The sequence below is a fragment of the Frateuria sp. GZRR35 genome, assembly GCF_051900415.1.
Taxonomy (GTDB): domain Bacteria; phylum Pseudomonadota; class Gammaproteobacteria; order Xanthomonadales; family Rhodanobacteraceae; genus Frateuria_A.
This window is the reverse complement of sequence record NZ_JBHZGL010000017.1, coordinates 1-55,159: the sequence shown is the minus strand read 5'-3', so window position 1 is coordinate 55,159 and position 55,159 is coordinate 1. Positions and strand designations below refer to the sequence as shown.

The 55,159-nt window shown below is 68.9% G+C and carries 49 protein-coding genes and 2 pseudogenes (1 of these 51 cut by a window edge); 32 read left to right on the top strand and 19 right to left on the bottom strand.

What is annotated here, in order from left to right; genetic code table 11:
- The 5 genes from ACFWZ3_RS16335 to ACFWZ3_RS16315 all read left to right on the top strand — a co-directional run.
- Positions 1 to 396, top strand: the 3' portion of a protein-coding gene (locus ACFWZ3_RS16335) for a hypothetical protein (protein ID WP_439708736.1). 237 nt of this gene lie to the left of the window's left edge; 396 of the gene's 633 nt are visible here — the last part of the coding sequence; its start codon lies beyond the left edge, outside the window; its stop codon occupies positions 394 to 396.
- 28 nt (positions 397 to 424) lie between these two features.
- Positions 425 to 1,420 (top strand): hypothetical protein, encoded by a 996-nt coding sequence (locus ACFWZ3_RS16330; protein WP_439708735.1) that lies wholly within the window; start codon positions 425 to 427, stop codon positions 1,418 to 1,420.
- A 119-nt stretch (positions 1,421 to 1,539) separates the two neighbouring features.
- On the top strand, positions 1,540 to 2,241 hold the full coding sequence (locus tag ACFWZ3_RS16325; protein WP_439708734.1) for a C39 family peptidase: 702 nt from the start codon (positions 1,540 to 1,542) through the stop codon (positions 2,239 to 2,241).
- Between the two features lie 13 nt (positions 2,242 to 2,254).
- Positions 2,255 to 3,025 (top strand): hypothetical protein, encoded by a 771-nt coding sequence (locus ACFWZ3_RS16320; RefSeq protein ID WP_439708733.1) that lies wholly within the window; start codon positions 2,255 to 2,257, stop codon positions 3,023 to 3,025.
- 47 nt (positions 3,026 to 3,072) lie between these two features.
- Positions 3,073 to 4,392: a hypothetical protein gene (locus ACFWZ3_RS16315; protein WP_439708732.1), complete on the top strand. Its 1,320-nt coding sequence runs from the start codon at positions 3,073 to 3,075 to the stop codon at positions 4,390 to 4,392.
- 40 nt (positions 4,393 to 4,432) lie between these two features.
- Here ACFWZ3_RS16315 and ACFWZ3_RS16310 read toward each other — a convergent pair whose 3' ends face one another.
- Entirely contained in the window at positions 4,433 to 5,779 is a 1,347-nt protein-coding gene (locus ACFWZ3_RS16310) for a sigma 54-interacting transcriptional regulator (protein WP_439708731.1), read from the bottom strand.
- A 143-nt stretch (positions 5,780 to 5,922) separates the two neighbouring features.
- Complete coding sequence (locus ACFWZ3_RS16305) at positions 5,923 to 6,744, bottom strand: SDR family oxidoreductase (protein ID WP_439708730.1); 822 nt, start codon at positions 6,742 to 6,744, stop codon at positions 5,923 to 5,925.
- A 127-nt stretch (positions 6,745 to 6,871) separates the two neighbouring features.
- On the opposite strand from ACFWZ3_RS16305, the gene ACFWZ3_RS16300 reads away from it, so the two are divergent.
- Together ACFWZ3_RS16300 and ACFWZ3_RS16295 are read left to right on the top strand one after the other, a co-directional pair.
- Positions 6,872 to 7,795, top strand: a complete 924-nt coding sequence (locus ACFWZ3_RS16300; protein WP_439708729.1) for an ABC transporter ATP-binding protein — start codon at positions 6,872 to 6,874, stop codon at positions 7,793 to 7,795.
- Positions 7,792 to 9,195 carry a hypothetical protein gene (locus ACFWZ3_RS16295; RefSeq protein ID WP_439708728.1) on the top strand — a complete coding sequence of 468 codons (1,404 nt, stop codon included), beginning with the start codon at positions 7,792 to 7,794 and terminating at the stop codon, positions 9,193 to 9,195. The genes ACFWZ3_RS16300 and ACFWZ3_RS16295 overlap by 4 nt, the downstream gene beginning before the upstream one ends.
- A gap of 85 nt (positions 9,196 to 9,280) precedes the next feature.
- Here the strand turns inward: ACFWZ3_RS16295 and mpl are convergent, their stop codons facing one another.
- Both mpl and ACFWZ3_RS16285 read right to left on the bottom strand, forming a co-directional pair.
- Positions 9,281 to 10,642, bottom strand: a complete 1,362-nt coding sequence (mpl, locus tag ACFWZ3_RS16290) for a UDP-N-acetylmuramate:L-alanyl-gamma-D-glutamyl-meso-diaminopimelate ligase (protein WP_439708727.1) — start codon at positions 10,640 to 10,642, stop codon at positions 9,281 to 9,283.
- A gap of 240 nt (positions 10,643 to 10,882) precedes the next feature.
- Positions 10,883 to 11,467: an adenylate kinase gene (locus ACFWZ3_RS16285; protein ID WP_439708726.1), complete on the bottom strand. Its 585-nt coding sequence runs from the start codon at positions 11,465 to 11,467 to the stop codon at positions 10,883 to 10,885.
- A gap of 171 nt (positions 11,468 to 11,638) precedes the next feature.
- On the opposite strand from ACFWZ3_RS16285, the gene ACFWZ3_RS16280 reads away from it, so the two are divergent.
- The 6 genes from ACFWZ3_RS16280 (at position 11,639) to ppa (ending at position 19,883) form a co-directional block, all read left to right on the top strand.
- Positions 11,639 to 12,901, top strand: a complete 1,263-nt coding sequence (locus ACFWZ3_RS16280; RefSeq protein WP_439708725.1) for a 6-phosphofructokinase — start codon at positions 11,639 to 11,641, stop codon at positions 12,899 to 12,901.
- Positions 12,902 to 13,031: 130 nt separating this feature from the next.
- Positions 13,032 to 13,343, top strand: coding sequence for an RcnB family protein (locus ACFWZ3_RS16275; protein ID WP_439708724.1), 312 nt, complete (start codon positions 13,032 to 13,034; stop codon positions 13,341 to 13,343).
- Positions 13,344 to 13,706: 363 nt separating this feature from the next.
- Positions 13,707 to 15,731 (top strand): sodium-translocating pyrophosphatase, encoded by a 2,025-nt coding sequence (locus ACFWZ3_RS16270; RefSeq protein ID WP_439708743.1) that lies wholly within the window; start codon positions 13,707 to 13,709, stop codon positions 15,729 to 15,731.
- A 251-nt stretch (positions 15,732 to 15,982) separates the two neighbouring features.
- On the top strand, positions 15,983 to 18,112 hold the full coding sequence (locus tag ACFWZ3_RS16265; protein WP_439708723.1) for a prolyl oligopeptidase family serine peptidase: 2,130 nt from the start codon (positions 15,983 to 15,985) through the stop codon (positions 18,110 to 18,112).
- A 46-nt stretch (positions 18,113 to 18,158) separates the two neighbouring features.
- Positions 18,159 to 18,989 carry a 2OG-Fe(II) oxygenase gene (locus tag ACFWZ3_RS16260; protein ID WP_439708722.1) on the top strand — a complete coding sequence of 277 codons (831 nt, stop codon included), beginning with the start codon at positions 18,159 to 18,161 and terminating at the stop codon, positions 18,987 to 18,989.
- 360 nt (positions 18,990 to 19,349) lie between these two features.
- Entirely contained in the window at positions 19,350 to 19,883 is a 534-nt protein-coding gene (ppa, locus tag ACFWZ3_RS16255; RefSeq protein ID WP_439708721.1) for an inorganic diphosphatase, read from the top strand.
- A 46-nt stretch (positions 19,884 to 19,929) separates the two neighbouring features.
- Here the strand turns inward: ppa and ACFWZ3_RS16250 are convergent.
- A pseudogene (locus ACFWZ3_RS16250) lies at positions 19,930 to 20,263 on the bottom strand (LysR substrate-binding domain-containing protein); the annotation flags it as partial.
- Here ACFWZ3_RS16250 and ACFWZ3_RS16245 point away from each other — a divergent pair.
- A pseudogene (locus tag ACFWZ3_RS16245) lies at positions 20,263 to 20,568 on the top strand (zinc-binding dehydrogenase); the annotation flags it as partial. The pseudogenes ACFWZ3_RS16250 and ACFWZ3_RS16245 sit on opposite strands and share 1 nt — an antisense overlap.
- Here ACFWZ3_RS16245 and ACFWZ3_RS16240 read toward each other — a convergent pair.
- Positions 20,569 to 21,186 (bottom strand): ferritin-like domain-containing protein, encoded by a 618-nt coding sequence (locus ACFWZ3_RS16240; RefSeq protein ID WP_439700462.1) that lies wholly within the window; start codon positions 21,184 to 21,186, stop codon positions 20,569 to 20,571.
- Positions 21,187 to 21,344: 158 nt separating this feature from the next.
- Entirely contained in the window at positions 21,345 to 21,995 is a 651-nt protein-coding gene (locus tag ACFWZ3_RS16235; protein WP_439708720.1) for a TetR/AcrR family transcriptional regulator, read from the bottom strand.
- Between the two features lie 339 nt (positions 21,996 to 22,334).
- Here ACFWZ3_RS16235 and ACFWZ3_RS16230 point away from each other — a divergent pair, with 339 nt between their 5' ends.
- Both ACFWZ3_RS16230 and ACFWZ3_RS16225 read left to right on the top strand, forming a co-directional pair.
- A complete protein-coding gene (locus ACFWZ3_RS16230; RefSeq protein ID WP_439708719.1) occupies positions 22,335 to 22,994 on the top strand; it encodes a protein-L-isoaspartate O-methyltransferase family protein in 660 nt (219 codons plus the stop codon).
- Positions 22,995 to 23,023: 29 nt separating this feature from the next.
- The gene (locus tag ACFWZ3_RS16225; protein WP_439708718.1) at positions 23,024 to 24,364 is read left to right on the top strand and encodes a TolC family outer membrane protein; all 1,341 of its coding nucleotides are present in this window, start codon (positions 23,024 to 23,026) and stop codon (positions 24,362 to 24,364) included.
- A 51-nt stretch (positions 24,365 to 24,415) separates the two neighbouring features.
- On the opposite strand, the gene waaA is transcribed toward ACFWZ3_RS16225, so the two are convergent.
- The gene (gene waaA / locus ACFWZ3_RS16220; protein ID WP_439708717.1) at positions 24,416 to 25,678 is read right to left on the bottom strand and encodes a lipid IV(A) 3-deoxy-D-manno-octulosonic acid transferase; all 1,263 of its coding nucleotides are present in this window, start codon (positions 25,676 to 25,678) and stop codon (positions 24,416 to 24,418) included.
- 206 nt (positions 25,679 to 25,884) lie between these two features.
- On the opposite strand from waaA, the gene lpxL reads away from it, so the two are divergent.
- Positions 25,885 to 26,796 carry an LpxL/LpxP family Kdo(2)-lipid IV(A) lauroyl/palmitoleoyl acyltransferase gene (gene lpxL / locus ACFWZ3_RS16215; RefSeq protein WP_439708716.1) on the top strand — a complete coding sequence of 304 codons (912 nt, stop codon included), beginning with the start codon at positions 25,885 to 25,887 and terminating at the stop codon, positions 26,794 to 26,796.
- Here lpxL and ACFWZ3_RS16210 read toward each other — a convergent pair.
- The 4 genes from ACFWZ3_RS16210 to ACFWZ3_RS16195 all read right to left on the bottom strand — a co-directional run bounded on the left by ACFWZ3_RS16210 (position 26,787) and on the right by ACFWZ3_RS16195 (position 30,352).
- Positions 26,787 to 27,575: a glycosyltransferase family 2 protein gene (locus ACFWZ3_RS16210; protein WP_439708715.1), complete on the bottom strand. Its 789-nt coding sequence runs from the start codon at positions 27,573 to 27,575 to the stop codon at positions 26,787 to 26,789. The genes lpxL and ACFWZ3_RS16210 overlap by 10 nt on opposite strands.
- A complete protein-coding gene (locus ACFWZ3_RS16205) occupies positions 27,559 to 28,845 on the bottom strand; it encodes an O-antigen ligase family protein (RefSeq protein ID WP_439708714.1) in 1,287 nt (428 codons plus the stop codon). The genes ACFWZ3_RS16210 and ACFWZ3_RS16205 overlap by 17 nt, the downstream gene beginning before the upstream one ends.
- A gap of 88 nt (positions 28,846 to 28,933) precedes the next feature.
- Positions 28,934 to 30,058, bottom strand: a complete 1,125-nt coding sequence (locus ACFWZ3_RS16200) for a glycosyltransferase (RefSeq protein WP_439708713.1) — start codon at positions 30,056 to 30,058, stop codon at positions 28,934 to 28,936.
- Positions 30,059 to 30,145: 87 nt separating this feature from the next.
- Complete coding sequence (locus ACFWZ3_RS16195; RefSeq protein WP_439708712.1) at positions 30,146 to 30,352, bottom strand: zinc-finger domain-containing protein; 207 nt, start codon at positions 30,350 to 30,352, stop codon at positions 30,146 to 30,148.
- Between the two features lie 256 nt (positions 30,353 to 30,608).
- Between ACFWZ3_RS16195 and ACFWZ3_RS16190 the strand changes: the two genes are divergently transcribed.
- Positions 30,609 to 31,871 carry a Yip1 family protein gene (locus ACFWZ3_RS16190; protein WP_439708711.1) on the top strand — a complete coding sequence of 421 codons (1,263 nt, stop codon included), beginning with the start codon at positions 30,609 to 30,611 and terminating at the stop codon, positions 31,869 to 31,871.
- 90 nt (positions 31,872 to 31,961) lie between these two features.
- On the opposite strand, the gene ACFWZ3_RS16185 is transcribed toward ACFWZ3_RS16190, so the two are convergent.
- Together ACFWZ3_RS16185 and ACFWZ3_RS16180 are read right to left on the bottom strand one after the other, a co-directional pair.
- Positions 31,962 to 32,540 carry a YceI family protein gene (locus tag ACFWZ3_RS16185; RefSeq protein WP_439708710.1) on the bottom strand — a complete coding sequence of 193 codons (579 nt, stop codon included), beginning with the start codon at positions 32,538 to 32,540 and terminating at the stop codon, positions 31,962 to 31,964.
- 23 nt (positions 32,541 to 32,563) lie between these two features.
- A complete protein-coding gene (locus ACFWZ3_RS16180) occupies positions 32,564 to 33,157 on the bottom strand; it encodes a malonic semialdehyde reductase (RefSeq protein WP_439708709.1) in 594 nt (197 codons plus the stop codon).
- Between the two features lie 137 nt (positions 33,158 to 33,294).
- Between ACFWZ3_RS16180 and ACFWZ3_RS16175 the strand changes: the two genes are divergently transcribed.
- Entirely contained in the window at positions 33,295 to 34,260 is a 966-nt protein-coding gene (locus tag ACFWZ3_RS16175) for a mitochondrial fission ELM1 family protein (RefSeq protein WP_439708708.1), read from the top strand.
- Positions 34,261 to 34,329: 69 nt separating this feature from the next.
- Here ACFWZ3_RS16175 and glnE read toward each other — a convergent pair whose 3' ends face one another.
- Positions 34,330 to 37,173, bottom strand: coding sequence for a bifunctional [glutamate--ammonia ligase]-adenylyl-L-tyrosine phosphorylase/[glutamate--ammonia-ligase] adenylyltransferase (gene glnE, locus ACFWZ3_RS16170; RefSeq protein WP_439708707.1), 2,844 nt, complete (start codon positions 37,171 to 37,173; stop codon positions 34,330 to 34,332).
- Positions 37,174 to 37,302: 129 nt separating this feature from the next.
- On the opposite strand from glnE, the gene ACFWZ3_RS16165 reads away from it, so the two are divergent.
- The 3 genes from ACFWZ3_RS16165 to ACFWZ3_RS16155 all read left to right on the top strand — a co-directional run bounded on the left by ACFWZ3_RS16165 (position 37,303) and on the right by ACFWZ3_RS16155 (position 40,425).
- Positions 37,303 to 39,192, top strand: coding sequence for an LTA synthase family protein (locus ACFWZ3_RS16165; protein ID WP_439708706.1), 1,890 nt, complete (start codon positions 37,303 to 37,305; stop codon positions 39,190 to 39,192).
- 162 nt (positions 39,193 to 39,354) lie between these two features.
- The gene (locus ACFWZ3_RS16160; protein ID WP_439708705.1) at positions 39,355 to 39,909 is read left to right on the top strand and encodes a hypothetical protein; all 555 of its coding nucleotides are present in this window, start codon (positions 39,355 to 39,357) and stop codon (positions 39,907 to 39,909) included.
- 177 nt (positions 39,910 to 40,086) lie between these two features.
- Entirely contained in the window at positions 40,087 to 40,425 is a 339-nt protein-coding gene (locus ACFWZ3_RS16155; protein WP_439708704.1) for a hypothetical protein, read from the top strand.
- A 38-nt stretch (positions 40,426 to 40,463) separates the two neighbouring features.
- Here the strand turns inward: ACFWZ3_RS16155 and ACFWZ3_RS16150 are convergent, their stop codons facing one another.
- Both ACFWZ3_RS16150 and ACFWZ3_RS16145 read right to left on the bottom strand, forming a co-directional pair.
- Positions 40,464 to 42,308 carry an ABC transporter ATP-binding protein gene (locus ACFWZ3_RS16150; RefSeq protein ID WP_439708703.1) on the bottom strand — a complete coding sequence of 615 codons (1,845 nt, stop codon included), beginning with the start codon at positions 42,306 to 42,308 and terminating at the stop codon, positions 40,464 to 40,466.
- Positions 42,309 to 42,469: 161 nt separating this feature from the next.
- Positions 42,470 to 42,811, bottom strand: a complete 342-nt coding sequence (locus tag ACFWZ3_RS16145; protein WP_439708702.1) for a YciI family protein — start codon at positions 42,809 to 42,811, stop codon at positions 42,470 to 42,472.
- Between the two features lie 179 nt (positions 42,812 to 42,990).
- Here ACFWZ3_RS16145 and ACFWZ3_RS16140 point away from each other — a divergent pair, with 179 nt between their 5' ends.
- Together ACFWZ3_RS16140 and ACFWZ3_RS16135 are read left to right on the top strand one after the other, a co-directional pair.
- Positions 42,991 to 43,620: a LysE family translocator gene (locus ACFWZ3_RS16140; protein WP_439708701.1), complete on the top strand. Its 630-nt coding sequence runs from the start codon at positions 42,991 to 42,993 to the stop codon at positions 43,618 to 43,620.
- Positions 43,621 to 43,637: 17 nt separating this feature from the next.
- A complete protein-coding gene (locus tag ACFWZ3_RS16135; RefSeq protein ID WP_439708700.1) occupies positions 43,638 to 44,975 on the top strand; it encodes a PLP-dependent aminotransferase family protein in 1,338 nt (445 codons plus the stop codon).
- A 168-nt stretch (positions 44,976 to 45,143) separates the two neighbouring features.
- On the opposite strand, the gene groL is transcribed toward ACFWZ3_RS16135, so the two are convergent.
- Both groL and groES read right to left on the bottom strand, forming a co-directional pair.
- Entirely contained in the window at positions 45,144 to 46,787 is a 1,644-nt protein-coding gene (gene groL, locus ACFWZ3_RS16130) for a chaperonin GroEL (protein ID WP_439708699.1), read from the bottom strand.
- A 124-nt stretch (positions 46,788 to 46,911) separates the two neighbouring features.
- Positions 46,912 to 47,205 carry a co-chaperone GroES gene (gene groES, locus ACFWZ3_RS16125; protein ID WP_231321790.1) on the bottom strand — a complete coding sequence of 98 codons (294 nt, stop codon included), beginning with the start codon at positions 47,203 to 47,205 and terminating at the stop codon, positions 46,912 to 46,914.
- A gap of 209 nt (positions 47,206 to 47,414) precedes the next feature.
- Between groES and cutA the strand changes: the two genes are divergently transcribed.
- From cutA to prmA, 8 genes are all read left to right on the top strand, one after another.
- Positions 47,415 to 47,753, top strand: coding sequence for a divalent-cation tolerance protein CutA (gene cutA, locus ACFWZ3_RS16120; protein ID WP_439708698.1), 339 nt, complete (start codon positions 47,415 to 47,417; stop codon positions 47,751 to 47,753).
- A gap of 60 nt (positions 47,754 to 47,813) precedes the next feature.
- Positions 47,814 to 48,710, top strand: a complete 897-nt coding sequence (locus tag ACFWZ3_RS16115; RefSeq protein WP_439708697.1) for a DMT family transporter — start codon at positions 47,814 to 47,816, stop codon at positions 48,708 to 48,710.
- A 73-nt stretch (positions 48,711 to 48,783) separates the two neighbouring features.
- The gene (locus tag ACFWZ3_RS16110; protein ID WP_439708696.1) at positions 48,784 to 50,970 is read left to right on the top strand and encodes a protein-disulfide reductase DsbD family protein; all 2,187 of its coding nucleotides are present in this window, start codon (positions 48,784 to 48,786) and stop codon (positions 50,968 to 50,970) included.
- 4 nt (positions 50,971 to 50,974) lie between these two features.
- On the top strand, positions 50,975 to 51,499 hold the full coding sequence (locus tag ACFWZ3_RS16105; RefSeq protein WP_439708695.1) for a TlpA family protein disulfide reductase: 525 nt from the start codon (positions 50,975 to 50,977) through the stop codon (positions 51,497 to 51,499).
- A 219-nt stretch (positions 51,500 to 51,718) separates the two neighbouring features.
- On the top strand, positions 51,719 to 52,162 hold the full coding sequence (gene aroQ / locus ACFWZ3_RS16100) for a type II 3-dehydroquinate dehydratase (protein WP_439708694.1): 444 nt from the start codon (positions 51,719 to 51,721) through the stop codon (positions 52,160 to 52,162).
- 56 nt (positions 52,163 to 52,218) lie between these two features.
- Complete coding sequence (accB, locus tag ACFWZ3_RS16095) at positions 52,219 to 52,686, top strand: acetyl-CoA carboxylase biotin carboxyl carrier protein (protein WP_439700436.1); 468 nt, start codon at positions 52,219 to 52,221, stop codon at positions 52,684 to 52,686.
- Between the two features lie 18 nt (positions 52,687 to 52,704).
- Positions 52,705 to 54,072 carry an acetyl-CoA carboxylase biotin carboxylase subunit gene (gene accC / locus ACFWZ3_RS16090; RefSeq protein ID WP_439708693.1) on the top strand — a complete coding sequence of 456 codons (1,368 nt, stop codon included), beginning with the start codon at positions 52,705 to 52,707 and terminating at the stop codon, positions 54,070 to 54,072.
- Between the two features lie 115 nt (positions 54,073 to 54,187).
- Positions 54,188 to 55,084, top strand: a complete 897-nt coding sequence (gene prmA, locus ACFWZ3_RS16085) for a 50S ribosomal protein L11 methyltransferase (protein WP_439708692.1) — start codon at positions 54,188 to 54,190, stop codon at positions 55,082 to 55,084.
- Positions 55,085 to 55,159: the final 75 nt, after the last annotated feature.

The window sequence follows — 55,159 nt, the reverse complement described above, 5'->3', positions numbered from 1 at the left end:
GACGCGCGCCAGCGGACGTTCGGCAACCAGGCCGATGCGCCGACGCAGGCGCAGGCCTCCATCGCCGGCGACGTCCTTGCCGGCGCGCACGGACTCGTATCGATCAACCAGGCCAGCGGGACGGCGAACACGCAGCTCAATGCGGTCGCCGCTGCGCTGGCCAGCCAGGGCATACGCGAAACGACGGACGGCTCCCTGTCCACCGTCGTTTCGGCGTCGGCAGAAGTGCAGCCGGGAACGGGCGCCGGCGTACCGGGCGAAGGCACGCGCAGCGTGTCGGTCGCCGCGGGCGCCATGCAGGGCTTCCGTGGCGTGCTGCAGCTCAACCAGACCGCGGGATCGGGCAATGCCACGGGCAACATCCTGTCGCTGTCCGTGTCGGAGCTACCGCGGTGACCACCATAAGAATCGGAGTGAGGACATCATGAACGCATCCAAGAAGACCCTGATCGCCCTGGCGGTCGCCACGCTGTTCGGCAGCCCGATGGCTTTCGCGAACAACCACGACCAGCACCACGCGCCGTTCGATTCGGCGGCAGTCGCCACGGTCGACAACAACCAGTCGGTGACTGGCAACGTCACCGCCAACAACAAGCTGAAGAACACCAGCGCCATCGATGACCGCGCGGCCGCCCAGGCCTCGGGCAACATCGGCATGAACGTGGCCTCCGGCGACAACAACGCGCAGGACAACGCCGCCGCGCTGGCCGCCACGGATGCCAGCTTCGCCTTCGGTCTGGCTGATTCCGAAATCGACGTCGGCCAGGCCGGCATGGGCAACGTCACCGTGAACGAAGGCGTCAAGAACGACGCCTACGTCACCGACAACGCCTTCCGCTGGGCCTCGGGCAACATCGGCGTGAACGTCGCCTCGGGCAACAACAACCAGCAGAAGAACGCGCTGGCCGCCTCGGTCGCGACGACCAAGTTCGCCCATGCCGGCGTGAGCGTCGACCAGGCCTCCTCGGGCAACATCGTCAGCAACGCCGGCCGCGTGGAGAAGTACTACGACACCACCACCGTGCACATGAGCGGCACCGTGCAGGGCTACTCGCTGGGCCTGGGCCTGGGCGGCTACCAGGGTGAAACCAGCAGCACCTCCTACGGCGCCGAAGCTGGCCTGTGGACCGTCGGTCCGTTCCCGGCCGGCTTCTACGGCGGCCTGACCGCCAGCGAGTCGCAGGGCCAGGAGCAGGGCCAGCTGGGCTTCGTCGAGGTCTCTGCCAGCGACCTGCTGGCTGACCTGTGCGGCACCGTGCAGACCGCGCGCTACGTGGTGGTCAACGCCACCAACGACGCCAGCCTGTCGGGCAATGCCTTCCAGCACGCCACCGGCAACATCGGTGTGAACGTGGCCTCGGGCACCGGCAACCTGCAGGCCAACAGCCTGTCGCTCGCCGTCGCGCAGCCCAGCCCGTAACCACTTCGGCCAAGGCAGGCCAACGAGGGCGGTACCCGGCTGTCCGCAGCCGGGTTCCTATGGAACCCCCCGGTCCGTCCCCTGCGGACCGGGGGGACTTCCTCCCACTGGTGATACTCATGCGACTGACGACCCGGACCTTTCTGCTTTGCAGCCTTGCGATCGGCGCGCTGGCCTCGGCGCACGCCGGCGAGGTGCGCTTTGGCGGCGTGCTGCCCAACGGTGGGCTGTACGTACACCCCGTGGAGAGCATGCAGGAGGCGCGATTCCGCAACCTGGTACGGCAGGAGACCGACTACAGCTGCGGCGCCGCCGCGCTGGCTACGATCCTGCACTACGCCTACCACCTTGACGTGGACGAGGCGGTAGTGATCCAGGGCATGCTCGGGGTGTCCGACGAGAACCTGGTCAAGCAGCGCGGCTTCTCGCTGCTGGACATCAAGCATTACGTGGAGGCGCTGGGCATGCGCGGACGTGGGTATCGCGTCGACGAGGCGCGCCTGCGCAGCCTGCGCGTACCTGGCCTGGTGCTGATGGACGTGCGCGGCTTCCGCCATTTCGTGGTGCTCAAGCAGGTCCAGGGCGACACCGTGGAACTGGCCGACCCGATGCTCGGCAACCGCAGCCTTTCCATCGCCGACTTCCTTCAGGCGTGGCCGTCGCGCGCCGTGTTCGTGGTGATCGGCAACGACTTCGACCGCAACACGGTGCTGCTCCAGCCCGAGGGCAAGGCCAGCGCCCGCGCGCTGTACGCCCGGCAGGGACCGATCACCGACGCCGAACTGCTGGACTTCGGCTTCAGCAGCGCCGACCTGTTCTGAAGAGGCTCAAGCCATGCTTCGCCGTTCCTTTCCCTTTCTGGCCACCGCGCTGCTGCTGGCTCCCGCGCTAAGCGCGCGCGCGGCCGACCGTGCACCCGGCGCCGGCCTGCAAGAGCTTCCCGACACCGAACTCAACGCCATGCGCGGCCGCTTCACCGTCGACGACCACACCGTCGCCTGGTTTGGGGTGACCATGATCTCCACCTGGCAAACCGCCAGTGGCCAACTGCTGCAGGGGACGCTGGCGTTCGGCATGGATTTCAGCCACGGCAAGGGCCAGCCCACGCTCACCTTCACGCCCAGCGTGACCCTCACCAAGGCCGATGCCCCGGTGCCGATGCCGGCCACCGGCTCCCGCAGTGTCGATGGCAGCGGGCTGGCCAACGTCGGTGGCCTGCTGCAGAGCGTGCAGGTGGCCGGCGACGGCAACCTCGCCAGCAACGCGACCCGCCTGACCATCCGCGACGGCCACGCACCCGCTGCCAGCAGTACCGGCCCCACCAGCACCGGAGGCGCCAGCCTGAGCGACGGCGATGCCAGCGTGGCGGTCGGCTTCGACGGCCAGTCCGCCGGCGTGCGACTGTCCATCGACGGCCAGGGCACGGTGCAGCAATGGATCCGCAACGGCAGCCTCGGCCAGAGCGTGCAGCTCGCCGCGGACGGCCAGAGCGTGAGCAACCGGCTGGAGATCGACCTGGTCCGCCAGGTGTCCGCGGCCAACACGCCGCTTGCGCTGAACGTGGCGCAGGCGATCGGCCTCACCCGAGGCATCGCAGGGAACTGAAACGCGCGCCACCGCCCGGCGCGCCTTCGGTCCAGGGGAGCAAACACATGCACAAGACCTTGTTAGCCACCGCGGTGGCCTGCGGGCTGTCGATCGGCCTGCCCTTCGATCTTGCCGCGCAGGCGGCACCCTCGCCGCAGGACGAGGCCCAGGTGCAGACCCTGCTGGCCCAATTGCAGGCGTTGAAGGCCAGCTACGCGCAACAGGTGCGCCAGCTACGCGAACTGGACATGCAGGTGCAGGCGCTGCAGGCGAAACTGGCCGGCAAGGCCGCACCCGCCGCGCTGCCCGCGCCGGGCGGCACGCCGCCACCTGCCCAGCTCGCGCAGGCCGCCACGCCGCCACCGGACGAGGGCACTCGCGCCGGCAGTGCTGCCGAGGCCGAAGCCGCCCGCCAGGAAGCGCCCACGCGCAGCCTCAAGGACGCGCTGCAGCAGGAGCACGCGCTGTTCGACCGCAAGTTCACGCTGGAAAACAGCGTCAGCTACGCACGCTACGACCGCAGTCAGATCACCCTCAACGGCTTCCTGGCGCTGGACGCGATTTTCCTGGGCAACATCGCCATCGAGGACGTCAAGTCCGACTCGCTCACCTACAACCTGGCCGCCCGCTACGGCGTGAGCCCGCGCCTGACGCTGAACCTGGACGTGCCCTACCTCTACCGCAAGACGGTCTACCAGAAGGGAGGCGCTGGCGGTTCGGCCGCGGCCATCGCCGAAGAGGACACCACCGGCGCGGGCCTGGGCGACATCGGACTGAGCGCCAACTACAAGCTGTTCGACGAAACCGGTTCGCGGCCGGACACCGTGCTGACCGTCGGCCTCACCGCGCCGACCGGGCAATCGCCCTACGGCATCGACTGGAAGGTGCTGCAGCGCGGAGACGACCAGTACATCAGCTTCGCCGTCCCGGAGAAGCAGCCGACCGGCAACGGCGTGTGGCAGGCGAACCTCGGCCTGTCAGCCGTCAAGACCATGGATCCGGCAATCGTGTTCGCCAATCTCGGCTACATCTATTCCCGGCCGCGCGATTTCGGCGACATCAACACCGATCCGGAAACCCGCAATCCCGGCTCGGTGAAGCTCGGCAACACCTACTACTTCGGCGCGGGCGTAGCATTCGCGTTCAACGAGCGCACCAGCCTAAGCCTGTCCTTCGCCGACAAGCTCAGCGCCAAGGCCTCGCTGCGCTACAAGGGCTCGCCGTGGTCCAAGGTGATCGGTTCGGACGCCCACGCAGCCACGTTCAACATGGGCGTGACCCACGCGCTGAGCCAGCACACCACCCTGGTCACCCTGCTGGGCATCGGCCTGACGCCGGACGCGCCGGACTTCAGCCTGAGCTTCAAGGTGCCGTACATGTTCTAGTGCATGGCAGACCGGGGTCGCGCGCGACCCCGGCCGAGGATCAGGCGCCCGAATGCGCCAGCTCGTCCAGCGCCAGGCCGTGCTTCTTGCACAGGCGATAGACAGTGACCCGCGCGATGCCGAGCCGGCGCGCGCATTCGCTGACGTTGAAGCGGGTTTCGCGCAGGCAGGCGACCAGCGCGTCGCGTTCGGCCGACACGCGCACGCGATCCAGCGCGGCCGGCGCATGGCCGGGTCGCACGGGCAGGTCCAGGTCGTACACGCTGATCAACGAGTCTTCGGCGACCACGGCGGCCCGCTGCACGCGGTTGACCAGTTCGCGCACGTTGCCCGGCCAATGGAAGGCACGCAGCGCGCGGCGGGCCGCCGCGCTGAAGGCAAGCGCACGGCAATCGTGCTGCTCGCGGAAGGTGTCCAGGAAATGCTGCGCCAGCAGCTCCACGTCGCTCCCGCGTTCGCGCAGCGCGGGCATCTGCACGCGCAGCACGTTGAGCCGGTAATAGAGGTCCTGGCGGAAGCGGCCGGCAGCGACCGCCTTTTCCATGTCCACGTGGGTGGCCGCCAGCACGCGCACGTCGGCACGCAGGCTCTGGCTGCTGCCGACCCGCACGATCGTGCCCTCCTGCAGGAAACGCAGCAGGCTGGTCTGCGCGTCCAGCGGCAGGTCGCCGATTTCGTCAAGGAATACCGTACCGCCGCTGGCGCTCTCGATGTGGCCGATGCGGCGGGTAGTGGCGCCGGTAAATGCGCCGCGTTCGTGGCCGAACAGTTCCGACTGCACCAGATTGCTCGGCAGCGCCCCGCAATTGATCGCCACGAAAGGGTGTGCCGCACGCGGCGACAACTGATGGATGACGTGCGCGGCCACTTCCTTGCCCGTGCCCGTCTCGCCGGTGACCAGCACCGGCAGGTCCACGGGCGCGTACTTGCGCAGGCTGACGCGCAAGGCACGCATCGCATCGCTGCTGCCGACCAGGCCGGGCATGTCCGGTTCGCTGCGCACAGGCACGCCGCCCTGGGCCAGGCGATCGAGCGATTCGTACAAGCGCGGGAAGTCGATCGGGCTGGTGAACACGGCCATGCAGTCGCGCAGGAGCGAAGTCACGCGGGGCTCATGGGCGGGCGTCTCGGGCGAGACCAGCGCGATCCAGGGCACGCCCGGATGCTCGGCGACCATGCCCTCCATGGCCTCCAGCGTGTCCAGGCCACCCTGGCGCAAGTCGGCCAGTGCAACCACCACATCGCCATTGCGGGCGCCCACGCCGCTGGCCTGTACGTCGGCGACGCGCACCGGCCAGCCTGAACGAGCCAGTCCGTTGCGTTCTGCGCCGTCAGGCGTTCCGAACCAGACGACGCAGCGCCTGGGTGATGCCAATGCCGCGATCATCGCCACCTCCGCCCCTGAACGGATGTCCTGTGTCGATCAGCCGGCGCTTGCCGACTGGGATGCCGCCCGTCCGGGACGGCGGACTGTGATGGATATCACAAAACCGGGTGTAAGACCTAACGACAGACCTCGTGAAGGCAAGGTCAACCCAGAAACAGGTCCGGCAGCAGCGGCGCGCCCGGCTGGACGGCATACCGGTCGAAATCGACCACCCCCTGCTCCCGCAGCACGTCCTCGTCGAGGTCGAAATGGCCGCTGTAGGCCCGTGCCGGGCGTGTCAGGATGGCATGGGCCGCGTCGGCGACGATCTCCGGCCGGCGGCACTGTTCCGGCCGCACGCCCTCGATCATGCCGATGGCAGCCGTAGCGACCACCGTGCGCGGCCACAGCGCGTTGACCGCGATGCCGAGCGGGGCGAATTCGCCACTCATGCCCAGCACGCACAGGCTCATGCCCATCTTCGCGATCGTGTAGGCGGTATGCGGGGCGAACCACTTGGGATCGAGGCTGGGCGGCGGCGCCAGCATCAGCACGTGCGGATTGGCCGCGCGCTTGAGGAACGGCAGGCAGGCCTGGGTGACCAGGAACGTACCGCGCGTGTTGACCTGGTGCATCAGATCGAACCGCTTCATCGGTGTGCCTTCCACGCCGGCCAGCCAGATCGCGCTGGCGTTGTTGACCAGGACGTCGATGCCGCCGAAGCGCTCGGCCGCCTGCGCCACCGCCGACCTGACCTGGTCTTCCTCGCGGATGTCCACCTTGAGCGCCAGCGCCTTGCCACCGGCCTCTTCCACGGCCGCCGCGGCGGTGTGGATGGTGCCTGGCAACCGCGGGTTGGGCACGCCGCTCTTGGCAGCGATCACGATGTTGGCGCCGTCCTGCGCCGCGCGCAGCGCGATCGCCAGGCCGATACCGCGCGAGGCGCCGGTGATGAAGAGGGTCTTGCCGGCCAGCGTGTCGTCCATAGCGGTGCGTGCCTGGTGGGGAAAGGCAGGATACTCCGCCGGCGGCGCGGTCCCGGATGACAACCATCACTGGACGGGCGATACGCAGGCCCCCACAGTGCTCCGGTCTGGACCGGAACTGCTGCCGATGGCCACGCTGCTGCCTTTTCCTTCCCCTCCCATGGCGGCCACCGCCACGCCCGAACCGATGCTGCGCGTGCGCGGCGTGCGCAAGGCCTTCGAGGGACGCGAGGTGTTGCGCGGCGTCGACTGGCAAGTGCCGGCCGGGCGCGTGATCGGGCTGCTCGGTCGCAACGGCGCCGGCAAAACCACCCTGTTGCGCTGCCTGCTCGGACTGGCGCCGATCGACGCCGGCGCGATCGAGCTGTTCGGCGCCCCGATGACCGAGCCGGGCGGCGAGCGCCTGCACAGGGTCGGCTTCGTGCCACAGAATTTCGAACTGTTCCCGTGGATGAAGGTGCGTGCCTACCTGGACTTCACCGCCGCCTTCTACACCTGCTGGAACCACGCGCTGGCCGCGCGCCTGCTGCAGGAGTGGGAGCTCGATCCGAAGCAGAAGATCGGCCGGCTCTCGCAGGGACAACGGCAGAAACTGGCGATCGTGCGCGCGATCGCTCCAGAACCGGACCTGCTGGTGCTGGACGAGCCGGTCGCCAGTCTCGACCCGCAGGCGCGGCGCGCCTTCATGGCCGAACTGCTTGGGCTGATGCGTGGCCCGGGCAAGACAGTGATTTTCTCCACCCACATCACCGCCGACCTGGAGCGTGCCGACGCCGATATCGCGCTGCTGCGCGACGGCCGCATCCAGTTCACCCGACCGCTGGCCGAACTGAAGGCACGCCTGTCCCACGCGGTGCTCAACCGCCCAGCTGGCTGGGCCACGGCGCCGGCTCTGGCCGGCGTGATCAAGTCACGCATTGCCGGCGCCAGCCTGCATCTGTTGCTGGAAGACGTGCCGGCCGAGCGGCTGCACCAGCTTGCCAAGGACGAGGACGCCAGCCTGCGCATCGAGATGCCCACGCTGGAAGATCTGTTCGTGGAACTGGCATGAGGGCGATCGTCCAGCTTTGGCTGCTGCCGAGTCGGCAGATGCCGCTGCTGGGCGTGCTCGCCCATGTTTTGTGGCTGGCGGCGATGGCCTGCCTGGTGTGGATCACGCCGCATGCCGATGGAGCGGCCCTGGGCGCCGGCCTGCTGGCCATGGGCAGCTGGTTCTGGCACCTGGGCCTGGCCACCACGCTGCGCAGCGCGTGCCAGCCCGAAACGTTCCTGCTGCCGGCCTTCCGCCACCGGTTGATGGTATTCGGCCTGCTCGACGCGTTGGTCTGGGTGGGGCTACCGGCGCTGCTGGCGCTGGCGTTGGGCGTGCCGTACGTCGCGCTCGGTGGCGCGCTGCTGCTGCTCGCGGCGGCGATGGGTTTCGCGATGGGCGTGGAGCGCTGGGTGAGCCTGCTGTTCTGGCCGCTGCTGGTGCTGGCCGGCTGGATGCCGGGTCTGGCCGGAGCGATCGTGCACGACGCCCTGCACTCGCCGCTCACGCTGCCGTTGCTGCTGCTCATCGCCGTGCTGCTCCTGCGGCTCGCGCTGCATCCGATGCTGCGCGTGGCCGACCGGCCGCCGGATACCTCGCCGCTGGAAGGACTCAGCCTGGGGCGCAACGCCACGGCCGACACCATGCCGCGGCGCAGTGCGCTTGGCCGGCGCTTCGAGGGCTGGTTCGACGCGATGGCGCAGCAGGCGATGGAACGCGCACTGGCCCGTTACCGTGCACAGCCGTCCGCCGCTCGACGTCGCACACTCGTGCGCCGCCTGTTGCTGCCGCACGACAACGCCGCGGCGATCGGGCTGCGCATCGCGATCATGGCGGTGTTCGCCTCGCTGTACGTGGTGGTGGCACTGCACCGGAAGCATTTCAACGCGACCGTGGTGGGCGCGTACGCCGTGCTGATCGCGCTGGCCCGCTTCCCGCAGATCGGCCGCGGCATGCAGCGCATGCGCCCCAACCTGGCCGATCTGTATCTCACGCTGGCGCCAACTACGCGGAGCGACTACCAGCAGACGCTCGTCGATGCATTACTCGTGCTGGTGCCGATCGGCACGCTCACCGCGCTGGCCTATACCGTGCTCGGCATCGTGCTCACCCACGCCACGCAACCCGCGCTGATGCTGCTGGTCACGCTGGTCGTGTCCACCGGCGGCGGCCTGGTGGCGCTGGCGGTGCACCTGATCGGGCCGCAGAACGCGGTCGGCCGGCAGTTGGTCAACGCGGCTGTGCTGGCGGGCACGATGGCGATGTACTGGGCCGGTTTCTGGCTGGTCGGCGCCCTGGGCTACGTCTTCGGCGGGGGCCTGCTCGCGCTGATGACGCTGGGTTTTGCGCTGGGTGTGTGGTTTGCGGCGCAGCGCGAGTATCAGCGGCGCGAGCCCTGTTTCGACGCGCCGTTGGCCTGATCACACCAGCCACGCCCTGTAGGAGCCCGCCTGCGGGCGATACCCTGATTGCCTCATGCGGAAGGGCCTTGCCCGCAGGCGGGTCCTACAGGTCTTCGAGCGCCTGGGTGAAGCGACGCGGCGCGTTTTCGAAGCCGCCATTGGACATGAACACCACGTGGTCGCCCGGACGCGACTGGGCACGCAGCGCTTGGATCAGGGCATCGACCGTCGGCGCCGTGCGGCCACGGCCTTGCAGCGCCTCGGTCACCCGCGCTGCATCCCAGGGCAATTCCGGGCGGTGCAGGAACACCACCGCGTCCGCGTCGGACAGTGACGGTGCCAGGCCCGCCGCGTGTGCGCCCAGGCGCATGGAGTTGGAGCGCGGTTCCAGCGCGACCAGGATGCGCGCCTTGCCCACCTTGGCACGCAGGCCCGCCAACGTGGTGGCGATCGCGGTCGGGTGATGCGCGAAGTCGTCGTAGACGCACACGCCGTTCACCTCGCCGACCCGTTCCATGCGCCGCTTGACGCTCTGGAAGCTGGCGAAAGCCGGCAGCAGGGCGCGCGGATCGGCACCGGCCGCGCTGGCGGCGGCCAGGGCCGCCAGCGCGTTGAGCACGCTGTGGTTGCCCAGCAGCGACCAGCGCACTTCGCCGATCGCCTCGCCCCGGTACTGCACGGTGAAGACCGAACCATCCGGCTCGACCAGCCGCGCCTGCCAGTCGCCCTGGCCGATGCCGAAGGTGTCCACCGGCGTCCAGCAGCCCATGCCCAACACCTCGGCGAGGTTGGCGTCGTGGGCGTTGACGATCAGCCGACCGTTGCCCGGCACGGTGCGCACCAGGTGGTGGAACTGGCGCTGGATCGCGGCCAGGTCCGGGAAGATGTCCGCGTGGTCGTACTCGAGGTTGTTGAGGATGGCAATGCGCGGGCGGTAGTGCACGAACTTCGAGCGCTTGTCGAAGAACGCGGTGTCGTATTCGTCGGCCTCGATCACGAACGGCGCGATCTTGTCGCCCAGCCGCGCGGAGACACCGAAGTTGCCCGGCACGCCGCCGACCAGGAAGCCCGGCGCCATGCCGGCGCTCTCAAGAAGGTGCGAGAGCAGGCTGGTGGTGGTGGTCTTGCCGTGGGTGCCGGCCACCGCCAGCACCTCGCGCCCGGCCAGCACCGTCTCGCCCAGCCATTGCGGACCCGACACGTAGCGCAGGCGCGCGTCGAGCATGTGCTCGACGGCCGGGTTGCCGCGGGTCATCGCGTTGCCGACCACGACCAGGTCGGGCGCGGGCATCAGATGTGCCGCGGTATAGCCGTCCATCAGGCGGATGCCGAGAGCTTCGAGCTGGGTGCTCATGGGCGGATAGACGGCCGCGTCGGAGCCTTCGACCGTCAGGCCGAGTTCGCGCGCGAGTGCGGCGACGCCGCCCATGAAGGTGCCGCAGATGCCGAGGATGTGCAGGCGCATGTGTTTGAAAACCCTCCCTCTCGCCGGATGGGCTCCCCTCTCCCGCCGGGAGAGGGGCTGGGGGTGAGGGTGCGGGACTTGCGGGGAGTGGGGCGGAGTATCGTCAGCAGGACGCTCCGCCTGGTCCCTCCCAACTCTCTCCCCCATGTTTGATCACTTGGGTTTGATCACTTGGGTTTGATCACTTGGGTTTGATCACTTGGGTTTGATCACTTGATGCGGAGAGGAAGCTAAAGGCGCTCAGCCGTTGGCCGCGGTCGATTCGCTTTCCAGCGCGCGCTTGATGCGCGCGGTGACGTCGTCCAGTTCGCCGACGCCGTCGACGACCTGCAGCTTGCCGCGCTTGGCGTAGAAATCCGCCACCGGCGCGGTCTGCTCGGCGTACACGCCCAGGCGCTTGCGCACCGTGTCGGGGTTGTCGTCGGCGCGGTTCTCGGCCTGGAAGCGGATCTGGCAGCGGCCGATGATCGCCTCGTTGGGGACCTCGAGCTTGACCACCGCGTCCAGCGGCTGGCCGATGCGCGACAGCAGGTGGTCCAGCGCGTCGGCCTGCGCCAGGTTGCGCGGGTAGCCGTCCAGGATGAAACCGTTGCGCGCGTCGTCCTGCGCCAGGCGCTCTTCCAGCATGCCCAGCAGGATGTCGTCGGAGACCAGCTGGCCGGCATCCATCACCGCCTTGGCCTTCAGTCCCAGCGGCGTGCCCGCGGCCACCGCGGCGCGCAGCATGTCGCCGGTGGAGATGTGCGGTACGTTGAGGTCGGCCTTCAGCCGCGCGGCCTGCGTGCCTTTGCCCGAACCGGGCGCACCGAGTAGGACGAGTCGCATAATGCTCCAGGGCGTGTGGTCCGCACGCACGCTGCGGCGGTTCGTCAGATTTCACCCAAGGGGCGTCAAAGTACCGTCTGGGACCCGGCAGCGTCAAACCGCGCCACACCCGGATGCGCGCCAAGTCGCTGTTTCGCAAGGGCACGTGCCGTGCCAGTCAAGGAGATCGCCATGAGTCCTGCTTCCCGTCCCGGCCGCCTGCTCTACGCCCAGTCCGGAGGCGTCACCGCGGTGATCAACGCCACCGCCGCCGGCGTGATCGAAACGGCGCGCGCGCAGGGCGTGCCCGTTTACGCGGCGCGCAACGGCATCCTGGGCGCGTTGCGCGAGGATCTCATCGACACCACAAAAGAGTCGAAGTCTGCCATTGCCGCGCTGCGCCACACGCCCGGTGGCGCGTTCGGCTCCTGCCGCTACAAGCTCAAGTCGCTGGAGGACAACCGCGCCGAGTACGAGCGCCTGATCGAGGTGCTGCGCGCGCATGACATCCGCTGGTTTCTCTACAACGGCGGCAACGACTCGGCCGACACCGCGCTGAAGATCTCCCAGCTCGGCAAGGCGATGGGCTACGACATCCGCTGCATCGGCGTGCCCAAGACGGTAGACAACGACCTGGCGGTGACCGACTGCTGCCCCGGCTTCGGCTCGGTGGCCAAGTACACGGCCGTGTCGGTGCTGGAGGCCAGCCTGGACGTCGCCTCGATGGCCGACACCTCGACCAAGGTGTTCGTGCTGGAGGTGATGGGCCGCCACGCTGGCTGGATCGCCGCCGCCGCGGGCCTGGCCGGCGAGGGCCCGGACGCGCCGCCGCACGTGATCCTGTTCCCGGAGAACCTGTTCGACGAGGCCGCGTTCCTGGCCAAGGTGAAGTCCACGGTGGAGCGCGTGGGCTGGTGCACGGTGGTCGCCTCCGAAGGCGTGCGCGACGCCGCCGGGCGCTTTCTCGCCGAGGGCGGCACGCGCGACGCCTTCGGCCACGCGCAATTGGGCGGCGCCGCATCGGTGCTGGCGCAGCTGGTCAAGGACAAGCTCAAGTACAAGGTGCACTGGGCGCTGCCGGACTACCTGCAACGCTCGGCCCGTCACCTGGCCTCGGCCACCGACGCACTACAGGCCTACGCGGTGGGACGTGCGGCGGTGGAGTTCGCGCTGGCCGGCGTGAACGCGGTGATGCCGGTGATCGTGCGCACCTCCGAGTCCCCCTATCGCTGGAGGATCGAGCCGGCGGAGCTGAAGAAAATCGCCAATCGCGAAAAGAAACTCCCCAAGGGCTTCATCCGCCGCGATGGCTTCGGCATCACCGACGCCGCGCGCCGCTACCTGTCGCCGCTGATCCGCGGTGAGGCGCCGCCGCCCTATGGCAAGGATGGCCTGCCCGCCTACGTCGCCCTGCGCAACGTGGCGGTCGCCAGGCGCCTGCCTGCCTTTCCCTGAGGCGACAGGCGCCTGTTTCCTTGCTGAGCGTCACGTGAAGGCCGCGTGCAGGCGGCTACCATGCGTTCAGTCGCAGATTCCTACGCTGCCATTCACCCGGGCCCCGCGCCCGGCCAAGGGAGACACACGAATGAAGTTCCTGCTGAGCGCCCTGTTCGCCCTGCCCCTGCTTGCCGCCAGCGGCGCGGCGCTGGCCGACCATGACCACGGCCACGGGCGCGGCCACGACAAGCACGGCCACGACGAAGGCTGGCACGGCCACCGCCACCATCGCTGGGAGCGCGGTCACCGCTACGACGGTCGGGTCATCATCGTGCACGACTACGAGCGCGTGCGCCTGCGCCCGCCGCCGCGTGGCTATCACTGGGTGCGCGACGACAACAACGATTACGTGCTGGTTGCCATCGCCACCGGCATCATCCTGGACTACGTGCTCAACTGAGGACGCGGTTCGATCTCGCGGCCGGGGCGGCAACGTCCCGGCCGCGTGCTTTTACGGATGCCTGAAGCCTGACGCAGCCGGTCCCGCCGGCGTTTGCCCTGTCCCGCGGGTGGTCGGTCGCGGGAATGCAGGTCGAAGGGACGAAAGCCAAAGGCCTTCCTCTCCCCAACCCCCTCCCGGGCGGCGCCAGCGGAAAGGGCGCGGAGTGGCGCCGCTGCGGCGCACAACAATCAATCACATCTCCCCTGCCTATACTCGCCGAGGCCGCTGTTTCAGCGGACTGGGGCGAGCTGCCCGTGAGGCAACCCGCCTGTGGCGGTATTCACTCACCTGGGGAGGCACCGAATGCAGCAGCAGGACGGTATGTGGTTGTGGATCGCGCTGGGGTGCGCGGTTCTGGCGATTCTCTACGGTTTGGTCTCGGTACGCTGGGTTGTCAGCCGCTCGGCCGGCAACGAACGCATGCAGGCGATCGCCGCGGCCATCCAGGAAGGCGCACGCGCCTATCTCAACCGCCAGTACGGCACCATCGCGCTGGCGGGCATCGTCCTGCTGGCATTGATCTGGTTTTTCCTCGGGTGGCCCACGGCCGTCGGCTTCCTGATCGGCGCGGTGCTTTCCGGCGCCACCGGCTACATCGGCATGAACGTCTCGGTGCGCGCCAACGTGCGCACCGCCGAGGCCGCGCGCAGCGGCATGCGCGCGGCGATGGACGTCGCCTTCCGCGGCGGCGCGATCACCGGCATGCTGGTGGTCGGCCTGGCCCTGCTGGGGGTGACCGGCTACTGGATGATCCTCAACCACCTGGGCGTGCCCGATCCGCTGCATCCGCTGGTCGGCCTGGCGTTCGGCAGTTCGTTGATTTCGATCTTCGCGCGACTGGGCGGCGGCATCTTCACCAAGGGCGCGGATGTGGGCGCCGACCTGGTCGGCAAGGTCGAAGCCGGCATTCCCGAGGACGACCCGCGCAACCCCGCGGTGATCGCCGACAACGTCGGCGACAACGTGGGCGACTGCGCCGGCATGGCGGCCGACCTGTTCGAGACCTACGCGGTGACGGTGATCGCCACCATGCTGCTCGGCGGCCTGATGTTCGGCGCCGACCCGCACGCGGTGCTCTACCCGCTGGTTTTGGGCGGTGTGTCGATCATCGCCTCCATCATCGCCACCTTCTTCGTCAAGGTGCGCGAGGGTGGCTCGATCATGGGCGCGCTGTACAAGGGCGTGATCGTCTCGGCGGTGCTCTCGGCGGTGGGTTTCTGGTTCGTCACGCGCGAACTGCTCCCGCAGGGCCTGGCAACCACCAACGGCAACATCGATTCGATGTCGATCTTCTGGTGCGCGCTGATCGGCCTGGTACTGACCGGCCTGATCGTGTGGATCACCGAGTACTACACCGGTACGCAGTACACGCCGGTGCGGCACATCGCGCAGGCCTCCACCACCGGCCACGGCACCAACATCATCGCGGGCCTGGGTGTGTCGATGAAAGCCACTGCATGGCCGGTGATCGTGGTCTGCCTGGCGATCTGGGGCGCGCACTACCTCGGTGGGCTGTACGGCATCGCGATCGCCGCCACCTCGATGCTGTCGATGGCCGGCATGATCGTGGCGCTGGACGCCTACGGCCCGATCACCGACAACGCCGGCGGCATCGCCGAGATGGCGGACCTTCCGCCGGAAGTGCGCGGCATCACCGACCCGCTGGACGCCGTGGGAAATACCACCAAGGCGGTCACCAAGGGCTACGCGATCGGCTCGGCCGCTCTCGCTGCGCTGGTGCTGTTCGCCGACTACACGCACAACCTGGCGGTGAACAACGGCGGTGCGACCTTCGCGTTCGACCTGTCCGACCACATGGTGATCATCGGCCTGCTGATCGGCGGCCTGATCCCCTACCTCTTCAGCGCAATGGCGATGGAAGCGGTGGGTCGTGCTGCCGGTGCCGTGGTCGAAGAGGTGCGCCGGCAGTTCCGCACCATCCCGGGGATCATGGAAGGTACCGGCAAGCCGCAGTACGACAAGGCGGTGGACATGCTCACCCGCTCGGCCATCCGCGAAATGATCGTGCCCTCGCTGCTGCCGGTGGTGGTGCCGATCGTGATCGGTCTGCTGCTGGGGCCGAAGGCGCTCGGCGGCGTGCTGATCGGCACCATTGTCACCGGCCTGTTCGTGGCCATTTCGATGACCACCGGCGGCGGTGCATGGGACAACGCCAAGAAGTACATCGAGGATGGCAACCACGGCGGCAAGGGTTCGGAGGCACATAAGGCGGCGGTCACGGGCGACACGGTGGGTGATCCGTACAAGGACACCGCAGGTCCCGCGGTCAATCCGCTGATCAAGATCATCAATATCGTGGCCCTCTTGTTGATCCCGTTGTTGTAAGCCTTTCCACTCCCTCTCCCTTCCGGGGAGAGGTTGGGGTGAGGGGCCGCTCCTGCGATAGACCACCTGCCGAAGGCCCCTTGCGGGCCTTCGCTTTGTCGGAGGCACGAGAGGACTCCCCGCGAGCCCCAGCCCCTCACCCCGGCCCTCTCCCCGGAGGGGAGAGGGAGCAGGGCGCGACCCTGACCTTCCTCACAGGCACTCCATCACCCCACCAGCCACACTCACCCGTTCCACAGGGGGAAACCGAAATGACCCACACCACCCGCTGGCTCGCCCTTGCGCTGGGCCTCACACTGGCAGGCATGACACACGCACAGACTTCCGCGCCGGCCGGCGCACAAGCCACCGACGACGCTTACCTCTGGCTCGAGGACATCGACGGCACCCGCGCGATGGACTGGGTCAAGCAGCAGGACGCGACCACGGTCGCCGACTATGCCCAGTCACCCCAGTTCAAGCGGCTCGACGCCCGCCTGCTCGAAGTGCTCGACTCGAACGAGCGCATCCCCTTCGTGCAGAAGCTGGGGGAGCACTACTACAACTTCTGGCGCGACAAGGCCCACCCCAAGGGCCTGTGGCGGCGCACGACGCTGGCCGAGTACCGCAAAGCCGAACCCGCATGGGAGACCGTGCTCGACCTCGATGCGCTGGCCGCCGCCGAACACGAGAGCTGGGTCTGGCACGGCGCGCAGTGCCTCAAGCCCGCTTACCGCCGCTGCCTGCTCTCGCTTTCGCGAGGCGGTGCGGATGCCGACGTGGTCCGTGAGTTCGACCTCCACGACAAGGCCTTCGTCGAAGGGGGCTTCAGGCTGCCCGAAGCCAAGAGCCAGGTGGCCTGGGCCGACCAGGACCACATCTTTGTCGGCACCGACTTCGGCCCCGGCTCGATGACCGAGTCGAGCTACCCGCGCATCGCCAAGTTGTGGACCCGCGGCACGCCGCTGGCCGAGGCGACGACCATTTACGAGGGCAAGCCCGAAGATCTGGCCATCAGCGCCTACCGCGATCTCACCCCCGGCTATGAGCGCAGCTTTGTGCAGCGCGCGCTCGCTTTCTACGACAGCGAGAGCTACCTGCTCGGCAACGACGGCAAACTCGTCCGCATCGATGTGCCCACCGACGCCGAAACCAGCGTCGAACGCGAATGGCTGCTGATCGAACCGCGCAGCGATTGGAACGTGGGCGGCCACACCTACAAGGCCGGCTCGCTGCTTGCCACGAATTTCGACGGCTTCATGGCGGGCAAGCGCGACATCACCGTGCTGTTCGAGCCCACCGACACCACCGCGCTGGACGGCTACTCCTGGACCCGCCACCACCTGATCCTCAATGTGATGGACGACGTGGTGAACCGGCTCGAAGTACTCACCCCGCAGCCGGGCGCGTGGAAGCGCCAGCCACTGCGCGGCGCGCCGGCGCTCTCCTCGATCGACGCGGCCGGCATCGATGAGGACACGAGCGACGATTACTTCCTCACCGTCACCGGCTTCCTGCAGCCGACCACGCTCTACTACGGCACGCTGGGCCAAGGAAAAGACGGCAGGCGCGAGGCCGAAGCGATCAAGCACAGCCCGGATTTCTTCGACGCCTCGAAGTACCAGGTCAACCAACATTTCGTGCAATCGAAGGACGGCACCCGCGTGCCGTATTTCCAGATCGCGCCGAAGGACATGAAGCTCGACGGCAACAACCCGACGCTGCAGTACGGCTACGGTGGGTTCGAGATCTCGCTGCAGCCGAGCTACAGCGGCAGCATCGGCCGCGCCTGGCTGGAACACGGCGGCGTCTACGTGATCGCCAACATCCGCGGCGGTGGCGAGTATGGCCCGCGCTGGCACAAGGCCGCGCTCAAGGCCAACCGCCTGCGCGCCTACGAGGACTTCGCCGCGGTGTCGGAAGACCTGGTCCGGCGCAAGGTCACGTCGCCGAAGCACCTGGCCGCGATGGGCGGCAGCAACGGCGGCCTGTTGATGGGCAACATGCTCACGCTTTACCCGCAGCTCTACGGCGCCATTGTCAGCCAGGTCGCGCTGCTGGACATGAAGCGCTACACGCACCTGTCCGCCGGCGCGTCCTGGATGGCCGAGTACGGCGACCCGGACAAGCCGGCCGAGTGGGCCTGGATCAAGACCTTCTCGCCCTACCAGAACGCGCAGCCGGGCAAGCACTACCCGCCGGTGCTCTTTACCACCTCGACGCGCGACGATCGCGTGGGTCCTGCGCACGCGCGCAAGATGGCGGCGAAGATGCAGGCCATGGGCTACGACGCGGACTTCTACGAGAACATCGAGGGCGGCCACGGCGGCGCGGCGGACAACAAGCAGTCGGCCTTCATGCACGCGCTCGAATACACCTGGCTGTGGCAGCACGTAAAATGAGGTTTCCGGCGGCCGCCCGGCCGCCGCAACCTTCCACGCCCGACGCATGAGAGCTTCTTCCGGCAGCATCACCCCCCAGTTGCGCGAATGGATCCTGGCCACCGCGCGCGCGGGGCACGGCGTGCCGGACGTGCTCAAGCTGCTCAAGGAGGCCGGTTATCCACCGGCCCAGTGCCGCAGCGCGGTCGCCGAGGTGCTGAGGATTCCGCTGAGTTCTATCAACGCCAGCGTGCCCAACGGCCGGCGCACCACGGCACCCCCCGCTCCCCGGAAAACGGTCGGCCCCCGCGAGGTACGCGTGAGCGCGGGGATGGAAGCGCCGATCGTGCGCGTGCTCGACGGGCTGCTCGACCCCGAGGAATGCGCTGCGCTGATCGAGGCCGCGCGGCCGCGGCTGGACCGCGCCAGGACGGTGGCCGAGGACGGCAAGCACCAGGTCGACGAACGTCGCACCAGCGCCGGGATGTTCTTCAAGCTGGGGGAGACGCCGTTGGTGCGCGACATCGAAGCGCGCCTGGCGAAGCTGCTCGACCTGCCGGTGGAACACGGCGAAGGCCTGCAGGTGTTGCACTACCTGCCCGGCCAGGAGTACGAGCCGCATTACGACTGGTTCGATCCCACCCAGCCGGGCTACGCGGCGGTCACCGCACGCGGCGGCCAGCGCATCGCCAGCGTGGTGATGTACCTGAACACGCCCGAGGAGGGTGGCGGAACCGCGTTTCCGAACGTCGGGCTCACCGTCACGGCCCTGGCCGGTTCGGCCGTCTATTTCGCCTACGAAGGCGGCGACACCAGCTCGCTGCACGCCGGCCTGCCGGTGATCCGCGGCGAGAAGTGGATCGCCACCAAGTGGCTGCGCGAGCGGCCGCTGCGCTGAGACCCTGTCGTTCGGGATCGCCGACCCGTTCGCGCTGAGCGTAGGCGGGTGGTACCAGAACCAAGGCGACAGCCTCCGGAGCACGCGCTTGCGCTGCGGGGACCCTTTAACTTCATTCGTTGCTCTCAGGGCCAACGGCGTTTCGCCAACCGCTTCGTTGTGTTCCTTCCCTCGTTCCACGGGGGAAGGTGCCCGAAGGGTGGATGGGGGAGGCCCGCCTCAGCCCTCAATCCCCGGGCTTCCAGGAAGCGCCCCCGGATAGCCGCCCGCTAAACACCCCACCACCCCTTCGCTGCATTGCAGCAGCGTTTGCCGTATCCTTTTGCGCCTCGCTTTTTTCGCTCCCTCCGAAGGATTCCCATGGGTCTGCATCACGTCCCCGCCGGCCGCAACGTGCCGGATGAAATCAACGTCGTCATCGAAATCCCCAAGGATGCCGAGCCGGTCAAGTACGAAGTGGACAAGGAAAGTGACGCGATCTTCGTCGACCGCATTCTGTCCACGCCGATGCGCTACCCGTGCAACTACGGCTACGTGCCGGGCACGCTGGGCGGCGACGGCGATCCGCTGGACGCGCTGGTGATCCTGCCGCTGCCGCTGATCCCCGGCTCGGTGATCCGCTGCATCCCGGTCGGCATGTTGAAGATGTCGGACGAGGCCGGCAGCGACGAGAAGCTGGTCGTGGTTCCCGCGCCGAAGATCTTCCCCGGCTACGCGCACATCAGCGACATCAAGGGCGTGTCCCCGCACTGGCTGGAGCGCATCGGCCACTTCTTCGAGCACTACAAGGACCTGGAGAAGGGCAAGTGGGTGAAGGTCGACGGCTGGGTCGGCGCCGACGAGGCGAAGGCCGAGATCGTGGCAGGCGTCGAGCGCTACAAGGCCGCCAAGTAAGCTGCTTTTCCAAAGGCGCGCCGCCAGCGATGGCGGCGCGCCTTTTTCATGTCCGCGCGGCGGGTGCTTGCTCCCACGGCGGCACTTCGCCCAGCTGTTCGGCCAGGAAATCCACGAAGGCGCGCACCCTGGGCGGGACGAGTCGACGCTGCGGCATCACGGCCCAGATCGCGCTCTGCGGCAGGTTGTAATCGGGCAACACCACCTCAAGCCGGCCGGCACGCAACGCCTCGTGCACGTGCCAGTGCGAATGCAACGCGATGCCCTGCCCCGGCCAGCGCGGCATCGCGGACCAGCTCCCCCAGCGTGCTCTCGAAGCGGCCCTGCACCCGCACCACATGTTCGCGGCCCTGCGCATCGGTCAGCCGCCAGGTGTCCTGCACCGCAGGGGCATGTCGGCCTGATCGTGGAGCCGCGCGGGCCAGTGTCGCTCGGTAGCCCGTACAAGGCCAAGTCGATCGGCATCCACTGGGAATCGATGTTTACCCGCTCGCGCACCGGCGCCGCGGACCTGGCAGAACAGGGCTGGATCCTGGCGCGCGTGGCCGGGTTGATCGATGCGGGCGGGCTGCGAGGCATCGCGCGCGAGACGCTCTCGCCCATCAACGCGAGGAACCTGCGCGAGGCGCACCGGCGCATCGAAGCCGGCCGCAGCATCGGCAAGCTGGTGCTCGCCGGCTGGTGATCAGTGTTGCCAGCCGGAGCCGGCGTTGGAAGACGGCTGTGCGGCCGGCTGGGCCTGGGTCGGACGGGCCGGCTCGCCCTTCTCGCCCAGCTGCGCCAGCAGGGTCGCCATGTCCTCGGCGTGCTCCTCTTCCTGCGCCAGCACCTCTTCCATGATGCGGCGGGTGGTCGGGTCGTCGCCGCCGATGTACTCGACGATCGCGCGATAGGTGTCGATCGCGATGCGTTCGGCGACCAGGTCTTCCTTGATCATGTCGACCAGATCGGCGCCCTCGGCGTAGTCGGCGTGCGCGCGACTGAGCAGGCCGTCGGGATTGAAGTTGGGCTTGCCGTCCAGTTGCGTGATGCGCTCGGCGATGCGGTCGGCGTGTTCCTGTTCCTGCTGCGCGTGTTCGAGGAACTCGGCCTTCACCGCTTGCGAGTGGATCCCCGATGCCATGAAGTAGTGGTACTTGTAGCGCAGCGTGCAGACGATCTCGGTGGCCAGCGCTTCGTTGAGCAGCTTGATCACGGTCTCGCGGTCGGCGGTGTAGCCGGCGGTGATCGCTCCCTGGTCGATGTGCTCGCGGGCGCGCTTGCGGATGGCCTCGATGTCGGTCAGGAACGGCTTGCTTGCCATGTCTGTCCCTCGGATGGTGGGTATCCGGAACAGGCTAGTGCGCAGGGCGCGAAACGGTGGTGAAGCGGCGCTGGCGGACGCCGCAGAGTGGGCTTCAGCCCGCCAAGGATCTTGCCGGGAAGCGTGACGAAGCTGGGCTTACGTCACCTTAGTTTGTCTCAGCGCGGCAAATAGGCACGCAGGAACATCTTCACCCCCGAGCGGGCAGTCGCCTCGATCTCGGCCGCATAACTGTCCGGGCATTCGCAGCAGCCGAACATCTGCCGCATCATCAGGTTGCCCTTGATCAGGGTGAGGAACTGCACGCAGGCGCGCGGCACGTCGTCGATCTGCAGCTTGCCGGCGTCAACCGCCTGCTGCAGCAGGCGTTCCATCAAGCCTTGGGTGCGCGTGGCGCCCTCTTCCCACATCAGTCGGCCGTAGCGGGGGTTGCCCTGGCGGCAGTCGGAGAGGATCGCGCGGAAGGTGCCGACCGTCTCGGCATTGCAGTCGAGCTTGGCGTGGGTCAGCGCCACGCGCAGCAGCGTGTCGGCGATGTCCTCGCGGGGGTCGAAGTGGTAGGTCTCTTCCGGCAGCAGGTCGTTCACGCGGGCGCGGATGACTTCGCGGAAGAGATTGTCCTTGTCGCCGAAGTGGCTGTAGACGGTGAGCTTGGATACGCCCGCCTCGGCGGCCACCGCGTCCATGCTGGTCCCGGCGAAGGCATTGCGGATGAACAGCGCCTTGGCCGCCTCCAGGATCGCCGCGCGCTTCTCCATGTCCTTCGGACGACCGGGACCGGGGGCCTTGGCATGGGCGGGACAATTCATGGTGACACCTTGGGTGGAAGCAGCTTCACAAGAAGGAACAGGCACTTTATTATACGGATCGGTTCACTTATTTCCAGTTTCCTGAAAGCAGCCGTGCCACCGACCGTTCGTGCCTCGCGCGCATTGTACCGCCATGGCGTCCACGTTCCCGGCGCGATGTCGGCCCCGAAACGGCCGGGTGTCCGCGGACAGCGCGCCGGGCATGACTTCCGTCAATCCGGCGCGGTGACTTCCGGCACTTCGGGCACCCGCCTCCAGGCCGCACGCTAACCGTCACTGTCGCGACGGCCTCCGAACGCTTATCCTTTTGATCTTTTTGATTCTTGCGGACGTAAGACCATGGCGATGAATTTCGAACAGGCACGGCAGAACATGGTCGAGAACCAGGTGCGACCCTGGGATGTGCTCGATACGCGCGTGCTCGATGCGCTGGCGCAGGTGCGCCGCGAGGACTTCGTGGCCCCGCAACACCGCCAGCTCGCCTTCGCCGACCTGTGCCTGCCGATCGGCCACGGCCAGGTGATGATGAAGCCGGTGATCGAGGGTCGCGTGCTGCAGGCGCTGGAGTTGAAGCCGACCGACCGCGTGCTGGAGATCGGCACCGGCTCGGGCTTCCTCACCGCCTGCATGGCGCGCCTGGCCGCGCACGTGACCAGCGTCGACGTGCATGGCGATTTCACCGCCGCCGCGCAGTCGCGCCTGACCGCGGCCGGCATCGCCAACGCCACCCTGGTGACCGCCGACGCGGTACAGGAGTGGCAGCCGCAGGAGAAGTTCGACGCCATCGTGGTGACCGGCGCCGTGTGGCAGGTCCCGCAGCGTTTCCTGGGCTGGCTCAAGCCGGGCGGGCGCCTGCTGGCGATCCGTGGCGAGTCGCCCGTGCAGCAGGCCGTACTGCTGACCCAGGCCGGTGCCGGCGGTTTCCGCGAGGACTACCTGTTCGAGACCGACCTGCCGTACCTGGCTCACGCCGAGCCGCCCCGACGTTTCGTTTTCTGACTTCCTATCGATTGCATGAGGCAACCCCGATGCGCTTGAAGCTGCTGACCCTCGCCCTGGCCATGTCGGCGATCTCGCTGCCCGGTCACGGCGAGGACCTGATGGACGCCTACCGCCAAGCGCGCGCCAATGACCCGGTGCTCTCCCAGGCCGAGGCGCAGCGCCTGTCGATTGGCGAGAACGTGACGCAGAGCCGTGCCCTGCTGCTGCCGCAGCTGTCCGGCCGCGCCACCTTCAGCCAGTCCAGCGGCGCCAATACGCAGACCGTCACCGAAGGCGGTGCGCCGCTCAATGCCGGCCACCTGCGCAGCCGCGACGAATCGCTGGAGTTGAGCCAGACCATCCTCGATCTCAGCAAGATCGCCGACCTGCACGCGGCCGAATCGCAAGCAGATTCGCAGAGCGCGCAGTACGACGCGGCACTGCAGGAACTGCTGGTGCGCGTGACCGCCGCCTACTTCGGCGTGCTGACCAGCCAGGACGAACTGGCTTACGCCAAGGCCAACGAGGATGCCTTCCGCCAGTCCTACGAACAGGCCGAGCAGCGCTTCAACGTGGGCCTCTCGGCGGTCACCGACGTGTACCAGGCCAAGTCGTATTACGAGCTGGCCAAGGCGCAGACGGTCGCCGCCAACAATGCGCTGAACGACGCGCGCGAAGCGCTCGCCCAGATCACCGGCAAGCCGGTCGGCGACCTCAAGCAGTTGCGCGACGACCTGCCGATGGTGCCGCCCAACCCGACCGATCCGAACGCCTGGGTGCAGCAGGCGCAGAAGAAGAACCCGAACGTGATCGCCCAGCAGTACAACGTCGAGGCCGCCTCGCATGCGGTGAACTCCGCCCGCGCCGGCCATCTGCCGACGATCAACGCCTCGGTCAGCCGCGGCACATCGGCCAACTGGCTGGAGAACATGAGCGGCGCCTTCGCCGACCGCAACGGCCGCTACGGCACGACCGTGGGCATCACGCTCAACGTGCCGATCTTCTCCGGCTTCGCCACGCAGTCGCGCGTTCGCCAGTCGATCTACCAGCGCGACGCGGCCGAGGACTCGCTGGAAGCCCAGCGCCGCCAGGTCACCCGCGACACACTCAACTTCTACCGCTCGGTGATCGCCGGCATCAGCCAGGTGGAAGCCAACAAGGCCTCGGTCGAATCCGGCCAGAAGGCGCTGGAAGCCACCCGCGCCGGCTTCGACGTCGGTACGCAGACGATGCTCAACGTGCTCAATGCGATCCAGACGCTGACGCAGGCCGAGAGCAGCTACTCGCAGTCGCGCCACGCGCTGATCCTGGATCAGCTGCAGCTCAAGCAGGCCGCCGGCACCATCGACGTGAAAGACATCGAGGCGGTCAACTCGCTGCTTCAGTGATGTGGGATCACCCCTCCCCGGCGGCGCCGCGGAGGGGTGAAGCCTGCCGGGCTATTCCCCCAGCACGCGGTCGATCAGTTCCATCACCCGCGCCACGGCGCCACGCTCGCTGTCGAACACGCGTCGTGCCTGGCGGCCCATCTGCTTGCGCCGGCGTTCGTCGCGCAACAGTTCCAGCACGTCATGGCCCAGCTGGTCGACGTGCGCGACGCGGTCGGCGCCTCCCTCGCGGATCAGCGTGAGGGTGATCTCCTCGAAGTTGAAAGTATGCGGGCCGACCAGCACCGGTCGCGACAACGCGGCCGGTTCGAGCACGTTGTGCCCACCGATCGGCACCAGGCTGCCGCCGACGAATGCCAGGTCGGAAGCCGCGTAGAATGGCATCAACTCGCCCATCGCGTCGATCACGAACACCTGTTGCGCACCCGGCACCTGCTCGACGCTGCGCGTAGCGACGCTGAAGCCCAGGCTGCGCGCCGAGTGCTCGACCAGCTTGAAGCGCTCCGGGTGGCGCGGCGCGATCAGCAGCAAGGCATCGGGCAGGCGGCGCAACACGTCCAGGTGCGCTTCCAGCACCGCCAGTTCCTCGCCCTCGTGCGTGCTGGCGGCGATCCACACCGGGCGCCGCGATCCCCATTGCGCACGCAGGGCCATCCCCTTGTCCACCGCGCCATCGGGGACGGGCATGTCGAATTTCAGGTTGCCGCTGACCACCACTTTCGCCGCGTCCGCGCCCAGCAACCGGTAGCGCGCCGCATCGGTGCGCGACTGCGCCGCGATCTGCCGGACCGTGCGCAACGCCGGTCGCACCAGCGAGAGCAGCGGCCGGTAGCCACGCATCGAGCGCTCGGACAGCCGCGCATTGACGATCATCAGCGGAATGCCGCGACGGCGGCAGGCGAAATAGAGGTTGGGCCAGATTTCCGTCTCCACGATCAGCGCCAGTCGCGGGCGCACGCGCTTGAGGAAGCGATGCACCGCAAAAGGCAGGTCGTAGGGCAGGTAGACGTGGAACACGCTGTCGCCAAACAGCTGATGCACGCGGGCCGACCCGGTCGGCGTCACCGTGGTGACCACCAGCGGCGCGTTGGGATAGTCGTGCCTGAGCGCCTTGATCAGCGGTTCGGCCGCGTTGACCTCGCCAACCGATACCGCGTGCACCCACAGGCTGCCGCTGAACTGCGGGCGCTGGAACAGGCCGAAGCGCTCGGGCCAGCGCCGGTGATAGTTGCCGTAGCGCGCGCCACGGATCCACAGGCGAAGCATGATCAGCGGCGTCGCCAGGTACATCACGAAGGTATAGAAGTAGCGCAACGGAAGGCCAGACGGTCGGAATGACGGGATTATAGGCGGTGGCTTGCGGCCCTCTCCTCCGGGGAGAGAGCCGCAACGAGGGAATCAGGCTGGCAGGGGGGCCGTCGTGGGCCGGGCTCGATACAGCTTTATCGCGAGCACGCCCCTGCGCCCAGTTCCCCCGAAAGGGCGAGGGCTTCGACGCTACAATCCCCCGGATGCCCGGCATGCCCCGCCCCTCCTTCGATCCCGCCCTGCTTGCCCCGCGCCACTGGCCCGCCTGGCTGGGCGTAGGCTTGATCTGGCTGATCGCACGCCTGCCCTACCGGTGGCTGCTGGGGCTGGGCCGGATACTCGGTGCGCTGATCCGGCACGTGCCCTCGCGCCGGCGACGCATCGCCCAGACCAACATCGCGCTGTGCTTTCCCGAACTGGATGCGCGCCAGCAAGAAGCGCTGGTCAAGGCGCACCTGACCGACATCGGCCTGATGCTGGTCGAGTTCGCGCTCGGCTGGATGGGCTCCGACCGCGCGATCGCGCGCATTCCCACGCGCATCGAGGGCCTGGAACACCTGGAAGCGGCGCGTGCGCAAGGCCAGGGCGTGCTGCTGGTGGGCGGGCATTTCTCGCACCTGGAACTCTGCGCACGGCTGATCTCGCAACGCATCCCGATCGCCGGGATGTATCGCCGGATGGACTCGGCCGTCTTCGAGTGGACCGTGCTGCGCGCGCGGCTGCATTACGCGGCAGCCATGTTCGAGAAGGACGACATCCGCGGCACGGTGAAATACCTGCGCGGCGGTGGCACGGTCTGGTATGCCCCCGACCAGGACATGCGCAGCAAGGACAGCGTGTTCGTGCCGTTCTTCGGCGTGCCCGCGGCGACCATCACGGCCACCCACCACCTGGCGCGGATGGGCAAGGCGCAGGTGATCCCGTTCTTCCACCAGCGCCTGCCCAAAGGCGGCTATGCGATGCGGCTGGGCGCACCGCTGCCGATGGACGGCGATGCCGCCGCCGACACCGCGCGCGTCAACGCCGGCATCGAGCAGATGGTACGTGCCGCGCCCGAGCAGTACCTGTGGGTGCACAAGCGCTTCAAGACCCGTCCACCGGGCGCGCCGCCGGTCTACCGCTGACGCGGGTGACGCGCCGAGCCGGATGCGTTGCGCACGCGCGATTCGTGCAGCTTGGCGTACTTGAGAAACGCATAGAAGGCATGCACCCGCGCGGCGATGAAGCCTGCCCAGCCGGCGCGCCAGTGGCCGCGCAGCAGGTAGTAACGCAGGAACGCGATCGTCGGATAAGCGACCATCCGCCAGCCCAGCGAGGCGCGCTGGCGCCGCGCGTCTTCGTTTGCCTGCAGCGTGGAGTAGCGGTTGGCCTTGTCCACACGTCCGGCGATGTCCGGTTCGCCGAAATGGTCCAGCACGACATCGAGCCTGCCGACCGGGCCATCGACCTCGACCGCCTCGTGCACGCTGTGCCCGCTCATGCGCGCGTGCCCGCGATCGAATAGCCGCACGTAGTGGTTGAACCGGGCGCGCGGCGATTGCCAGCGCCAGAACACCCATTCGCGCCGCCACAGCTGATAGCCCGCGCAGGCCGGAGCCTCCAGCGCGCGTTGCACGGGCGCTGCGGCATCCGGTGGAAGTGCCTCGTCCGAATCCAGCAGCAGCACCCAGCGATGCCGGGCCAGGTCGATCGCAGCCTGTTTCTGGGCGCTGTAGCCGGCGAAAGGCTGCTCGTGCCATCGCGCGCCATGGCCTCGCGCGATCGCGGCGGTGGCGTCGGTCGAACCTGAATCGAGGACGACGATTTCCTCGGCCCACGCCACCGAACCCAGGCACGCCTCCAGCGTGTCCGCGCTGTTGTAAGTCGTCACCACGACCGACAGCGGCTCACGCATCGCGCGCATCCATGACAGCATCCTTCTCGATGACGTCTTTTTCGATGAACAGCGCCGCGCACCACAATCCCAGCAGCCAGGCGAACAGCAGCCCCCACCAGGCCGAATAGAAAGCCAGGTGCGTGTTGAGCGGGAACAGCATGACCGCCAGCGCCACCGTCACGGGGAACGCCCGCGACCGCGCCGCCGGGCCCTGCCGACGCCACGCGCGCAGTGCCAGGAAGGTTGCGACCAGCCAGAGCGCGAAGCCGGCCGCACCGGTTTCGCTCAGCACTTCCAGCACCACCTGGTGCGCATGGCAGGCGCCCTCGCCCACGCCGCAGGCTTCCTCGACCACGAAATGGTCGTTGGCCGGCGCATAGTCGGGATAGACGTAGCGGAAGCCGCGCACGCCCACGCCATTCCAGGGATGGTCGGCCAGCATCCGCACGCTGGCGCGCCAGATCGCCGGCCGGCCGGTGAGCGCCTCGTCCAGGCCCTGCGGTTCGTCGGCAAACACGGCCAGGGTCCGCTCCATGCGGTCCTGGAAGCGGCCGGACGTGCGCCAGGCCAACGTTCCGGCGAGCGCCACCAGTACCAGGCCCAGGCCACACCAGAGCGCGATCCGGCGCGCCGAACCGGCCTCCCGCCAGGCGAACGCCAGCGCGACCAGGCCGTAGCAGAGCCAGCCCGCGCGCGAGCCGGCCAGCAGCACCGGGCCGAGCAACAGCAGGAAAGCCAGCACCAGACCCGTGCGTCCCCAGCGCTCGCGCGCCGCCCACAGGGCGAACGGCGCAAGCACGGACAGGGTGGGACCGAGTTTGAGGTTGTCCGCGCCAAAAATGCCCGAAACACGTTCGGCGTCGGCGTGTCCGCCGAGGCTGAAGCCGGTAAAGGCCTGCACCCACGCGTCGGCAACCCAGAGCGCAACGACCGCCGCGACTGCGAACAACAGCGCGCGCAGACGGTCGTCGCGGCGGATCGCAAAGCAGGCATACAAGCCTAGCGGCACATAGCGCAGCAGGCCGGTGGCGGTACTCCAGCTCTTGGCCGGCGCCACCGCGTCGAACGAGGACAGCAGCGCCGCGCCGACATAGCAGGCCAGCAGGGCCAGCAGCAGGCGCGCCCCGGCATGCCCGTGCAGTGCCCGCGGGTGACGTACGAACAGGAGGATCGTGCCGATCAGGCAAAGCAGCGTGCCCAGTTCCGAACTGCGCCCGACCGGCAGCAGTGCGATCACCAGCCAGAACGGCAGCAGTGGCGAGCGCAGGGCGGCGGCAATCGGATGGGTCGAGGGCATCGGCGGATTGTAGAGGACGGCGAGCTCGCCGCCTCGCCCACCGCGCATGGCCAGGCGGGCGGGCTGCCCGCCTCATCCTGCAACAACCTCAGCCCGCGACTTCCCCGTACAACGCCAGTACCGCCTGCTGCATATCCGACAGCCGGTAGCTCTGCAGCATCGGGATCGGCGGGGCCACGCGCAGCAGCTCGGCGGCGCGCTCGACCAGCTTCTGGCGGTCGCCCAGCGGCACGCGGCCGGCCGGATACAGCTCGGCCAGCAGTTCGCCGACACCGCCGTGGGCGTAGCCGAGCACCGGGCGGCACAGTGAGAGCGCCTCGACCACCGTGCGTCCGAACGACTCGGGCTTGGTCGACAGCTGCAGGATCAGCGCGGACACCGCATAGATGTCGCGCACATCATTGCGCGGCGGCGTCAGCACCACCTGCGCATCCACGCCACGTTCGCGGATCAGCTGGCGGAGCTCTTCCACATAGGCCTCGCGACCCGGTTCGATCACGCCCAGCAGCAACAGGCGCGCCTCGATGCCGCGGCGCTTGAGTTCGGCCACCAGCTCGATCGCCTCGTGATGGCCTTTCAGGCGCGTGCCGCGGCCCGGCAGGGTCAGCAACGGCGCACCGGCCAGTTGCGGGTACTCGGCGAAGAAGGCCTTCTGCCAGGCGTCGTCCGGGCGATGGCCATAAGGGAAGGCGTCAGGGTCGATGCCGCGAGGGATCACCTTCACGCGTGCCGGGTCCAGCCACGGGTAGTGGCTCAGGGCGTAGTCGCGCATGGTCTGCGACACCGCAATGACGCGCTCGCCGCGCAGCAGGATCGAGCTGTAGCGACCGGGCGAGTTGAGCCCGTGCACCGTGGTGACGAAATGCGGGCGCGGGTTCATTCCGCGCAGGGCCCACCAGCCCAGCCAGCCGGGCAGGCGCGAACGGGCATGCACGATGTCGGGCTTGAGCTCGCGCAACCGCCGGCGCAGCGCGCCAAGGCGGAACAGCGTGCGCGGCGACTTGCTGCCGATGTCCAGGGTGACGTGCTCGCTGCCCTCCGCCTCCAGTTGCGCCACCAGGCGACCGCCGGAGGAGATCACGATCGAGCGGTGCCCCGCCTCCACCAGCGCCCGGCCCACCTCCAGCGTCGAACGCTCCGCCCCGCCCGAGTGCAGCGCCGGGATCAGCTGGACGACAACCAGACGCCGGGTGGGAGTGACGACGGCAGACATGAGGGGTTGTTGGGTGGCCTTCATCCGCCTTGGCAAGCAGCGATCGTGCCGAATGACGCCGTTCAGGAACCGGCGGAAGCCCGGGATTCAGTCCCGCAGGACGTAATGCGCGCCACAGTAGGGACAGACGGACTCCCCGCCATCCTCGACGATCGGCAGGTAGACCTTCGGATGCGAGTTCCACAGGGCCATGGCCGGCATCGGACAGGACAACGGCAGGTCGTTGCGCGTCACTTCGTAACGATTTTCGGCATTCGCCGGGATCGGCGCGGCCTCGGGCAGGGGGCGCGACATGGCAGGCTCCAGGAAGAGGACTTCGAGCCGCACATGGTAGCAGGCGCACGCCCCGGCAACGCGTGGCCACCGGCCGCCCGCGGCGCCTGCACTGGACTTCGCCGCGTCGTTGCCCTCAACTGTGCCCCGGTGTCGGCCGAAGGGGCGGTCGGCGCCTCGAGGGGGACGACCGTGGATGGGCAGGCAGCCTGTGCAAGGCTGCGGCCCGGACGACGGCCATCCGTCGCCGCATTCATACGTCGCAAGGGGAAAAACCATGGATTTCGGAAAAGCCATCGCGCGTGCAAAGGCCATCCTGGCCACGCCCAGGACCGAGTGGCCGGTCGCCGCCGCCGAGCCGGCCAGCATCGGCGGGTTGTACACCACCTACATCGTCTGGATCGCCGCGCTCCCGGCGATTGCCGGCTTCATCAAGAACAGCCTGATCGGCACCAGTTTCCTGGGCATGCACGTGCGCACGCCGATCGGCGCAGGTGTCGGCGGCATGGTGCTGCAGTACCTGCTGTCGCTGGTGGTCGCCTACGTCATGGCGCTGGTGATCAACGCCCTGGCCGGCACCTTCAACGGCCAGAAGGACATGGTGCAGGCGCTCAAGACGGTCGCCTACTCCTGGACCGCCTCGTGGGTCGCCGGCATCGCCGTGATCATTCCGTGGATCGGCTGGCTGATCGCCATCGCCGGTGCCATCTACGGCATCTACCTGCTCTACCTGGGCCTGCCCTTCACCATGAAGTGCCCGCCGGAGAAGGCCGGCGGCTACACCGCGCTGTCCGTGATCATCGCCATCGTGCTCAGCTGGATCGTCGGACTGATCGTGGCTGGCGTGATCGGCACCGCCGCCTATACCGGCGCGGCCATGACCGGCACACACCTGGGCAGCACCAGCGACAACGTCACCGTCGATCCGGACAGCGCGCTGGGCAAGCTGGCGGCCATGGGCGAGCGTGCCGAGCAGGCCAGCAAGGAGCTTGAAGCGGCGCAGAAGTCGGGCGACAGTGCCGCGCAGCAGGCCGCGATGAACAAGATGATGGGCGCGGCGATGGGCAACGACGGCGACGTACAGGCGCTGTCCGCCGAGCAGGTCAAGGCGTTCCTGCCCGAGACGGTGCTCGGCCTCAAGCGCACCAGCAGCTCCGCGCAGCGCAGCAACGCGATGGGCATGCAGGTGACCGAAGCGCACGCCGAGTACGGCGACGACAACGGCCGCATGGTCACGCTGGAAGTCACCGACATGGGCACCGCCAAGGGGCTGATGGCGATGGCCGGCGCCATGGCGCCGGAAGAAGAGCGCAGCACCGACCACGGCTACGAAAAGACCTACACCGCCGATGGCCGCCTGACCCACGAGGCGTGGGACCACGAATCCAGCAACGGCGAGTACAGCGTGGTGGTCGGCCAGCGCTTCACGGTGAAGGCGCATGGCGACGCCGGCAGCATCGACGACCTCAAGGAAGCGGTGGCCAGCGTGGACCTGGACAAGCTCGAAGCGCTGCGCGGGGAAGGCGTGACGCGGCAGTGACCGGAAGGGTGGGCCTCAGTCCATCCTGCAAATGCAAAGCCCGCGCCGTGACCGACGCGGGCTTTGTTTTTCCTACCGGGACAGCCGCCGTTACTTGCCCACCGAACCCTCGGTCGTGATGTGCAGGGTGATCTCGTCACTCACGTTGGGCACGTACGCGGACACACCGAAGTCCGAACGTTTGAGCGTACCGGTCGCATCGAAGCCGATCGACGGATCGCCGCTCATCGGGTGCTTGCCGATCCGGTTGAGCGTGGCATCGAGCACCACCGGGTGGGTGACGCCGTGCACGGTCAGGTCGCCGGTGACGCGGAAGTGGTCCTTGCCCAGCGGCTCGACCTTCGTGCTCTTGTAGGTCACCGTCGGGTATTGCGCCGCATCGAAGAAATCAGGCTTGGCCAGGTGCTTGTCGAGCGCCGGCACGTGCGTATCCAGCCCGGCCATCGGCAGCGTCACCTGCACGCTGGCCTGCTCCGGGTGATCGGGATCGAACACCAGCGTGCCCTGCCCCAGACCCAGTTCCGCGGTGGGGTGCGAGAAGCCGAAATGGCTCCAGCTGAACAGCACCATCGTGTGGTGCGGGTCGAGCTGGTAGGTGACCGGTGCGGCCTGGGCCAAGGAGGCGCCGCCCAGCAGGGCCGCCAGAGCGAGGATCTTCATTGCACGCATGGGGATTCTCCGGTGATAGGTGGTCAGGCGATGGTGCAGGCCTGCTCGAACGACAGGCGGGGGCTGCGCGGGAACAGGTCGCGGCTGGCATCGCCGTAACCGAGGTTGATCAGGAAGTTCGACTTGACCGTGGTGCCCTGGAAGAACGCCTCGTCGACCCCGGCGTTGTCGAAACCGGACATCGGCCCGCAATCGAGCCCCACCGCGCGCGCCGCCATGATCAGGTAGGCCCCTTGCAGGGTGGCATTGCGGAACGCGGTGGTGTCGATAAGCGCCTGGTTGCCGACGAACCAGCTGCGCGCATCGGCGTGCGGGAAGAGCTCCGGCAACCGCTCGTAGAACGCATGGTCGCTGGCCACGATCGCGGTGACCGGCGCGGCCATGGTCTTGGCGCGGTTGCCCTCGGAAAGATGGGGCGAGAGCCGCTGCTTGGCCGCGTCGGACTTGACGAACACCACCCGCATCGGCGAGGAGTTCGCGCTGGTCGGACCGAACTTGGCCAGCGCGTATACGCGACGAAGCAGCTCGTCTTCCACCGGCGTCGGCAGGAACGCGTTATAGGTGCGCGCGGTGCGGAACAACTGGTCCAGGGCGGCCTCGGAAAGCACTTCGCTCATGGGTATCCTTATGCATTCATGGCGCGCCGTCCGGCGCGGGCGATCCGCAAGTGTAAGCCCTGAGGCACGGTCGGTCGGGTGAGGAACGGGGAACCCAGCGTGCAGAATCCGTCAACAATCGACCCGGTCGCCACCCCATGAGCGGGCTGCGCGAGGAATGCTGGGCGATCACCGATGCCGCCGCCGGCAACCAGCGCCAGGCCCTGGCGCTGGCCGAACGACTGGGTTTGCCGGTGCGACCGCTGGTGCTGGCGCCGCGTGGCCCCTGGGCGTGGCTGGCGCCGCGACTGACGCCGGGCGCCGAATTCGCGCTGCCGCCGGACGAACGCGCGCGGTTCGCGCCACCCTGGCCGCGCGTGACGGTCGGCTGCGGGCGCGCTGCCGCTTTGTTCACCCGTCTGCTGCGCCCATGGTCGGGCGGTCGTTGCCAGACCGTGCAGATCCTCGATCCGCGCATCGCCCCGACACGTTGGGACATCGTTATCGCACCGCGCCATGACGCGCTGACCGGCGCCAACGTGCTCACGCCACTGGGCTCGCTCAACCCCATCGACGACGAATGGCTGGCCGATGCACGCGAGGCCTGGCCGCACCTGGCCGATCTGCCGGCACCACGCATCGGCGTGCTGCTTGGCGGCCCGCGCCATGGCATCCCGCTCGACCACGCATGGACGCATGCATTCATCGAGGGCCTGCGCGCCCTGCAGCAGCGCGACGGCGGCAGCCTGCTCGTGCTTGCCTCGCGGCGCACGCCGTCTGCGCTGGCGGCAGCGTTGCGCGGCGCATTCGGCAACGTTGCCGGCCTGCACTGGCACGGACAAGCCGATGGCCCGAATCCCTATCCGGGCGTCCTGGCCTGGGCCGACCGCCTGGTGGTCACGCCCGATTCGGTCAACATGCTCTCCGAGGCCTGCGCCGTCGGCTGTCCCGTGCACACCTTCGCGCCCACGCCGCTGCCGGAGAAACTCGCCCGCTTTCATCGCGCGCTACGCGAGGGCGGGCTGCTGCACGATCTCCATGCCGATGCGCCGGCGCGCCAGGCGCCGTTGCGCGAGACGGAGCGCATGGCCGCGACAGTGCGGCGGCAGTTCGGGTTGCGCTGAGCCCACATCGCGGCGAGCCGCGGCCCCTCACCCCAGCCCGCTCCCGCGAGGGGAGAGGGCGCAAGGGCGTCAGGCAAAATCGAAACCCAACGCGGCAGTCACCACGCGCACCTCAGTGCATATCGCTTCGAGCACAGGCTCGCGCGGCGCGATGCGTGGGCGCAAATCCAGCGTGCAAGTCAGGGCACGCTGCAAAAGGTCCGCATGCACGCGCGCGAGTACCTCGGCCTGCCCTTCATCGAGCAACCCGACACGCCGGCATGCATCGATCAACGACGCATTCGCCGTATGGCCGAGCAACTGGGGATGAGCGGCCGCGTGCGCAAGCACCAACCCCTGCAACGCGAACTCGATGTCCAGCAGCGCACCACGCCCCTGCTTCAGATCCAGCCGCGCCTCGTCCGAACGATCCCGCTCCGCCCGCCAGCGCTGGCGCATCTGGCTGACCTCGGCCAGTACTGCGCCCCGCTCGCGCGGTGCAGCGAGCACCTCGCGCCGCACTTCGCCCAGTGCCTGCCCCAGACCCGCATCGCCCGCCACCGCGCGCGCGCGCAACAGAGCCTGGTGCTCCCAAGTCCACGCACGGCTGCGCTGGTAGGCATCGAACGCCTCCAGGCTGCTCACCAGCAGGCCTTTCGAACCGTCCGGACGCAGCCGCGTGTCCACTTCGTAGAGACGTCCCGCACGGGTCAGCAGCGAGAGCCAGTTCATCACGCGCTGGGCCAGGCGCTGGTACCAGCGTGCGCCGTCGATCGGACGGGCGCCGTCGCTGGTGAGCTGGGCGCGCGCGCCGTCGAAGACGAACACCAGGTCCAGGTCCGAGGCGAACCCCAGTTCCTCGCCGCCCAGGCTGCCGTAGCCGAGCACGGCGAAGCCCGAACCTTCGCCGGGCAGCCGTCCGTGCTGCGCGGCGAGCTCGCGCTCGGCCAGCGCAGTGACCGCCTCGACGACCGAGGCAGCCAGCGCGGCCAGGCGTCGCGAGGTGGCCACGGCGTCGGCACGGCCGTCGTTGAAAGCCAGTCCGAGGCGGAAGGCGATGCTCGCCTTGAACTCATTGATGCGTTCGAGCTCCGCCTCCGCCTCGCGCTCGTCCAGCGTGCCGAGCACGCGGCTGATCTCGGCGCTGATGTCGGCACGCTTGAGCGGCAGCTGATCAATGCGTGGATCGAGCACGTCGTCCAGCAGCAGGGGCTGGGCGATCACCCGTTCGGCGAGGAAGGCGCTGTCGGCGAACAGCCGCGCCAGGCGACCGCGCGCGGCGGGCTGCTCCTCCAGCAGCGCGAGATAGGCCGAGCGGCGCGCCACCGCCTGCACCAGCCGGCACAGGCGAAGCAGGCACGGCAGCGGCGCGGTGCTGGCGCGGGCGGCGCCGATCAGGTGCGGCATCAGGTGATCGAGCCGCTCCCGCGAGCGCGGCGACATCGCGCGCACCGAGGCCGCCTGCGGCAGCTTGGCCAGCGCCTCGGCCGCTTCGATGCCGGGCACGAAGCCGGCCGCCTCCAGCACAGCGGACTCCGGCGTGCCCTGGCAGGCCTGCTGCCACAACGTGGCGTCGGCCACGGCGACGCGCGCGGCGCGCCCGCCGGCGGGCATCAGCACGCTGGCGAAGTCCTCGCTGACGACGCCGCGGTGATGCGCCAGTTCGGCCTCCAGCGAGGCCCACTCGTCGTGGCCCAGGCCGCGGGCGAGCCGCTCGCGGCTCAACGCATCCTCGGGCAGGTCGTGGGTCTGCGCGTCACGCAACATCTGCACGCGGTTCTCGACCCGGCGCAGGCAGCGGTAGGCCTCGCGCAGCGCCCTGGCGCGCGCCGCGCCGATGTGCCCGCGGGCTTCGCAGGCGGCCAGCGCCGGCAGCAGGCCGCGCACCCGCAGGGACGGTTCGCGCCCGCCGCGGATCAGCTGCTCCAGCTGCACGATGAACTCGATCTCGCGGATGCCGCCGGGCCCGAGCTTGAGGTTGTCGGCCAGGTCCTTGCGCGCGACCTCCGCGTCGATCAGCGCCTTCATCTCGCGCAGGCCGGCAAAGGCGGTGTAGTCGAGGTACCTGCGGTACACGAAAGGCCGCAGCAGGTCCTGCAGCTGCTTGCCGGCCGCGCGGTCGCCGGCGACCGGACGGGCCTTGATCCAGGCGTAGCGCTCCCAGTCGCGACCCTCGCTCTGGTAGTACTGCTCCATCGCGGCGAAGGAGAGCGCCAGCCGCCCGGCGTTGCCGAACGGGCGCAGGCGAAGGTCCACCCGGGCGCAGATGCCGTCGTCGGTGGGCTCGTTGAGCAGGCGCACGAGCTGGCGTCCCAGCCGCACGAAGTACTCGCTGTTGTCGAGCGAACGCGCGCCATCGCTCTGGCCGGCCTGCGGGTAGGCCAGCACCAGGTCGATGTCGGAGGAGAAGTTGAGTTCTGCCCCGCCGAGCTTGCCGAAGCCGATCACCACCAGCCGCTGCAGCGCGCCATCGTCGCTGCGCGCGTGGCCGTAGCGGGCCGCCAGCGCGCGCTCGGACCAGCCCAGCGCCACACCCAGCAGCGCCTCGTACAGCACGCTGGTGGCCGAGAGCGTCTCGGCCAGGTCGTCCAGCCCGTTCACGTCGCGGAACACCAGCCGCAAGGCCTCGGCGTGGCGGAACCGGCGCAACGCGGCCAGGGCGGCGGTCTCGTCCTCGGGCAGGGCCAGCGCGCCGATGCGGGTGCCGGCATCGCCGGCGGCGCGCAGGCGGTCCAGGCCCGCCGGGGCCAGCAGTTGCGGCTGTCGCCGCCAGACCTCGAAGGCAAAATCGCTGGCTGCCAGCGTGCGGCGGATGCGCTCGGCCACGCCGGCATCGTCGTGCAGCGCCACGCCGGCAGCGCGGCAACGGGCAGCCAGTTCGGCGTAGCGGTCGTCGATCAGCACGCGCAGCGCGGGGCTTTCGGGGGCGCTCATCCGGCCATTGTGCCGCAGCCGGGCTCGCATGAACCGCCAGCAACCGCCCGCCACGGGCGAACATATGATTCATTGCGCCACGATTACAGTCACCCTCCCTCCACGTAGCGTCAGCGGACTCTGCCTGCCATGCCCCTTCTCGACCACTCCACCACGCACTGGCGCCCGCTTGCCGCGCGCGTCCTGGCCGTGGTGCTGATGAGCCTGGCCTTCGTGTTGCTGACCGGCCTGATGGATGGCGGCGTGGGCGTGGGCCCGCTGCGCCTGTTCGTCCAGCCGAGCTACCCCCTGGCCAATGCCCTGCCCGGGCTGCTGGCGGCGTGGGCGTTGCTGGCCTTCACCCGGCGGCTGGTGTTCTCCTTCGGGCTGGTGTTCCTGTTCGAGGCACTGCTCTACCAGATCAACGCGCTGAAGGTCGCCAACCTGGGCAATCCGCTGATGCCGGCCGATTTCCTGATGGTCGACCAGCTCAGCAAGGGCGGCGCGCACCTGCTGGTCGGCTACCTGCCGCACAGCCCGTGGCCGTACCTCGGGTTGCTCGCCGGCATCGCCCTGATCGTTGCGATGTGGCGGCTGGAGCCGCCGCTGTTCCCGCGCCGCAACTATGGCAAGCGGCTGCTCGGCGGTGCCGTCGCGGTCGTGCTGCTCGGCAGCCTGCTCGGCGGCGTGGCGGCCTGGGGCAAGCTCTACAACCAGCGCGTGCTGTGGCTCGAACCCTGGTCGCCCACCGTCACCGCCAACCACTCCGGCCTGGTCAGCTCGCTGCTGCTGTTCCACCAGCAGTACGGCCACGGCGGGCACAAGGCCGACCCTGGCGCCGCCAAGGCGCTGATCGCGCAGACCCGCCAGGCGCTGGAGGCACGGCTCGCCGCCGCATCGCCGAGCGGCGAGCGGCCGGACATCGTGGTGGTGCAGAGCGAGTCGTTCTTCGATCCGAGCATCATGCGCGGCTACGAGGACAGCCACTTCACGCCCAACCTGCATCGGCTGGAAAAGCGCGGGACCAGCGGACCGCTGCACGTACCGACCTTCGGCGGCGGCACCATCCGCACCGAGTTCGAGGTGCTTACCGGCCTGTCGCTGCGCTACTTCGACGAGCTGCAGTTCCCCTACCTCACGCTCGACCAGAAGGTGGTGCCGAGCCTGGTGCGCACGCTGCGCGCGCACGGCTACAGCACCACCGCGATCCACGGCAACGACCCGGCGTTCTGGAACCGCGCCGCGGCTTTCCGCAAGATCGGCTTCGACCGCTTCCTCTCGCAGTCCTCATTTCCGAAGAACTCGCCCAACGACGGCAAGTACATGGCCGACAGCGCAATGACCGACGAGATCATGCGCCAGCTCAAGGACTCGGGCCCGCCGCAGTTCCTGTTCGCGATCAGCATCGAGGCGCACGGCCCCTACGACGTGCCGCCGGCCGACGTGGCCGCTCGCGATGCCATCCCGGTGCCGCCCGGCATCAGCGGCCGCGACAAGCAGGAGCTGCAGACCTACCTCTACCACGCCGAACACGCCGACGCGGAACTGGGTCGGCTGGCCAAGCTGCTGGCCGGGCGCGACCGCCCCACCCTGCTGCTGTTCTACGGCGACCACCTGCCGGCGCTGACCAACAGCTACAACGTCACCGGCTTCGTCGACGGCGGCGACATGCTGAGCGAGCCGGGCGTATGGCTGCTGCTGGACCCGCGCAACGCGGAACCGGCCAGGCGCGAGAGCCTGGCCGCCTGGATGTTGCCGGGCAAGCTGCTGGACGCGGCCGGCATCCATGGCGATCCCTACTTCGCGCTGACCCAGGTGCTGGCGCCGCAACTGGCCGAACTGACCCGCGCACCCGGTGCGCCGCAGCCGGAGATGACCGCCGAGCAGAAGGTGATCGACCGCGACATGGCCAGCGTCGCGATGCTGCGCCTGAAGGGCAAGCTCGATGCGCTGATGCCGCCGCGACTGGCCGCCGCGAGCCCGGCGGCACTGCGCGTGCAGTCGCCGTCGCCTGCAGGCGCCTATGGCGCACATCCGTGATGGCGGCGCGTCTTTCATCCGGTCTAGACAGGTGAGCATTCAGCGATCTGTCCGCCCGCTTAAGCGGGCGCGGGCGTATTCAGAATGAAGTCGGGAACGCCCGCCTAGGGTCGTGGCCATCGCGGAGGACATGCCGCGGTTTCCCACGACTGGAGGTGTTCCATGCATAAGACTCTGCTTGCTGCTGTGATCGGTGCCGGCGTGTTCGCCGCGCTGCCTGCCCTGGCGCAGGTCAGCCTCGGCGGTACCGGCCAGGTCGGTGCCGGGGTAACGGCCGGTGCCAACGGCGCCCTGACTGGCGTACCCGGGCGCCTCGGTAACCAGCCGGGCCAGACCCTGCAGCGCGCCGACCGCCATGCCCGCCACGCCACGCGTCGCGCCACCGAACAGACCCGCCACACGCTGGATCGCCACGACCGCGCGGAGGTGGACACCGCGGCCAGCGGCTCGGCGGGCGTGCGCGCGGGCGATCAACGCGCCGCTGCGAACGCCGGCGTCCGCGCCGGAGCGGCCGTGGATGCCGGCGCTGCGGCACACCAGGCCCAGGACACCGCGCGCGGCGTCGGCGGGCAGGTCAGCGACAGCGCCCATGCGGCCATCGACAGCACGCAACGTACGGCCGGCTCGGTCGGCGACGCCGCGAGCCGCACCGCGACCGGCACCTCGGTAGGCGCCGACGCCAAGGTGCGGGCCAAGGCCGAGGCGCATGGCCACTGACGACACCAGGGTGCGCCTGTGGGCTCAAGCCCCGGCCCCGGCGCCGCGGCCGCCCCGTTCAGCCATCTGTCTGCCCGCTTAAGCGCCACCAGACCGGTTCAGAACCTACTGGGACGAACCGGTCTAGTGTCCCGCTCACCGCGGGCTCCGCGGCGACACTTCCGAAGGAGGATCCCCATGCACAAGACCCTGCTTGCCGCTTTCATCGGCGCCAGCGTGTTCGCCGTTCCCGCGTTCGCGCAGGTCATCCCCGGCAGTGCCGGCCAGGCCACGGCCCATGGCTCGGCGCAGGCCGGCGCCACCGCGCCAGGCCTGAATGCGAATGCCGGCATCGGTACCGGCGCCACGACACCGACGACCGGTTCGTCGGGCACGCAACCACTCGGCCTGGGCGGTCTGCTCAAGCAGACGCAGGCGGCCGACGCGGCCGCCACCACGTCCAGCGAAGGCGCCGGGCCGACCGGTGAGCTCAACGCGAAAGCCCGCGAGAAGCTGCGCGCGGCGCACGGGCACTGAGCCCCGGCAGGCAACCCCGCGCTGCCGGGGTTGCCCGCTCAGGCGAGCGCATCCTCGGCGGCAACGAAGCCGCCGGTCTGGCGCTCCCACAGCCGCGCGTACAGGCCGCCATGCGCGATCAGTTGCGCATGCGTGCCGCTTTCCACGATGCGCCCCTTGTCCAGCACGACCAGGCGATCCATCCGCGCGATCGTCGACAGCCGGTGCGCGATCGCGATCACGGTCTTGCCCTGCATGAGCAGGTCCAGGCTCTCCTGGATCGCCGCCTCGGCCTCGGAGTCCAGCGCGCTGGTGGCCTCGTCCAGGATCAGGATCGGCGCGTCCTTGAGCAGTACGCGCGCGATCGCGATGCGCTGGCGCTGGCCGCCGGAAAGCTTCACGCCGCGCTCGCCGACGTAGGCGTCATAGCCGCGCCGCCCTTCACCATCGGACAGCGTCGGGATGAACTCGTCCGCACGCGCCTTGCGCACCGCTTCGGCCACCTGCGCCTCGGTCGCGTCCGGACGGCCATAGAGCAGGTTGTCGCGGATCGAACGATGCAGCAGCGAGGTGTCCTGGGTGACCACGCCGATCTGCGAACGCAGGCTTTCCTGGGTGACGCGCGCGATGTCCTGGCCATCGATCAGGATGCGCCCGCCCTCCAGGTCGTAGAGACGGAGCAGCACGTTGACCAGCGTCGACTTGCCGGCGCCGGAGGGACCGACCAGCCCGATTTTCTCGCCCGCGCGCACGGTGAGATCCAGGCCCGCAATCACGCCGCCAGTCTTGCCGTAATGGAAATGGATGTCCTCGAAGCGCGCCTCGCCGCGGGTGACTTCCAGCGGCATGGCGCCGGCTGCGTCCTGCACCGTGCGCGGCTGCGCGATGGTCGCCATGCCGTCCTGCACCGTGCCGATGTTCTCGAAGATGCCGTTGACCACCCACATGATCCAGCCGGACATGTTGTTGATGCGGATCACCAGCCCGGTCGACAGCGCAATCGCGCCGACGGTCACCTGCCCATGGCTCCACAGCCACAGCGCCAGGCCCGAGGTACCCACGATCAGGAAGCCGTTGAGCGTGGTGATGGTGGCGTCCATCGCGGTGGTCTGGCGCGTCATCGCGCGTGTCTTGTCGACCTGGTCGTGCAGCGCATCGGCGACGTAGGCTTCCTCGCGCCGCGTGTGCGCGAAGAGCTTGAGCGTGAGCACGTTGCTGTAGCCGTCGACGATGCGTCCCATCAGCTTCGAGCGCGCTTCGGAGGCCTTCCACGAGCGCTGCCGCGTGCGCGGGATGAAGAACGCCAGCGTGGCGATGTACAGCAGCAGCCAGACCACTAGTGGCGCAGCCAACCAGGCGTCGGCCTGCGCGAACATCACGATCGCGCTGCCGGTGTAGATCGCCACGTACCAGATCGCATCGACAATCTGCACTGCGGACTCGCGCAGCGAACTGCCGGTCTGCATGATGCGGTTGGCGATGCGGCCGGCGAAATCGTTCTGGAAGAACGACAGGCTCTGGCGGATCACGTAGCGATGGTTCTGCCAGCGGATGCGCGCGGTCACGTTGGGCACGATCGCCTGGTTGACCAGCAGGTCGTGCAGCGCGTTGAACACGGGCCGCGCGACGAGCGCCACGAACGCCATCCAGGCCAGCTCGCGCCCGTGCCGCTGGAAGAACGCCGCGCCCTCGGCCACCTTGGCCATGTCCACCAGCCGCCCGATGAAGGCGAAAAGCGACACCTCGATGACCGAGACGAAGAAGCCCACCACCAGCACCGCGGCGAACATCGGCCACACCTGGCGCAGGTAGAACAGGTAGAAGCGCCCGGGCGTGCCCGGGGGCATCACGTCGGCCGGATCCTTGAACGGATCGATCAGCGATTCGAACCAGCGGAAGAGCATGGGTGGGTCCGGGGAATGGGCCGGACATTCTGGCGCAAGGGCGCGCGCCGTGCGGTGAAGGCACGATTCGACGCCGCACCCGCACCCGCGCCGTTCGTCCCGAGCGCAGACGCGAGCACCGAAATCGAAGGGCCCCTTCGCCGCAGGCAAGGTCTCGCCGGTCAGCCCGGCGGCGCCAACCCCGGCACGGGCTCGAACCGACACACCCGCGCCCGCTCGATCCCATCGCGCACGACCGGGTCTTCCGCCACGAACGCTGCCACGGCCGCCGTGTCGAGCCCGCGGAACACCACCATCCCGCCCTGCGGCAGGCCATCCAGCCCGCTCGCCGGACCGCCCAGCAGGATCTCGCCCCGCGCGGCCGCCTCACCCAGCCGCGCCATGTGCACGGCCATTTCAGGCATGGCCGCCAGCGCCTCGGCCACCTGCGTGGGCGTGCCGCAGGGATAGCGTTCGGCCGGCTCGTAGATCACCAGCACATGGCAAAGGCCGGGGTCGGACATCGGTGGGCTCCTTGGGCTGCAGAGGCCGACAAGCCTGCCGACCGCGGCCTCGGGCGGCGCGCCTGCCCGGGGCAAACCGCGCAAGTGTCCTGGGACACTTCGTGCCTTCTCCTCCACACCTCGCGCGCCGCCGGGGGGCTGCCCGCGACCATGCGCACGCTCCCTTCGAGGCCACGTCGATGCATCACGAGAAGCTGCTCGCCTTCGCCCTGTTGCAGGGCCTGTTCGCGATCACCCCCGGCCCGGCAGTACTGCTCACCGCCTCGCACGCCATGGCGCGCGGCACCCTGGCCGGGCTGCGCGTGGCGCTGGGCATCCAGCTCGCGAACGTGTGCTACCTCTCCCTGTCGGGGCTGGGCGTGGGCCTGCTGTTGCGCACCTCGCCCATTGCGTTCCACGCGCTGAAGCTGGTCGGTGCCGCCTACCTTGCCTGGCGAGGGCTGGCCGCCATGCACGACGCCTGGACTGCCGGCGACAGCGCGCCCGCGGGCACCGCCGTCAACGCCGCGCGACCGTTCACCGAAGGCCTCATCGGGCAGCTTGCCAATCCGAAGTCGATCATCTTCTTCGGCGCGCTGCTGCCCTTGTTCGTCGCGCCGGGCCACGCGCTGGTTCCGCAGTACGCGCTGCTCGCCGCGTTGTGCGTGGCGATCGAGCTGCCGGTACTGGGCGCCTATGCCGTCATGGCCTCGGCGGCCGGACGGCTGGCGCATTCGGCACGCGCCGTGCGTCTGCGCCAGGCTGGCTCCGGCGCCTGCCTGGTGACGGTCGCGGTGCTGCTTGCACTGGTACCGCTGGTCGACCGCTGAGCTGCGAAAATGGCGGCATGACGGTTCCGACCTGGCAACAGTTGCTGCGTACGCTCGAGAGCGAGATCGCCAGCGGCACGCTGCAACCTGGCCAGCCAGCCCCCTCGCAGCGCGCCGCGGCGCGACGCTGGGGCGTGTCGGTCGCGACCGTGACGCGGGTCTACGCCGAAGCCACGCGGCGCGGCTGGCTGCACGCCCGGGTGGGCAGCGGCACGGTCGTGGCACGGCCAGCCGCGCCACCCGGCCCAGCGCCGGCCGCGGACCTGCACGACCTGGCGATAAACGCGCCGCTGGTGCCACGCCATCTCAATGCGTCGGCGCTGCTGCGCGATGCCTTCGCACGGCTCGCCGAAGGACGTGCACACGCCCTGCTCGACCGCGCCGGCCAGACCAGCGAAGCGGCGCAGCATGTCGAGGCGGCCGCACAGTGGCTGACCACGCTGGGGATAGCCGCGGAGCCGGACCGCACGTTCATCACCCCCGGGGCCCAGGCGGGCCTGCTGGTCGCCTTGCGCAGTGCTGTCGGGGAGGGCGGCGGCATGGCCTGCGAGCCGCTGATCAACCCCGGCCTCGCCGCGGCGGCCGAGTTTGTAGGCGCGCGTCTGCTGCCGGTCGCCGTGGATGCCGAAGGCCCACGGCCAGAGGCCGTGGAGGCGCTGGCCGTCACGCGCGGACTGCGCGCGTTGTACGCCTCGCCCAGCTGTTCCAATCCGCTGGCGCTTCACTGGAGCGCAAAAAGGCGGCGCGAGCTGACAGCCCTCGCCGAAAAGCACCACTTGTGGGTGATCGAAGACGATGACGTACTTCCGCTGGACCCCGCCTCCACGCCGCTGTGCACGCTGGCGCCCGAGCGCACGCTGTTGATCGTGGGGCTGTCCAAACTCGCCGGCTTCGCCCTGCGCACGGGCTTCGTGCACGTGCCGCGCGCGTTGGCGGATGGCTATCGACGGCACCTGCGCGCCGCCGTGTGGATGGCCTCGCCCGTCCTGGCCGAGATCGCCGCGCATTGGCTGGATACCGGCCTGATGGACGAACTGGTTCAGGCGCGCCGGCAGGATGCAATGCAGCACCAGGCGATCGCAGCGGCGTTGCTGGGTGGCCACGGCTACCGTGCGCCGGTATTCGGCACGCACGGCTGGCTGCCGCTGGCGAAACCGTGGGATGCCGAACGGTTCGCCTTCCACGCCCGCCGGCACGGCGTGGCGGTGGCGCCGGATGCCGAGTTCCGCCTCGCCGGCGTGCGCGGATGGGCCGGCGTACGCCTGGCTTTGTCCTCGACCGCCTCCAGTGCCCAGCTGCGCGAGGCGCTGGAGGCGCTGGCGCACCTGCTCGCGCACGGCCCCCAGCCCGGTTAGCGCACCGCCGTTGCCTTGTAGGAGCCCGCATGCGGGCGATGCTCCTGTCCTGATGTCTATCCGAGCCAGGAGCATCGCCCGCAAGCGGGCTCCTACAAAAAAACAGCCGGGCAAAAGAAAACCCCGCGCGGGGCGGGGCTTTCTTCGATACAGCGGTGAGCTGGGGACTTAGAAGTCCATGCCGCCCATGCCACCCATGCCGCCCGGGGCGCCGCCGTGGTTGTGCTCTTCCTTCTTCGGCAGCTCCGCCACGATCGCCTCGGTGGTGATCGCCAGGCCGGCAACCGACGACGCGTGCTGCAGCGCGGTGCGGGTCACCTTGGTCGGGTCCAGGATGCCCATCTGCACCATGTCGCCGAACTCGCCGGTGGCCGCGTTGTAGCCGAAGTTGCCCGAGCCGTCCTTGACCTTGTTGAGGATCACGGAGGGCTCTTCGCCGGCGTTGGCGACGATCGCGCGCAGCGGCGCTTCCAGCGCGCGGCGGGTGATCGCGATGCCGAGGTTCTGGTCGGTGTTGTCACCGGTCAGGCCCTCGACAGCCTTGAGCGCACGGATCAGCGCGACGCCGCCGCCAGGCACCACGCCTTCCTCGACCGCCGCACGGGTGGCGTGCAGGGCGTCTTCGACGCGGGCCTTCTTTTCCTTCATCTCGACCTCGGTGGCGGCACCGACCTTGATGACGGCCACGCCGCCGGCCAGCTTGGCCACGCGCTCCTGCAGCTTCTCGCGGTCGTAGTCGGAGGAGGTCTCCTCGATCTGCGCCTTGATCTGGCTGATGCGCGACTGGATGCGCTCGGCTTCGCCGGCGCCGTCGATGATGGTGGTGTTTTCCTTGGTGATCACCACGCGCTTGGCGCGGCCCAGGTCGTTGATGGTGGCCTTCTCCAGCTGCAGGCCCACTTCCTCGGAGATCACCTGGCCGTTGGTCAGGATCGCGATGTCCTCGAGGATCGCCTTGCGACGGTCACCGAAGCCCGGGGCCTTGACGGCGGCGACCTTGACGATGCCGCGGATGGTGTTGACCACCAGCGTGGCCAGCGCCTCGCCCTCGACTTCCTCGGCGACGATCAGCAGCGGCTTGCCGGCCTTGGCGACGCCTTCGAGGATCGGCAGCAGTTCGCGGACGTTGGAGATCTTCTTGTCGTGGATCAGGATGAACGGGTCGTCCAGTTCCACCTGCTGCGACTGCTGGTTGTTGATGAAGTACGGCGACAGGTAGCCACGGTCGAACTGCATGCCCTCGACCACGTCGAGCTCGTTCTCCAGGCCCGAGCCTTCCTCGACGGTGATCACGCCTTCCTTGCCGACCTTCTTCATCGCGGTGGCGATGATGTCGCCGATGTTCGAATCGGAGTTGGCCGAGATGGTGCCGACCTGGGCGATCGCCTTGTCGTCGGCGGTGGGGTTGGAGAGCTTCTTCAGCTCGCCCACGGCCGCGACGACGGCCTTGTCGATGCCGCGCTTGAGGTCCATCGGGTTCATGCCGGCGGCGACCGCCTTCAAGCCTTCCTGGATGAACGCCTGCGCCAGCACGGTGGCGGTGGTGGTGCCGTCACCGGCGACGTCGGAGGTCTTGGAGGCGGCTTCCTTGACGATCTGCGCGCCGAGGTTCTCGTACTTGTCGGCCAGCTCGATCTCCTTGGCGACGGACACGCCGTCCTTGGTGATCGTCGGGGCGCCGAAGCTCTTCTCGAGCACGACGTTGCGGCCCTTGGGACCCAGGGTGACCTTGACCGCGTTGGCCAGGGTGTTCACGCCCTTCAAGATGCGCGAGCGGGCGTCTTCGCCGAAGCGGACTTCTTTGGCTGCCATAAAATTTTTCCTTGAAAAATTTTGAAATTAGGTACGGAAAATTCCGCGAAAGGGGTACAAGAAGGAGCCGAAGGCGACTGGCGTGCGCGCTCTTTTCTCGCGCTCAGCCAAAACCGCCGAACGATCAGCCTTCAATCACAGCCACGATGTCGTCTTCCTTCAGGAAGACCAGCTCTTCGCCGTCGATCTTGATTTCCTGGCCGGCGTACTTGCCGAACAGCACGGTGTCGCCTTCCTTCAGGCTCATCGGACGGACGTTGCCGTCTTCCAGGATGCGGCCGGTGCCGGCGGCGATGACCTTGCCGCGGGTCGGCTTCTCGGTGGCGCTGTCGGGGATGACGATGCCGCCGGCGGAGACGCGCTCCTCTTCCAGGCGCTTGACGATGACGCGATCGTGCAGCGGACGCAGTTTGCTCATGGATGGAACTCCACTAGTTCGGGTTGAAAGAGGTGAAGGATCACCGGGTCGCTGTTAGCACTCGGTGATGGTGAGTGCCAATTCTACGGACGCAACCGGCCCCTGCAAGGGGCTGGAACGCGAATGGCTCAGCAGGTGGGGGGACAGGTGCGCTCCTACAGGTTTTCGCCAACGCCATCCTTGCGCGCAGGCGGCTACCATGGCTCGCCATGCCCGCCTCCGTCCTGCTCTGCTACTGCACCTGCCCCGACGCCGACAGCGCCACGCGCATCGCCGAAACGCTGGTGGCCGAGCGCCTCGCCGCCTGCGTCAACCGCCTGCCCAGCATCGCCTCGACCTACCGCTGGCAGGGCGCGGTCACTACCGACAGCGAGCATCTGCTGCTCATCAAGACCACCGCCACCCGCTTCGAGGCCCTGCGCACGCGCCTGCTTGCGCTGCATCCATACGAGCTGCCCGAACTCATTGCCGTACCCATCGAACACGCCCACGCGCCTTACCTGGCCTGGGTCCGAGAGGCCACCGGCGAGCGGCCGCAAGACTGCTGACAACCCTTGTCAGCGGGACTCCGGCAGACTTGTCCTCCCCCATTCCCCGCCCCCCCCAAGATGAAGAAGATCGACTACGCCGTCCTGCTGTCGCTGGGCGCCCTGTGGGGTGGCTCGTTCCTGTTCATGCGCATGGGCGCCGGTGCCTTCGACGCGCTGCCGCTGGCGGGCCTGCGCGCGATCGGCGCGGCGCTGTGCTTCCTGCCGCTGCTGGCTTCGCGCCGGCGCCTGGCCGAATGGCGCGAGCACTGGTGGCCGATCGCCGTGGTCGGGCTGACTAACTCGGCGCTACCCTTTCTGCTGTTCACTTTCGCCACGCGCAGCCTGCCGGCGGGCTTCGCCTCGATCATCGACGGCATGACGCCGATGTTCGCCGCGCTGATCGGCTGGCTGTGGCTGGGCCAGCGGCTGGACGCCTGGCGTGGCGCGGGGCTCGCGGCCGGTTTCGCGGGCATCCTCTGGCTGGCCCAGGGCAGCCTCGCAGTGGCTCCGGGCGCCGGCATGGCGTTGCTCGCCTGCGTGGCGGCCACGGTGCTCTACGGCTATGCGGTGCACTACTCGCACCTGCGCCTGGCGAGCGTCAACCCGCTGGTGGTGACGATCGGCAGCCACATGGTCGCCGCGCTGGTGCTGCTGCCGACCACCGTGCTGGCCTGGCCGACCCGGCCGCCGCCGATGCACGCGTGGCTGGCGGCGGCAGGACTGGCCGTGTTGTGCACGGCGCTGGCCTACGTCTTGTTCTTCTGGGTGCTGGCGCGCGTGGGCGCGCAGCGGATCATGGTCATTCCCTACCTGATCCCCGCCTTTGGCGTGCTGTGGGGCGCTCTGCTGCTGGGCGAGCCGGTGACGATGCGCATGCTCGCCGGTTGCGCGGTGATCCTGCTTGGCACGGCGCTCACCACCGGGCTGGTGCGTCCGCGGCGCGCGGTGCCGGCGCTGGCGGTCGAGGAGACATAAGGCCGCAACCGCCGGGGGCCCTGGGCGTGATGGGTCCATAATGGATCTCCCGCCCCGTGCCGCTGGAGACGCGATGCGCCCGATCATCGGCCGCCTGGCCGCCCGCCTGCCGTTGTTGATGCTGCTCCTGTGCCTGGCCGCACTGGCGCGTCCGTCGTTCGCACAGGAAGACGACGGCCTGCTGCCGGTCACCGAGGCCTACGAGCTCTCGGCCGACGCCTCCACCCCGGGCCTACTCAAGCTGCACTGGGAGATCGCGCCCGACTACTACCTCTACCGTGGCCGCATGAAGTTCAAGCCGGCCGATGGCGTGACCCTCGGCGAACCGACCTTCCCCGACGGCGAGAAGCACCACGACGAGTACCTGGGCGACGTGGAGATCTACCACCACGCGATCGAGGCCAGCGTGCCCTATACGGTGGCGCCGGGCACCACGCGGCTGCGTCTGGGCGTGCAGTTCCAGGGCTGCCACGAGGTCGATCCGAAGATCTGCTATCCGCCGCATACCGAGCAGCTGGACCTGCCGCTGCCGGCAGCCGCTGGTGCGACCGGTGGCGGCTCACTGGGCGCCGCGCTGGAGAAGCTCGGCGCCACCCACGGCGCCGCAGGCAACGACGCACCGCTGCCCGCGGAGCAGGCCTTCAGGCTCGAAGCCCTGGCGCAGGATCCGCACCACCTGCTGCTGCGCTGGACGATGCCGCCGGGCTACTACCTCTATCGCGACCAGACCCGGCTGCAGCTGCGCGACGGCCAGGGCCTGACACTGACGCCACAGTGGCCAGCCGGCACGCGCAAGGACGATCCGCACTTCGGCAGCGTGACCGTGTACTTCAGCGAGCTGGACCTGCCGGTCACGGTCGCCGGGGATCTCCACGGCCGCTCGCGCCTGACGCTCGAGGCGAGTTTCCAGGGCTGCCAGGACGGCGGCCTGTGCTACCCGATGATGACGCGCGCGCTGGACGTCGAGCTGGGTAGCGCGGTGCCGGCGACTGGCACGCCGACCGCGACCGCCCCCGAGGCGCCGCCGGCCTCGGCGACGCAAGGTCCGCTGCAGACCAGCCTGTGGCTCGCGCTCTTGCTCGCCCTCGGCGGCGGCCTGGTGCTCAACCTGATGCCGTGCGTGCTGCCGGTGCTGTCGATCAAGGCGGTCGGCCTGCTGGAAAGCGGCGAGAGCCCGGCCCGCGCACGGGCGCATGCGATCGCCTACACCGCCGGCGTGCTGCTGAGCTTCGTGGCGCTGGGACTGTCCATCCTGGCCCTGCGCTCGGCCGGCCACGCACTCGGCTGGGGCACACAACTGCAGCAGCCGCTGCTGGTCGGCGTGCTGGCGCTGGTGATGCTGGCGGTGGGCCTGTCGATGTCCGGGCTGGTGCAGTTCGGCGCCTCGCTGGGCAATACCGGCGCGGGGCTCGCCTCCCGCGGCGGCATGGCCGGCGACTTCTTCACCGGCGTGTTGGCGGTGGTGGTGGCCAGCCCCTGCACCGCGCCATTCATGGGCAGTGCGCTGGCCTACGCGTTCGCCGCGCCGGCGGCGTCCGCGCTGCTGGTGTTCCTGGCGCTCGGGCTCGGCCTTGCGTTGCCGTTCCTGGCGGTCGGCTTCGTGCCGGCGCTGGCGCGGCGACTGCCGCGGCCGGGCCGCTGGATGGAGACGCTCAAGCAGTTGCTCGCCTTCCCGATGTACCTCACCGCGGCCTGGCTGGCCTGGGTGCTGGCCAACCAGCGCGGCGCCGACGCGGTCGGCCTGTTGCTGGTCGCCGGGGTGTTCCTGGCGCTGACCCTGTGGTGGTTCGAACGCAGCCGCGGCCGCGCCGGCCTGGTGCGCGCACCGGTGCTGCTGGCGCTGCTGGCCACCGCGGCGCCGCTGTACGGGCTGGCACAGCTGCCGCCCCCGGTACGCGCGGCGCGGGCCGATACGGGCACGGTCGCCTACAGCCCGGAAAAGCTGGCCGAACTGCGCGCCGCCGGCACCCCGGTGTTCGTCGACATGACGGCCGACTGGTGCGTCACCTGCAAGGCCAACGAGCACACGGTGCTGGACACGGCCGCGTTCCGTGCGCTGCTCCAGCGCACCGGCGCGGTCTACATGAAAGGCGACTGGACCGACGTCAATCCGACCATCGCCGCTTTCCTGGAGCAGTACCACTCGCCGGGCGTGCCGCTGTACGTGGTGTTCCCGCGCGGCGGTGGCGAGGGGCGCAAGCTGCCGACGGTGCTTACCTCCAGCCTGGTCGAGCAGGCCCTGACCGAGGCGGCGCGCTGAGATGATGACCCGGGCGAGCTGGCTCATTCTGGCGCTGGCGGTGCTCGCCGCCGCAGCCGGCGGCTGGCTGCAGCACGCCTCGCGCGAGCGGCGCGGGCCGGACCTGGTGGGCCAGCCGGTGCCATCGCTGCAGCTGCCCGACCTGGAAGGGCGCCCGCACACCCTCGCCGACTACGCCGGTCGACGCGTGGTGGTCAATTTCTGGGCCAGCTGGTGCGGCCCGTGCCTGAAGGAGATGCCGGCCCTGGCCTCCGCACAGGCCCGCTTCGGCGGCGATCGTCCGGCCGTGGTCGGCATCGCCATGGATACGCCGGAGAACGTGCGCGCCTATCTGGAGGCTTATCCGGTCAACTACCCGATCCTGCTCGGCCGGCTGGACGACCCCGACAGCGCGCGGCAGCTGGGTGATGGCGCCAGCGTGCTGCCCTACAGCGTGCTGCTCGACGCCGACGGCACGGTGCTGGCGAGCCACGCCGGGATGCTGGATGCGGCCACGCTCGAGCGCTGGCTGGGCGAGGGGTCCCAGTAGGAGCGCACCGGTGCGCGACCGGCAGGCCCGGCGCGCCGTGATGGTCCGGGTCGCGCACAGGTGCGCTCCTACTGGGTCTGGCCCACATACGCCCACGCACGGTTTGTGCGGCAGTTCTCCGTCGAACATCGCCGAACTGCGGCGAAGTGGACAACATCGCAAAGGGCGCGCACACTTCGCCCCTCGCCGGAATGCTCCGGCTGGCTGCCAAGGTGTCGCGTGGCGAAACTGCTGGTCCTGCACGGGCCCAACCTCAACCTGCTGGGCTCGCGCGAGCCGGAAGTCTACGGGCGCGACACGCTCGCGGACATCGACGCGCGACTGGCCCACCAGGCGCAGGCGGCCGGGCATGAACTGGCCAGTTTCCAGTCCAACGCCGAGCACGCCCTCATCGAGCGCGTGCAGCAGGCGCGCGACGAAGGCATCGCCTGGATCCTGATCAACCCGGCCGCCTTCACCCACACCAGCGTTGCCCTGCGCGACGCTCTGGCGGCTGTGGCGATCCCGTTCATCGAGGTTCACCTGTCCAACGTGCACGCGCGCGAGCCGTTCCGCCGGCACTCCTACCTGTCCGACCTGGCGGTGGGGGTGGTCTGCGGCTTCGGCGCCAACAGCTATTCGCTCGCGCTCGAGGCCGCCTTGCAGCGGCTCGCGCCGGCCTGATTTCCCATCAAGACCCGACCGGCCGCCCGCGCGGCCCCGAACAAGAAGGCACTCCCATGGATCTGCGCAAGATCAAGAAGCTGATCGACCTGCTCGAGGAATCCAACCTCGCGGAACTGGAAATCAAGGAAGGCGAGGAAGTGGTGCGCCTCTCGCGCGTGCCCACCGGCGGCATGACCGTCGCCGCCGCGCCAATGGCGCTGCAGGCTGCCCCCGTCGCGGCGGCACCCGCCCCGGCCGCCGCGCCCGCGGCCGCCGACGCCGCACCCGCCGCCAACGCCCTGCCCGAAGGTCACGTGGTCAAGGCGCCGATGGTCGGCACCTTCTATGCCTCGGCCACGCCGGGCGCGGCCGCCTTCGTCAAGGTCGGCCAGCAGGTCAAGGCCGGCGAGACGCTGGGCATCATCGAGGCGATGAAGATGTTCAACCAGATCGAGGCGGACGTCGCCGGGACCGTGCAGGCGATCCTCATCGAGAACGGTCAGCCGGTCGAGTTCGACCAGCCGATGTTCGTGATTGCCTGATCCGGCGGGACGAATCCGATGCTAGAAAAAGTCGTCATTGCCAACCGCGGTGAGATTGCGCTGCGCGTGCTGCGCGCGTGCCACAGCCTTGGCATCAAGACCGTCGCGGTGCATTCCACCGCCGACCGCAACCTCAAGCACGTGGGCCTAGCGGACGAGGCGATCTGCATCGGCCCGGCGCCGTCGGTCGACAGCTACCTCAACATTCCACGCATCATCGCGGCGGCGGAGATTACCGACGCGCAGGCGATCCACCCCGGCTACGGCTTCCTCTCCGAGCGCGCCGACTTCGCCGAGCAGGTGGAGCAGTCCGGCTTCATCTTCATCGGCCCGACCGCCGACGTCATCCGCCTGATGGGCGACAAGGTCGAGGCGATCAAGGCGATGAAGGCCGCCGGCGTGCCGTGCGTGCCCGGCTCCGGTGGTCCGCTGGGCGACAACGTCGAAGAGAACATGCGCATCGCGCGCGAGATCGGCTACCCGGTGATCATCAAGGCGGCCGGCGGCGGCGGCGGCCGCGGCATGCGCGTGGTGCGCACCGAGGCGCATCTGGGCAACGCCATCACCATGACGAAGCAGGAGGCCAAGGCGGCCTTCGGCAACGACATGGTGTACATGGAGAAATTCCTGGAGAACCCGCGCCACGTGGAAATCCAGGTGCTGGCCGATGGCCAGGGCAACGCGATCCACCTGGGCGAGCGCGACTGCTCTATGCAGCGCCGCCACCAGAAGGTCGTCGAGGAAGCGCCGGCGCCGGGCATTACGCCCGAACTGCGCGCGCAGATCGGCCAGGTCTGCGTGGAAGCCTGCCTGCGCATCGGCTACCGCGGCGCCGGCACGTTCGAGTTCCTGTTCGAGAACGGCCGCTTCTACTTCATCGAGATGAACACCCGCATCCAGGTCGAGCACCCGGTGACCGAGTTCATCACCGGCATCGACCTGGTGCGCGAGCAGTTGCTGATCGCCGGTGGCGAAAAGCTCTCGATCAAGCAGGAAGACATCCAGATCCGCGGCCACGCCATCGAGTGCCGCATCAACGCCGAGGATCCGGACACGTTCATGCCCAGCCCCGGCACGGTCAAGCGCTTCGAGGCCCCGGGCGGCCCGGGCGTGCGCGTGGACACGCACCTGTACGACGGCTACCGAATCCCGCCCAACTACGATTCGATGATCGGCAAGCTGATCGTCTACGGCCCCGACCGCGAGACCGCGATCTGCCGCATGCGCCTGGCGCTGGCCGAGACCGTCATCGAAGGCGTCAAGTGCAACATCCCGCTGCAGCAGCGCATCATGGCCGACGCCGGCTTCCAGCACGGCGGCCAGAACATCCATTACCTGGAAAAGCGCATGGCCGAGCAGAAGGAACCGAAGGCCAGCGGCGAGTAGTCCGACCCGGCAGACACCCCTGCAGGAGCGCACCCTGTGCGCGACCGCCATGCACCCGGTCGCGCACAGGTGCGCTCCTGCAGTGACCAACAGCAACACGCACGCAAGCGCACCCATGCCTTTTCTGGAACTCGCCCTCACCCTCCGCGCCGAGCAGCAGCCGCGCGTGGAGGAAGCCCTCGACGACCTGGGCGCCCTCTCCATCACCCTGCGCGACGCCGACGCCGAGACGCCCGACGAACAGGCGATCTTCGAGCCGGGCGTGGGTGAGCTGCCGCTGTGGCCCACGCTCACTCTGGACGCGCTGTTCGACGCCGGTACCGACCGTCGCGGCCTGGTCGAGGCCTTGGGCGAACTGCTGCCCTGGCTGGAGCCCGACCAGCTCGCCTTCCGCGAAGTCGGCGACGAGGACTGGGAACGCGCCTGGATGGACCAGTTCAAGCCGATGCCGTTCGGGCGAAGGCTGTGGATCTATCCGTGGAACATCGAGCCGCCCGCCGACGAGGACATCGTGGTCGTGCGGCTGGACCCGGGCCTGGCCTTCGGCAGCGGCACCCACCCGACCACCGCACTGTGCCTGGAGTGGCTCGACGGGTTGGACCTGGCCGGCAGGCAGGTGACCGACTACGGCTGCGGCTCGGGCATCCTGGCCATCGCCGCGCTCAAGCTCGGCGCCGCCGGTGCGATCGGCGTCGACAACGACCCGCAGGCACTGACGGCGTCCAACGACAATGCCGAACGCAACGGCGTGGCCGATCGACTCCGCGTGTTCCTGCCGGGTGAGGAACCCAGGGCGCCCGCCGACGTGTTCGTTGCAAACATCCTGGCCGGGCCGCTGGGCGAGCTCGCCCCCACCTTCGCCGCCGCCTGCAAGCGCGGCGCACCCTTCGCCATCTCCGGCATCCTGGCAGGCCAGCAGGACGAATTGCTGGCGCGCTACGCCGAATGGTTTGACGACCTGCGCGTGGACGCGCGCGAAGACTGGATCCGCATCAGCGGCCACCGCCGCTGAACTGCCGCACCCTGTAGGAGCGCACCTGTGCGCGACCGTGGTGCATGGCGGTCGCGCACAGGTGCGCTCCGACAC

What these genes read in the sequence shown, in the direction of transcription:
- ACFWZ3_RS16280 (WP_439708725.1), top strand. Translation starts at nt 11,639, where the DNA reads ATGAGTCCTGCTTCCCGTCCCGGCCGCCTGCTCTACGCCCAGTCCGGA.
- ACFWZ3_RS16225 (WP_439708718.1), top strand. Translation starts at nt 23,024, where the DNA reads ATGCGCTTGAAGCTGCTGACCCTCGCCCTGGCCATGTCGGCGATCTCG.
- groL (WP_439708699.1), bottom strand. Translation starts at nt 46,787, where the DNA reads ATGGCAGCCAAAGAAGTCCGCTTCGGCGAAGACGCCCGCTCGCGCATC.
- ACFWZ3_RS16150 (WP_439708703.1), bottom strand. Translation starts at nt 42,308, where the DNA reads ATGCTCTTCCGCTGGTTCGAATCGCTGATCGATCCGTTCAAGGATCCG.
- ACFWZ3_RS16190 (WP_439708711.1), top strand. Translation starts at nt 30,609, where the DNA reads ATGGATTTCGGAAAAGCCATCGCGCGTGCAAAGGCCATCCTGGCCACG.
- ACFWZ3_RS16310 (WP_439708731.1), bottom strand. Translation starts at nt 5,779, where the DNA reads ATGATCGCGGCATTGGCATCACCCAGGCGCTGCGTCGTCTGGTTCGGA.
- ACFWZ3_RS16270 (WP_439708743.1), top strand. Translation starts at nt 13,707, where the DNA reads ATGTGGTTGTGGATCGCGCTGGGGTGCGCGGTTCTGGCGATTCTCTAC.
- glnE (WP_439708707.1), bottom strand. Translation starts at nt 37,173, where the DNA reads ATGAGCGCCCCCGAAAGCCCCGCGCTGCGCGTGCTGATCGACGACCGC.
- ACFWZ3_RS16135 (WP_439708700.1), top strand. Translation starts at nt 43,638, where the DNA reads ATGACGGTTCCGACCTGGCAACAGTTGCTGCGTACGCTCGAGAGCGAG.
- ACFWZ3_RS16175 (WP_439708708.1), top strand. Translation starts at nt 33,295, where the DNA reads ATGAGCGGGCTGCGCGAGGAATGCTGGGCGATCACCGATGCCGCCGCC.
- mpl (WP_439708727.1), bottom strand. Translation starts at nt 10,642, where the DNA reads ATGCGCCTGCACATCCTCGGCATCTGCGGCACCTTCATGGGCGGCGTC.
- ACFWZ3_RS16140 (WP_439708701.1), top strand. Translation starts at nt 42,991, where the DNA reads ATGCATCACGAGAAGCTGCTCGCCTTCGCCCTGTTGCAGGGCCTGTTC.
- ACFWZ3_RS16275 (WP_439708724.1), top strand. Translation starts at nt 13,032, where the DNA reads ATGAAGTTCCTGCTGAGCGCCCTGTTCGCCCTGCCCCTGCTTGCCGCC.
- cutA (WP_439708698.1), top strand. Translation starts at nt 47,415, where the DNA reads ATGCCCGCCTCCGTCCTGCTCTGCTACTGCACCTGCCCCGACGCCGAC.
- ACFWZ3_RS16205 (WP_439708714.1), bottom strand. Translation starts at nt 28,845, where the DNA reads ATGCCCTCGACCCATCCGATTGCCGCCGCCCTGCGCTCGCCACTGCTG.
- ACFWZ3_RS16325 (WP_439708734.1), top strand. Translation starts at nt 1,540, where the DNA reads ATGCGACTGACGACCCGGACCTTTCTGCTTTGCAGCCTTGCGATCGGC.
- ACFWZ3_RS16240 (WP_439700462.1), bottom strand. Translation starts at nt 21,186, where the DNA reads ATGGCAAGCAAGCCGTTCCTGACCGACATCGAGGCCATCCGCAAGCGC.
- prmA (WP_439708692.1), top strand. Translation starts at nt 54,188, where the DNA reads ATGCCTTTTCTGGAACTCGCCCTCACCCTCCGCGCCGAGCAGCAGCCG.
- ACFWZ3_RS16165 (WP_439708706.1), top strand. Translation starts at nt 37,303, where the DNA reads ATGCCCCTTCTCGACCACTCCACCACGCACTGGCGCCCGCTTGCCGCG.
- ACFWZ3_RS16195 (WP_439708712.1), bottom strand. Translation starts at nt 30,352, where the DNA reads ATGTCGCGCCCCCTGCCCGAGGCCGCGCCGATCCCGGCGAATGCCGAA.
- ACFWZ3_RS16330 (WP_439708735.1), top strand. Translation starts at nt 425, where the DNA reads ATGAACGCATCCAAGAAGACCCTGATCGCCCTGGCGGTCGCCACGCTG.
- accC (WP_439708693.1), top strand. Translation starts at nt 52,705, where the DNA reads ATGCTAGAAAAAGTCGTCATTGCCAACCGCGGTGAGATTGCGCTGCGC.
- ACFWZ3_RS16180 (WP_439708709.1), bottom strand. Translation starts at nt 33,157, where the DNA reads ATGAGCGAAGTGCTTTCCGAGGCCGCCCTGGACCAGTTGTTCCGCACC.
- ACFWZ3_RS16115 (WP_439708697.1), top strand. Translation starts at nt 47,814, where the DNA reads ATGAAGAAGATCGACTACGCCGTCCTGCTGTCGCTGGGCGCCCTGTGG.
- ACFWZ3_RS16230 (WP_439708719.1), top strand. Translation starts at nt 22,335, where the DNA reads ATGGCGATGAATTTCGAACAGGCACGGCAGAACATGGTCGAGAACCAG.
- ACFWZ3_RS16300 (WP_439708729.1), top strand. Translation starts at nt 6,872, where the DNA reads ATGGCCACGCTGCTGCCTTTTCCTTCCCCTCCCATGGCGGCCACCGCC.
- accB (WP_439700436.1), top strand. Translation starts at nt 52,219, where the DNA reads ATGGATCTGCGCAAGATCAAGAAGCTGATCGACCTGCTCGAGGAATCC.
- ppa (WP_439708721.1), top strand. Translation starts at nt 19,350, where the DNA reads ATGGGTCTGCATCACGTCCCCGCCGGCCGCAACGTGCCGGATGAAATC.
- ACFWZ3_RS16110 (WP_439708696.1), top strand. Translation starts at nt 48,784, where the DNA reads ATGCGCCCGATCATCGGCCGCCTGGCCGCCCGCCTGCCGTTGTTGATG.
- ACFWZ3_RS16285 (WP_439708726.1), bottom strand. Translation starts at nt 11,467, where the DNA reads ATGCGACTCGTCCTACTCGGTGCGCCCGGTTCGGGCAAAGGCACGCAG.
- ACFWZ3_RS16160 (WP_439708705.1), top strand. Translation starts at nt 39,355, where the DNA reads ATGCATAAGACTCTGCTTGCTGCTGTGATCGGTGCCGGCGTGTTCGCC.
- ACFWZ3_RS16210 (WP_439708715.1), bottom strand. Translation starts at nt 27,575, where the DNA reads ATGCGCGCGATGCGTGAGCCGCTGTCGGTCGTGGTGACGACTTACAAC.
- ACFWZ3_RS16200 (WP_439708713.1), bottom strand. Translation starts at nt 30,058, where the DNA reads ATGTCTGCCGTCGTCACTCCCACCCGGCGTCTGGTTGTCGTCCAGCTG.
- ACFWZ3_RS16145 (WP_439708702.1), bottom strand. Translation starts at nt 42,811, where the DNA reads ATGTCCGACCCCGGCCTTTGCCATGTGCTGGTGATCTACGAGCCGGCC.
- ACFWZ3_RS16260 (WP_439708722.1), top strand. Translation starts at nt 18,159, where the DNA reads ATGAGAGCTTCTTCCGGCAGCATCACCCCCCAGTTGCGCGAATGGATC.
- ACFWZ3_RS16265 (WP_439708723.1), top strand. Translation starts at nt 15,983, where the DNA reads ATGACCCACACCACCCGCTGGCTCGCCCTTGCGCTGGGCCTCACACTG.
- lpxL (WP_439708716.1), top strand. Translation starts at nt 25,885, where the DNA reads ATGCCCCGCCCCTCCTTCGATCCCGCCCTGCTTGCCCCGCGCCACTGG.
- ACFWZ3_RS16105 (WP_439708695.1), top strand. Translation starts at nt 50,975, where the DNA reads ATGACCCGGGCGAGCTGGCTCATTCTGGCGCTGGCGGTGCTCGCCGCC.
- ACFWZ3_RS16320 (WP_439708733.1), top strand. Translation starts at nt 2,255, where the DNA reads ATGCTTCGCCGTTCCTTTCCCTTTCTGGCCACCGCGCTGCTGCTGGCT.
- ACFWZ3_RS16315 (WP_439708732.1), top strand. Translation starts at nt 3,073, where the DNA reads ATGCACAAGACCTTGTTAGCCACCGCGGTGGCCTGCGGGCTGTCGATC.
- ACFWZ3_RS16235 (WP_439708720.1), bottom strand. Translation starts at nt 21,995, where the DNA reads ATGAATTGTCCCGCCCATGCCAAGGCCCCCGGTCCCGGTCGTCCGAAG.
- groES (WP_231321790.1), bottom strand. Translation starts at nt 47,205, where the DNA reads ATGAGCAAACTGCGTCCGCTGCACGATCGCGTCATCGTCAAGCGCCTG.
- ACFWZ3_RS16295 (WP_439708728.1), top strand. Translation starts at nt 7,792, where the DNA reads ATGAGGGCGATCGTCCAGCTTTGGCTGCTGCCGAGTCGGCAGATGCCG.
- ACFWZ3_RS16305 (WP_439708730.1), bottom strand. Translation starts at nt 6,744, where the DNA reads ATGGACGACACGCTGGCCGGCAAGACCCTCTTCATCACCGGCGCCTCG.
- ACFWZ3_RS16155 (WP_439708704.1), top strand. Translation starts at nt 40,087, where the DNA reads ATGCACAAGACCCTGCTTGCCGCTTTCATCGGCGCCAGCGTGTTCGCC.
- ACFWZ3_RS16185 (WP_439708710.1), bottom strand. Translation starts at nt 32,540, where the DNA reads ATGCGTGCAATGAAGATCCTCGCTCTGGCGGCCCTGCTGGGCGGCGCC.